Here is a 57671-nt window from a genome sequence, read left to right on the forward strand (position 1 = left end):
CGGAAAAGGCCTCTTCATCTGGCTTTACCAGTCGTTCTTCACTTTGTTTAGGTCTCGGGAAGGGAGCGATGTCGATAAAACAGTCCAGCAATTCCCGAACTCCAAAGTTGTTGAGGGCTGAGCCGAAAAATACTGGTTGTAATTCTCCTTTGAGATAGGCTTCGTGTTCAAATGGAGGGTATACACCTTGTGCTAATTCCAAATTTTCGCGAAGGGTCTCGGCAGCTTCTCTACCTATTATGTCGTCCAGTTCCGGGTCTTCTAACTGATCGAAGGCAATGGTCTCTTCAATATTCTTTTTGCTGTCACCGCTAAAGAGATTGATATTTTTTTCCCAGATATTGTAAATTCCTTTAAAGTCATATCCCATACCTATGGGGAAACTGAGCGGGCTAACTTGTAAGCCGAGTTTTTGTTCTACCTCGTCCAATAGGTCGAAAGCATCTTTACCCTCACGGTCGAGTTTGTTGATAAAAACAATCATCGGGATGCTTCGCATACGACATACTTGCACCAGTTTTTCTGTTTGTTCTTCCACACCTTTGGCTACGTCTATGACGACAATAACACTGTCTACAGCGGTGAGTGTACGGAAAGTGTCTTCTGCAAAATCCTTGTGTCCCGGAGTATCGAGAATATTTATTTTTTTGTCCTTGTAGTTAAATGCCAATACGGAAGTAGCTACAGAAATCCCCCTTTGCCTCTCTATCTCCATAAAGTCGCTCGTAGCTCCTTTTTTGATTTTGTTGCTTTTAACAGCTCCTGCTTCCTGAATAGCTCCGCCAAAAAGCAGCAGTTTTTCTGTCAGTGTTGTCTTTCCCGCATCGGGGTGAGATATGATTCCGAAAGTTCTCCTTTTACTAATTTCCTGTACTAAACCCATAGTTTCCGTATTGCGGATGCAAAAGTAAGTATTATAATATGAACTTCTGAAGCGGAATAAAAAGGATTTTTTGCTCAAAAAACGAGAATATTGAAATCTCAAATTGAAAGTTAAGTCTTATATTAGCTCATTGAATATGTCTATTGGAGATTATTTTTATATAAATAGAATTTTTTTGTGATGAATAGTGATATTTTGAGAATAAAATTAGCCGTGTTTTTTCTGTTGTGTACAACGGGAGTGTTTTCCCAACGCCACCTGGCAGCCGATCGTTACTTCGATCAATTGGCCTATGTAAAATCGGCTGAACTATACGAAGGGCTTGTGCGCAAGGGAGATTCTACCGTACATGTGTTGGGGCGCCTCGGCGATTCTTACTATTACAACACCAATATGGAACAAGCAGAAAAGTGGTACGGCATTCTTATTCGTATGTACGAACAAGAGGTGGGACCCGACTATCTGTTTCGCTATGCCCAAGTTCTAAAGGGAAATCGCAAATATGAAGAGGCGGTGAAATGGCTTAAAAAATCTGCCGAAAAAGGAGGGGATGATCCTGAAATGATCAGACTTATAGAGGAGGGAGACTATTATACTAAGTTGAACAATCCCAAAGCTCGATTGTTTGGCAATCTGCACAATATGGCTATCAATACGGAATACTCCGATTTTGGAGGCTTTGTTCAGGGTGACAAATTCTACTTTGCATCTACTAAGCCCTCTGGGGGGCGAACGCGAATATACGACTGGAATAAACAGCCTTTTCTCGATATTTATGTGGGAGATCGCATGGGCAATGAGCTTTACGATGCCCGAAAGTTGGAGGGGGAAGTCAATTCTCGATTTCACGAGGCAACCGTGACCATTACCAAAGACGGGCAAACCATGTATTTTACCAGAGATAATGCAGAAAATGGAAAGCGAACTGAAAAGGATGAAAAAGGGACTGTGCACTTGCAGTTGTACAAAGCGTCTTTGGGTGCTGATGGAACCTGGGGTAACATAGTGGAGTTGCCTTTTAACGATGTGAGCTATTCCGTTGGACATCCTGCCTTGAGCCCTGATGAAAAAAAACTCTATTTTGTGTCCGATATGCCAGGAGGGTATGGAGTAACCGATATTTACGTGGTAGATATTCACGGAGATGGAACGTATAGTACACCAGAAAACCTAGGGAAAACAATCAATACCCGTGGACGAGAGATGTTTCCCTTTGTCGATAAAGACGGGGTATTGTACTTCTCGTCAAACGGTCATCCCGGTTTGGGCGGACTAGACATATTGATCAGTGAGCCTGTTAACGGTGCTTTTGGAAAAGTGACCAATCCCGGAGTTCCGATAAACAGTCCGATGGACGATTTCGGATTTGTGATGAATGAGGATAAAACCGAAGGCTATCTCTCGTCAAACCGCATCGGGGGCAAGGGAGATGACGATATTTACCACTTTACCGCAAGAGAGTGTATGGTTACTATTAATGGAGTGGTTACTGATAAAAGCAGTGAAGAGCCCCTGGTAGAAGCTTCGGTGCGAATCGTGGCTCCCGGAGGTGGAGTAGTAGCCAAGGTGCTTACTGATACAGATGGACAATACAGTCTTAAAGCCGATTGCCTGGAAGGAAGTTACACCGTGGTAGCCGAGCTGGAAGACTATCGCGCTGAACAACAAGAGGTGAATGTAAACGGAAAGGAAGAAGCCGAAGTAAATTTTGCACTTACACCACTTATTGTAGAAGATGAAATTGTAATCAACCCCATCTATTTCGATTATAACCGCTGGGAAATTCGTCCCGACGCAGAGTACGAACTGGAGCATATTGTTAGTGTGATGAATGCGCATCCGGAAATGGTGATTAAAATAGAGGCCCATACCGATTCTAGAGGAAATGATGCCTACAATGAAAAGCTGTCCGATAATCGCGCTAAGGCTACTCGCGATTATCTGTATTCAAGAGGAATAGCGGAAGAACGTATTGAAAGCGCTATAGGATACGGCGAAAAGCACTTGCTTAATCACTGTGCTAACGGAGTAGATTGCACCGAAGAAGAACACCAACAAAACCGAAGATCGTCTTTTATTATCGTAAGACGCTAGCGGAATAGAGGTTTCTCTTTGTGCATCTGCAGTTGTAATATCATCCTGTGTCAGTTGTTTTACAGCTGAATAACTATGGGGAGTATCAGACTGATGACAATATAAGCTAGTACGATAGTTTTTTTTAAGACTGTTTGCCTATCAGTTTTTATAGCATTGTATTTCAGTATGATATCGATATACTTTTCGGTATCTATATAAGTGTGGCATACCGTTAAGTGAACCGGGAAGATAACAGCTATGGCTAACAAATCCGGATTGGGCATGCCAGGTGCTAGTCCGTAGAATATGTGTAGCACAACATACAAGTTGGCAAAGATCAGTAACGACATAAAGATACAGGCAGTGTAGTGAGACATCCCGTTGTTATTCGACATTTTTAGAGCTAGATTGTACAAAGTGTAAAAAAGCATACGACAGAGTTTTTTGATGAGACAAGTGTAAAGGCTGTATTATGTATACACACTACACTGTTAGTAGTCCCATTAAATAGTGAAAATTCCCGCTCTCCCGACTTTGGTCGGCTTCTCGCAATGACACCTTCAACTTTCTGTAAGCCAAGTACTGTCATTCAGAACGGAGCCCTAGCGAAGTGCCTGTCCGCCGGAGGAGGAAAGAATCTCAGCCCAAGACCAAAGTATCTTCAACAGCACAACGTCTACCCTAGAGATTCCTCCTATCGTCGGAATGACATCACAGTTCATTCAGAATGTAGTGAAGAATCTCCCCCCAAGACCAAAGGCGCTTCAAAAGCACAACGTCAAAACAAGAGATTCCTTCAAGTCCTCCCATCTCCCAGTCTCTTCATCTCCACGTCTCCCCATCTCCAAGTCTCCACGTCTCCAACTCTCCCCATCTCCAACTCTCTCTGTCACTTTACTTTTGAACTTTAATTGTAAAGGAGTACCTTTGCACAAAATTTTTAAAAAGCAAATGGCTACAAACAGAACATTTACAATGATTAAACCCGATGCTGTTGAAAACGGACATATCGGGGCTATACTGGAAAAGATAACTGCTGCTGGTTTTAGAATTGTGGCAATGAAGTACACTCAGTTGAGCAGGAGGGATGCCGAAGAATTTTATGCTATCCACAGCGAACGCCCTTTTTTCGGTGAATTGGTAGATTTTATGACCAGGGGACCTATTGTTGCTGCTATACTTGAAAAAGACAATGCTGTAGAAGATTTCAGAGCATTGATAGGAGCTACAAATCCTGCGGAGGCTGCAGAGGGGACTATAAGAAAGCTGTATGCAACTTCGATAGGAGAAAATGCAGTGCACGGTTCCGACAGCGATGAGAATGCGGCTATAGAAGGAGCATTTCACTTTGCCGGAAGGGAGATTTTTTAAATTTTACCGATTGTATAAAATAAAAGACCTTTTTCGAAATATCGGAAAAGGTCCTTTATTTTTGAGCTGAAAGGGCAATTCATCTACTGTGTGGTAACTATCTCAACACTATTTTCTTTATCAGCTCTTTTCCGAGTTCTTCGTTGATTATGGCGATGATTTTTTCTTTCCCGTAGCTGAGTTCTTCTCGCAATACCGAAGAGGTGAGACTTACGTATAAGGTGTCGTTTTTGAGCTGTATGTCGGAGGTGTAATTGGCAATACCACTGCCCATAAGCTGCTTCCACGCCTTTCGCACATCTATCTTATCCATGCCCGATTGCAGCTTGTTCTCCGCGATAAAGGCTTTCAGTCCTTCCGATAGTGATATGTGTTCGCTGTGTCGCTTTGCCATGATGTAGTCGTATTATTTTTCTTGTAAATCTCCCAAATCGAGGGGCTCATATCGTTTGTAAAGGTAATTCAAATTATCTGCATTTCGCAGTATTAGTCGGTTTTCAGTCAGCTTAATTACCTCTTCTTCCCACTGACTTAGCGAGGTGTGATATTTGAGAATAAGGCGATTGTCTTTTAGACCGATCGAAAAATTTTCACTGTCGTTTGTGGTGTAATATTCTCCGTCTAAACGGGGCTGCATTTTTTTTCGAAATCCCGTGCTGTCGGTTGTTAACTCTATATAATCGACTGTAGTATTTACGTCAAATTCTTTTGTGTCGCCACCAGGAAACTCTACGCTTTCAATTTCCCAATAACCGGTGAGCTGCTGCAGCTGTGTTTCGGGAGAAGGGGTGCAGCCAGTAAAAAGGGTAGACAGACCTATCAGGAATGCTGTTGCGATATTGGTGTACTTCATAGTTAATGATTTTATTGTTTTTATGTTGTCCGATGTCATCTGACTAGAAGTAGTCTTCAGCTCGGACTTTCTACCTTCAAAAACGATTATAGTTGGAATACTTTATAAGACCGGGCAGTTTCCCGCACTACAGCTTCTGTTCGACTGGCATGGGTGTCGCTGATAAACAACTGTCCGAAATTGTTTTCCATCAGTTTTACAATGCGCGCCACGCGGTTTTCATCGAGTTTGTCAAATATATCGTCGAGTAATAGGATAGGCGATACGCCGGCCTGTTGTTTTATAAAATCGAATTGGGCCAGCTTTAGAGCGACCAAAAAGGATTTCTGCTGCCCTTGGCTGCCGAATTTTCTTATTGGATAGCCGTCGATTTCCAGGCTGAGGTCATCACGGTGTATCCCGGTGCTGGTATATTGAAGCGCTCTGTCTTTGTTGATGGCGTTTTTGAGCAGTTCGTCCAGCGGCTGCTCCGAAAGTGAGCTGCTATAGGAGATATTTACATTTTCACCACTGTTGGAGATGGCTCTGTATCGCTCCAAGAAAATAGGGACAAATGCTTCGAGAAATGCTTGTCTGCCTTTGAATATTTCTGAACCGTGAAGGTGGAGCTGCTCGTTGTATATACTTAAGGTGTTGTTGTCGTATGTGTGGTTTAAGGCAAAGTACTTTAACAGAGAATTTCGCTGACTCAGCGCCCTGTTGTACTGAATGAGGTGATCGAGATAGATTTTGTCGGACTGTGAGATAACACTATCTATAAACCTCCTACGAGTTTCACTACCCTCCACAATAAGGTCGCGGTCGGCCGGAGATATGATAACTAAGGGGAGAAATCCGATATGGTCAGACAATTTGTCGTAAGCCTTGCCGTTGCGTTTAATTCCCCGCTTTTGTCCTTTTTTGAAACTGCATATTATGTGTTCGTCATGTCCCATTTTACTAAAGAGACCGTCTACTACAAAAAAGTCTTCTCCGTGCCTTATATTTTGAACGGCGATAGGATTAAAATAGCTCTTGCCAAAAGAAAGGTGGTAAATAGCGTCGAGAACATTGGTTTTTCCGATGCCATTGTCGCCTACCAGGCAGTTGATCTTTTCGTCAAACTCAAAGTCTTTTGCCTTGAAGTTCTTGTAATTGACCAATGATAGTTTTTTTAGAAACATACCCTTTAATGCTGTGGATTCTTGCTGTCTTTTCGGCTCGAAAGTTACCTAAACTAATTAAAATATTCGAATAAATACACTTTCATATATCAATAAAAATTATATTTTTGCGGCACAATAAAAGTCTCTAAAGATGGCAACGTATAAGAAACGAGGACATAAACCCAAGAATAAGAAGGAAGAACAGGCGGAAAACATGAAAAGTACCACAGCAGAAGTGTTTGGTACGCTCGATGAAAGTGCTTCGAGAACAGAGGCGTGGGTGGCGAGAAATCAGAAAGCTATAATTGTCGGTATCGGAGTGGTGGCCGTTGCAGCATTGGGATTTCTGGGGTATCAGGAGTTTATGAAAGGGCCTAAAAACACAGAGGCTTCCAACGAAATGATGTTTGCACAGCAACTCTTTAACGAGGCTATAAACAGCACCAATAGAGATTCACTTTACACTCTTGCTCTAAACGGAGCAGAAGGGAAGTACGGTTTCCTCGATATTATAGAGAAATATAAAGGTACAGATGCGGCCAACTTGTCTTATTACAGTGCAGGAATGGCTTATCTCAATATGAATAAGTATCAGGAAGCTATAACACATCTGGAGCAGTTTTCTTCAGAAGATGCTATGTTAGGGCCTTTGGCTAAAGGGGGGATAGGAGATGCGTTTATGCAACTCGACCAACCCGAAGAAGCTTTGGATTACTACGAGAGAGCATTTGCGGCAAACAGTAACGGCTTTACTACACCCAGATTCCTCTTCAAAGCGGGCGTAACTGCTTTAGAACTGGGTAAAAACGACCTTGCCTTAAAGTATTTCAACAGGGTTAAAGACGAATACCCTGATTCGGAAGAAGGTCGTACCATAGATATATATATCGGAAAGGTAGAAAGTTCGAATTAAGTATGGCTACAGAAAACAAAAATCTATCACAATACGATAAGACGAGTGTTCCTGATGCGAGGGCTTTTCGATTTGGTATTGTCGTTTCGGAATGGAATGACACCGTAACAGAAGGGCTTTTTTCCGGTGCAGAGGCTACTCTTTTAGACTGTGGGGTACTTCCCGAAAATATTGTACGGTGGAATGTTCCTGGAAGTTTTGAGCTGACTTTTGGTTGTAAAAAGATGCTGGAAACACAAGACGTAGATGCCGTTATAGCTATAGGGAGTTTAATCAGAGGTGAAACCAGCCACTTTGATGTTGTTTGTAATGCTGCAGCTCAAGGGATAAAAGACCTCAATGTAAAATACGATTGCCCGGTGATATTCTGTGTGCTTACCGACGATACCTTGCAACAGGCTATAGATCGCAGCGGAGGAAAACACGGCAATAAAGGCACTGAAGCTGCTATTGCCGCTATTAAAATGGCTTCTTTGAGTTAAACCTCTTCTTCTAAAGACAACAATTCTTTTTTTTTGTGACAGAGCAATGAGGTATTGCAGTTGTGAAAAATTTAACCGCACACTCCTTACATTTCTGTAGTATTTTCAGTATTTTTGAAGGATTATGGGAGCATTAGGATCGCGAAAAAATAAAAAGTACAGCTATACCCCTCGTTACTACAAGAGTGACAAGGAAGGGAGTCCTTTTAAAATAGAGGGACGCTTCGACGGTTTCAGGAGAACGACAGTAGATAACAAAGGGTTGAAAAAGAAGATTAACAATGCCTTAGAAGATCTTAGAAGAGATCCGGGTAGCAAGGCCAATAAAAATGTTCTTATCATTGCGGCCATACTGATACTTTTATTCCTCTTTATTATCGATTTTGACCTAAGTATATTCACTTCTAAGTAATAATGGCAGATATCATACAGCTTTTACCGGATCATGTAGCGAATCAGATCGCGGCAGGAGAGGTGGTACAAAGGCCAGCTTCTGTGGTGAAGGAACTCGTAGAGAACGCAGTTGATGCGGGTGCTACTGAAATCAAACTCATCATTAAAAACGCCGGTAAAACGCTTATTCAAGTGGTCGATAACGGAAAGGGAATGACCGTTACAGATGCGCGCCTGAGTTTTGAAAGACACGCTACTTCAAAGATACGTTCGGCAGAAGATTTGTTTAGTCTGCACACCAAAGGATTCAGAGGTGAGGCTTTGGCGTCTATTGCAGCCATAGCCCATGTGGAGATGAATACAAGACCACAAAACGAAGAGGTGGGTACGCGTATTTGCATAGAAGGGGGGAAGTTTATTACACAGGAAGTGGTAGCGACGGCTGAAGGAACTTCTATCGCTGTAAAAAATCTTTTTTTTAACGTTCCGGCAAGGAGGAACTTCCTCAAGTCGGATCAGGTAGAGTTGCGACATATTATCGATGAATTTCACCGGGTATCTCTGGCTCATCCAGATATTCAATTTGCCATGTATCACAACGGCAATGACCTCTTTAGCTTGCTGCCCTCCAATTATAGACAGCGAGTGGTAAATATCTTTGGGAGTCGAACCAATGAAAAACTGGTTCCTGTAAGTGAAAATACCGAGGTGCTCAAACTCTCCGGATTTGTGTACAAACCGGAACACGCCCGGAAAAGCCGAGGAGAACAGTTCTTTTTTGTCAACAATCGCTTTGTGAAGAGTCCGTACCTTCACCATGCGGTTGTAGCGGCATTTGAGGGACTTATACGCGAGCAAACTCATCCTGGCTACTTTCTGTACCTCGATATAGATCCGAAATCGGTAGACGTCAATATACATCCTACCAAGACAGAGATCAAGTTCGACGACGAACACACCCTATACGCCATTATCCGCGCTGCCGTAAAACACAGTTTAGGACAATTTAATATAGCTCCCATACTCGATTTTGACAAAGACAGCGGCCTTGATACTCCTTATAGTTACAAGGATAAACAGGCCAGTGTGCCAAGCATAGAGGTCGACGCCAATTTCAATCCGTTCAGAGACGAAGGGGAAGAGACAGGAACTACTGATGCTGCGAGAGGATCTTCTATTGGAGGAGGAAAATCGAGGAATACATGGCAGTCTGATAGAAGAGGAAGTTCTTCTAGCTGGGAAAGTTTGTATGTAGGCTTGGGAGACGGTGATGCTTCGGCTAATTTCAGCTCGGTGGAAATAGAATCGGACGAAGTAGGAGGAGGGAAACAAGAGCAAGTCCTTTTTGATCACCGTGAGGAAAATCTGCCTTCCGTCAGCACCTATCAGCTTCACCGTAAGTATATAGTGACTACCATAAAGTCGGGTATGGTGATTATAGACCAACACCGGGCCCACCAACGTGTGCTATACGAGCGCTTTTTGCGTCAGATGACGGTTAAGGAAGGGGTGAGTCAGCAATTGCTCTTTCCTATAGTACTTCAGTATTCAGCTTCCGATATGACCTTGTTGTCTGAATTAAAGGGGGCAATGGAATTTATAGGTTTTGCTATAGAACCTTTTAAAGATGAAGAAATAACTATTACCGGTATACCTTCTGGGGTATCAGAAACAGAAGTGAGTATTATCTTGGAACAACTGCTGGCAGATTTTAAAGATGAAATTCCAGATCACAGTTTTTCTCAAAGTGATCGCATGGCCAAATCTTTAGGAAAAACCCTTGCCGTACGAACGGGGGATGTGCTAAACGAAGCTGCCCAAGAAGCGCTTGTAAACGACCTTTTTGCCTGTAAAGAGCCGGGAATTTCGCCCTTTAACAGGCCTACTTATATTACCATAACCATAGAAGATCTCGAAAAAAAATTTTTGTAAATGTTTAGAATAACCGAAGCTGTCAAGCACTTGCTTATCATCAATGTGCTCTTTTTTATAGCCACTCAATTGTATCACGACCAGATGTTGGAACTGTTTTCATTGTGGTTTATTAAAAACGGACACTTTGAGTGGTGGCAGATAGTGTCGTATATGTTTATGCACGGAGGCTTCATGCATATATTTTTCAATATGTACGCCTTGTGGGCTTTTGGAGGGCCTTTAGAACAGATGTGGGGGCGCAATAAATTTTTGTTTTTCTACTTTTCGGCAGGATTGGGTGCAGCATTGATTCACGCCGCAGTGGGCTATTATCAATTCAACGAGGGGATGAACGCTCTTACCGAGGCCGGATTGGATCCCGGAAGGATATTGGCTGCCTTGAATGAAGGTAAATACAGTGAATATTGGTATCAGGTAGCCCCGAGGGAAACAGTAGATAATATGATAGGTACCTTCCTCACTCCTGCCGTGGGAGCATCTGGAGCGATATACGGTATTCTGGTCGCTTTTGCCATGATGTTTCCAAATGCCGAATTGTTTCTTATTTTTGTTCCTATACCCATCAAGGCCAAGTATTTTATGCCGGCATTGATTGCGATGGATCTGTTTTCGGGCTTTACCGGTTATTCCATTTTCGGGGGAGGAATAGCACACTTTGCACATGTGGGAGGTGCCTTGTTTGGCTTTATCATGATGTGGTATTGGAAGAAAAACCAGTTTAACAACAATAGATGGAATTAATGGGGTAATTACAATGAGTTTTTAAAGTGTTATTGTGATTAATATGAGCATAGGCAACGATATAAAATACAAATACAACACCCTTAATGTAGGCGATAAGCTTATTGTGATCAATGTGGTGGTGTTTATTGTCAATATGCTGGTAGTGTCGCTTTTTCAGCTACAGTCCGATTTTTTTATGAGGTGGTTCGAATTGCCTAAGCACTTTAGCGATTTTATCACTCAACCCTGGTCTATCATTACCTATGCTTTTTTTCACGGAGGTCTTTCACATATCTTCTGGAATATGCTGCTGCTCTATTTTTCTGGACGTATATTTTTGAATTTGTTTGGAGGGCGTCGGTTTTTAAATGTGTATTTTCTGGGAGCTATCACCGGTGGAGCCATATTTATGCTCAGCTATAATATTTTCCCTGTATTTTCTGGGATCGACACCTCGCTGATCGGGGCGTCGGCAGCGGTGATGGCTATATTGATTTTTATCTGTACTTATATGCCCAATCAGGAAGTGAGGTTGTTTTTTCTCTTCAATGTTAAACTGTGGTATATAGGTGTAGGAGTGGTGTTGATAGATTTAGTGCAGATTCCGGTAGGCAATGCCGGGGGGCATCTGGCGCATTTGGGAGGAGCTTTACTCGGGTATATCTACGCCAAAAAATTGTACGACGGAAAGGATATTGGTACAGGATTTGAACGCTTAGTGTCAGGAGTGGTCAACCTCTTCAAAAGACGAGAGAACAGACCACTCAAAACTGTACATCGCAATAGAAAGGCGCAGGCTAATACTGGAGCTGCTGCAAGCTATAATGGCAATAAAGACGATCGGCAGAAAAAAATAGACAGTATTCTCGACAAGATCAGTAAAAGCGGGTATGAAAGTCTTACTCGAGAGGAAAAGGATTTTCTCTTTAAGGCAGGTAAGGAGGATTAAAAATCTCAATACATCAGGGTGAAAAAGCTGGGAATACTTCATAAAACCATATTCTTTCTCAATACGATTTTTGCAGTATTGCTATTGCTGTCGTATATTTTGCCCTATGTGTTTCCGAAGAGCTTTCCCCTGTTGTCGGTACTCAGTCTCACTTTACCCGTGTTTATTGTAATCAATGTTGTTTTTACATTGTATTGGCTGATACAACTCAAGAGGCAGTTTCTGTTGTCACTGCTCATATTACTCATAGGCTACAAACACTTGGAGGCGATGTACAGTTTTTCTGGGGTTTCTGAAGATGAGACTGAAGGACATATTAAGTTGATGACCTTCAATGTGCGTATATTTAATGCCTACGACTGGCTGCCGCAGAAAGATATTCCGGAGCGCATTGAGGCAATGGTAGAAAAAGAGGCTCCCGATATACTGTGTTTACAGGAGTTCTACTACACCCAGGAGGATACCTTTAACGCATTTTACCCTTATCAGTTTATAAAGTATACCACAGAAAACAATCATACCGGACAGGCCGTATTTTCTAAATATCCTATAGTGGCACGAGGATCATTGGAGTTTCCAAAAACAGGAAATAACGCCTTGTATGTAGATGTGGTTAAAGACAGAGATACTTTCCGCGTGTACAATTTACATCTGGAGTCGCTGCGCATTGCTCCGAAAAAGGAGCATATTGCCATAGAAGATCCGGAAGCGCTGTACAAGCGCATGGGAAATGCCTTTGCACTACAACACGATCAAGTGGAAATTTTCGACCGCCATCGCAATAGCTGTAGCTATAAGATGATAGTGGCGGGAGACTTTAACAATACTCCTTATTCGTATGTGTACAAACGGATAAAAGGGGATATGAAAGACTCTTTTGTAGAACAGGGGAGCGGATTTGGACGATCGTATGATTTCGACTATTTCCCAATGCGTATCGACTTTATTCTGACCGATCCGGATATGGAGGTCACCGCTCATAAAAATTACGACCAACGGCTTTCAGATCACTATCCGGTGATGGCTACAATCGATCTCGGAGGTGAAAATGTCGAGGGTGATAAAGAGGAGTGAAACCAGATTGTATTTTACATAAGAAGGCAGTCGACAGTATCTGCTAGGATATGAAGCAATAGAGCGAGCCCTACTATACGGGTGGGGCGGTATACGAAGAGCAGTGTGTACACGGCAATAGCGATGTAACTGTGAAGTATGTGAAAACCTATACTACATCGGTTTGCATCAAAAATAGGGGAGGCTAGCAGGTGATCTGCATCGATGATTATTCCCGATAGCAATACTAGACTTACCTTTTTAAATTTCGGTCTGAAAAACCAGTAGGCCAGCAGTACAGGAAAAATAAAATGAAGCCCGTAGTGAATGATAAATCGAAACATTAGCGAGGGAGCTCTTGATCTTTGAGGTATGATGTGGCATTCGGACCTTCGTTAAAGAGGAGGTCGAGTATGCTGAGATTGGGAATATGACCGTGTTTTTCTTCGAATACCTGGGTATATGGACTAAGCTTAAAATGAGGCTCTTCTTTGGCGTTGACCAAATGTCTGAAGTCTTCAAGCTCCGTAGTTTCTTTCTGGTATTCGGTAGTAAATGTTTGTTTCAGTTCAATTTGTAGTATTTCGCATATCAAATTGATAGTCGCCAGGTTTAGGTCCATCAAAAAATCGTGCTTCTGATGAAAAATTCCCGCTAGATCATCTTCGTAAAATTCGAAAAAAGGAGAAGATCGATAGGCAGTTTGCAGGGTTTTCCAGTGCAATTTAGCCCAAGTGGATTCCTCTTCTATACGTACGTCCTTGTATTTTTGATGAGCTCCGGTTTTTAGGTGTTTTACCGGGATGCTGAGCAATTGTTTTCCTCCGGCTCCGTAGATGTACATACGGTTGCGATAGGTTTGTTTCTGGAAGTTGTCGTGCATTTCAAAAACAGTATCGCAATTGACCAAGGCTACCATGTGTAGTATCGATGGAAAATAGGTCGGGTGAATGAGAACTTGTCTCGACATAGCGATTTAGATTCCGTTTTGTCGGATATGTTGTTGATTATCCCTGTTGTTTTTTGCGTTTCTTTTGTACAAATCCGAAGACTATCCATGCAGCTATCGCAATGAGTAGGTATTTGAGATAGGAAACTCTTTCGCCCTCTCCGCCTACGGTGGTAAACACGCGATCCCAACGTACCTTTCCTGCAAATTTGTCCCAGCTCATCCATATAAATACAGGTTTACCTACGATGTGATCTTCCGGAACATACCCCCAGTACCGGCTGTCTTCCGAATTGTGACGGTTGTCTCCCATCATCCAAAAATAGTCCTGTTTAAAGGTATAGGAGTCTGTTTCCTGACCGTTTATGAATATAGCATTTCCTTTTACCTCTAGGGTATTGTGCTCGTATTCGCTGATAATCTGTCTGTACAGCGGAAGTGTTTTGGCATTTAGAGCCACGGTCTTTCCCTCTTCGGGTATGTAGATAGGTCCGAAATTGTCTGCACTCCATTCGGTGTTTTTGGTATTAGGAAAAATGGAAGGGTCGACTTGTCCGGCGGGAACTACTCGGCGATTTACACTCATTATATTGGGGTTTTTCTCCAGTCGAGTAGCGCTTTCTTCGGTGAGCGATTGAAAGAAGTAGCTACCGTCGTTTTGGCGATAAAAATTATCGGTTACCCCAAAGCGTTCGTACATATAAGCCGGACTCAATTCGTAGCCTGCTTTTGGGACTACGCTATAGGCGTATTGCGTTCTAGCACGGTCTGGCAATTGGGTCTGCTTTCCGTTGATATATACGTAGCCGTTTCGAATTTCGAGAGAATCACCAGGGATACCCACACAGCGTTTTACATAGTTGGACTTCTTGTCGATAGGTTTTCTGATGTTGAGGCTGGCTCTATCACCGAAATAACGAACTGTATCTGTTGGCCAGTTGAATACAACTATTTCATTTCTTTTGATGTTTTGAAATGCCGGTAGGCGGAAATAGGGCAGCTGTGGCTTTTTTAGATAGGATTTTATCTTCAAGCCCGGTATGGTATCGTGTACCATAGGGGCAGCAACAGCAGTCATCGGTGTTCTGGCTCCGTAGTGAAATTTACTCACAAAGAGAAAATCGCCGACGAGCAATGATTTTTCCAGCGAAGATGTAGGTATCACATAAGGCTGCATGATATAGGTGTGTACCAGTGTTGCGGCCACGATGGCAAAGAGTATGGAGCTGATCCATTCTCCAGTAGCAGTAGTGGGTTTAATACTCCTGTCTTTTATATAGCCAGGGTCGAGTGCATAGTTGATGTAAAAGAGGTAAAACCCCAGCGTGATTACACAGAGCAAGGTATCGGTTGTGGAATTTCGTCCGAAACTCCGAGCTGTTTCTACCCATATTACCGGAAACATTATCAGGTTGACTATGGGGATAAACAGCAGTATAACCCACCACCATGGTCTGTTGATAATTTTCATCAACACCACGGCATTGTAAACGGGAATAATAGCCTCTATAGGCTTTCTACCGGCTTTCTGATACAATTTCCAGGTTCCTGCAAAGTGAATGAGTTGCAGGATGAGAAAAAATATAAACCACGCTGTTGCTGTCATTGTCTTACTGTTGTATTCTTGTAATATAGTTTTCTTGTTTCTTCTTCACAGAAGATAGCCTGCAAATTACATAAAAGCTCGCTTATATCTGGACTTTATTGCAGATTTAATACATCTTTCATAGTAAAAACCCCCGTTTTTCCCCGTATCCATTCGGCCGCGATCACGGCTCCGAGTGCAAAACCTTCTCTACTGTGAGCGGTGTGGACAATCTCGATATCGTCTACCTTTCCCGAATACTTTATACTGTGAGTTCCTGGAACGCTATCTATGCGTTTTGCAGTGATTGGGATTTCATTTTCCCCTGCATGGTCCAATTTCCATCCTGTTTTGGAGGTATTGCGTATGATACCTTCGGCCAGTGTTATCGCCGTTCCGCTAGGCGCATCCAGTTTTTGGGTGTGGTGTATTTCTTCCATACTCACCTTATAGTCGGCTAAATTGGCCATCATACGAGCCAGATATTCGTTGAGCTGAAAGAAAATGTTGACCCCTAAGCTAAAGTTGGATGCGTAAATAAAGGCTCCATCCGACTCCTGGCATCGCTTTACCGCTTCGTCGTATCGATCGAGCCAGCCTGTAGTTCCGGAAATGACAGGAATACCCAGTTCGAAACAGCCGGTAATATTGTTAAAAGCTGCCGAAGGAATACTAAAATCAATGGCTACATCTACTCCTTTTATAGCATCAGGATTAAATGCGTCGTCAATTTTTGCTGTAATTTCATGGTTTCGGGAAAGGGCAATCTGTTCTATCATTTTTCCCATTTTTCCGTATCCCAATAATGCTATTTTCATGGTTTGTGATTTGTTGTTTGTGGTTTGTTGCTGTAATCAATATACTATACTTCTTACTAATATCTCACTACTAACATCTCATTACCAACACGTCAAAAATCAAAACTCAGTGATAGTCCGAAGGTACTTCCGCTGGTAAAATCAGTGGGTTCGACAAAGGGTCTCAATGTCAAATCCTGACCTATATTGTGCTGTTTTAGATGCGCATCTACATTGGCGTCGATAATGTTAAGCGCATAGAGTCCTATAGTAATCAGTAGTGATAAATCTTTGTTTTTCTGGTAAAATTCCTGTCCCCGTCTCAGGGCTTCGTCAGACACATCAGGACTTCCGTCGGCATTGGGTCTGCCGTCCATGTCGTAAAATTCGTCGTCGGTATAGCCAGCAAGTCTGCGTTTGTATGCGGTGCGATAGCGGTGGTATTGATCTTTGTTGGTGATGTAGAAATACATCCCCGTTCCTAAGGCTCCGTATACAAGGGGAACTTTCCAATAGCGTTTGTTGTATATTTGTCCCAAGCCCGGAAGTATGGCCGAATAGAAGGCCGCTTTGCTGGGAGATAGCGGATCGATAGTGTGTTTTACCTGAATTATTGTGTCGCGTATCACCGCGGGCTCTTCTACAAGAGTACTATCTTTTTCCTGGGTTTGATTTTCTTCTTGTGCATTCGCTTTGGTAATTGCAAAGAGAAAAATAAAGAGGAAAACAAGGTTGTACACCTTGTTTTTCAACGATATTGTATATGTAGTATGTGTTTTGATAGCCGTTTGTATTCAGGATCTTAAAAGTTTGGACAGTCGAATAAAATCCTCCTTAGAATGGAAGGGGATTATCAATTTTCCCTTACCGTTTTTAGCCACCTTTACATCGATTTTGGTTGCGAGGTATTCGGTGAGGTCGTCCATTTTATCGTCTATATAAGAAGGGAGTTTTGCCGTAGACGAGGAAGTTTTGCTCTTGCTGTCTTTTCCCTGGATTTCTTTGACGAGTTTTTCTGTTTCCCTTACCGACAGGGTATTGGAAATGACCTTTTCGTATATACTTAGCTGTACGTCTTTGTCTTCTATATTGATAAGTGCTCGGCCGTGTCCCATACTGACAAAACCATCTCGCATTCCGGTTTGGATGATGGGGTCGAGTTTGAGCAGGCGGAGGTAATTGGCGATGGTAGAGCGCTTTTTACCTACTCGATCACTGAGTTGTTCTTGAGTGAGTTGTATTTCGTCGATCAATCGCTGATAGGACAGGGCAATCTCTATGGGGTCGAGATCCTGTCGTTGAATATTTTCTACCAGTGCCATCTCGAGTGATTCCTGGTCGTTGGCAATCCGGATATAAGCCGGAACGGAAGAGAGACCAACTAGTTTTGAAGCGCGAAAACGACGCTCTCCGGAAACGAGCTGATATTTGTTAAAACCGATTTTTCGAACGGTAATAGGCTGAATAACCCCGAGTTCCCTGATCGATGTGGCCAGTTCTTTGAGGGTATCTTCGTTGAAGTTTGTACGAGGCTGAAAAGGGTTTACTTCAATAGTGTCGATATCCAATTCAACGATATTACCCACCACCTTGTCCGCATTTTTATCGGAAGCTGTTTTAATATCGTTTTCCGGATCTTTCAGCAATGCTGATAATCCCCTTCCCAGTGCCTGTTTTTTTGTCGCTTTTGCCATTAAACCTTCTCCTTGTTCTTTTTTATGATTTCACGAGCCAAATTTAAGTAATTTGTAGCACCTTTGCTGCCCGCGTCATAATTAATAATACTTTCTCCGTAACTAGGCGCTTCTGAAAGACGTACATTGCGTTGGATAATGGTGTCAAATACCATATCGTTAAAGTGTTTTTGCACTTCTTCTACCACTTGATTAGAGAGGCGTAATCTGGAATCGTACATGGTGAGCAATAGCCCTTCAATGTCTAAGCTGGGATTGTGTATTTTCTGCACGCTTTTTATAGTGTTGAGCAGTTTGCCTAAACCTTCGAGCGCAAAGTATTCGCACTGTATAGGTATAATGACAGCATCGGCCGCTGTAAGTGCATTCAAGGTGAGGAGTCCGAGTGAGGGAGCACAATCTATCAGTATGTAATCGTACTGATCGCGCATATTTTCTATAGCTTCCTTGAGCATGTATTCACGACGCTCTTTGTCTACTAGCTCTATCTCGATAGCTACCAAATCTATATGAGCCGGAATAAGGTCTAGGTTGGGAGATCCGGTTCTTATTACAGCGTCTTCAGCGTTTAGCGTGTGTTCGAGCAATTGATAGGTGCCGCCAACAACTTCTTCCACATTTACTCCTAGTCCAGAAGTGGCATTTGCTTGGGGATCAGCGTCGATAAGCAATACTTTCTTTTCCAGAACCCCGAGAGAGGCTGATAAGTTTACGGAAGTGGTAGTCTTTCCCACTCCGCCTTTCTGGTTTGCAATTGCTATTATTTTGCCCATATAGTTTTATGTTGGATTTAGACAGGTAAAAATACAACTATTTCCGGGTTATGAAAATGAAAATTGTCAACACCCTTTCGGTACCGACAACGCTTTGTGTAAAAAGTTGTTGTAGGTGAGATTCTGCTGTGGTAATCTTTTATTTCTCCGAGTTTCTGCGGATCATTTCTTCCAGCATATCCCACATTTCCGGGCTAATTCTTTCCAATATGTTAAACTGGCCTGCCCCTTTGAGCCATTCTCCGCCGTCTATGGTAACCACTTCTCCGTTGAGGTAAGCCGCAAAGTCTGAGACCAGATAGGCCGCGAGATTGGCGAGTTCTTGGTGTTCACCAACGCGCTTTAGGGGAACCTTTTTAGCCAGGTCAAACCTTTCTTTTAGTTCGCCAGGCAACAGTCTGTCCCACGCGCCCTTGGTGGGGAAGGGGCCGGGAGCAATAGCGTTAAAACGGATGCCGTATTTTGCCCATTCTACAGCCAAACTTCGCGTCATAGCCAGTACACCTGCTTTTGCAGTGGCACTGGGCACTACATAAGCCGATCCTGTCCACGCATAGGTGGTTACAATATTGAGCACTACAGTATTGGTTTGCCCTTGCTCAATCCAGTGTTTTCCAAAGGCCAGAGTACAGTTTTTACTCCCCTTGAGTACAATGTCGATAATGGTATCAAAAGCATTGGTCGATAGCTTTTCTGTGGGCGAAATGAAGTTTCCGGCCGCATTGTTGAGTAGTATGTCTACCTTGCCAAAGGTCTCTAATACCTGCTGTAGCATAGATTCTACCTGATCGTAATGGCGTATGTCGCACTGAACAGGCAAACAACGCCTCCCGGTTTCTTGTTCCAGTTGGTGAGAGCTCTGTCGCAATTTTTCCAGATTGCGAGAAGTAATGGCTACTTTGGCTCCAAGCTCTAGAAAATAATGACTCATAGCTTTGCCTAAACCACTACCACCCCCAGTGACTACAATGTTTTTGCCTTTTAAAGCATCGTCGCGAAGCATCTTGTCAGTGTACATATACTGCTGTTTTTCGTAAATATACAAAAATAGTATGCGTGCATAGTAGTTTTATGGCAGAATTTGGCGGTTTTAAAGCGGACTATTCCGATGCTGCTATGAGTATTTCGAGTATCTCTATGGCAGCTTTACTTATTTTGGTTCCGGGACCGAAAACGGCTGTCGCGCCCGCCTTGAGGAGAAATTCGTAATCTTGAGGGGGGATTACACCGCCCACAACAATCATAATGTCTTCTCTTCCGTATGCTTTTAGCGCCTCTATTACTTGAGGTACCAGTGTTTTGTGTCCGGCAGCGAGGGAGGAGATACCGACTATGTGTACATCGTTTTCCACCGCTTGTTTTGCTGCTTCTTGCGGGGTTTGGAAAAGGGGGCCGATATCGACGTCAAATCCTACGTCGGCATAGCCTGTGGCCACTACCTTAGCACCGCGGTCGTGACCGTCTTGTCCCATTTTGGCGATCATAATACGCGGTCTTCTCCCTTCCTTTTCGGCAAAGGTGTCGGCCAATTTTCGTGCTCGGTCAAAACTGTTGTCGTCTTTTATGGTTCCTGAATACACTCCTGTAAAAGATTGGATTTTTGCTTTATGCCTGCCGTAAACGGCTTCGAGCGCATCGCTGATTTCTCCCAGCGTAGCTCTGTTTCTGGCGGCTTCTACGGCTAAAGCTAATAAATTTTCGCTTTCCCTACGTGCTCCTTCGGTCAATTTGTTCAGAGAAACGGCCACGGCTTGTGGGTCTCTATTTTGTTTTACTTCCTGCAGGCGCTTTATTTGCTGATTTCTCACACTCTGATTGTCCACTTCCAGTATTTGAAGTAGTTCTTCTTCTTCTAGACGGAATTTATTGACCCCTACAATGATGTCTTGATCGCTGTCTATACGCGCCTGCTTTCGGGCAGCGGCTTCTTCGATACGCATTTTGGGAATACCGGCTTCTATGGCCTTCGTCATCCCCCCGAGCTCTTCAACTTCTTTAATGTGTTTCCAAGCTCTTTTGGCGAGCTCGGCAGTGAGATATTCTACATAGTAACTTCCCGCCCAAGGGTCGGCAGTGTTGGTGATATTGGTTTCTTCCTGTAGGTATAATTGAGTGTTGCGAGCTATGCGTGCCGAAAAATCGGTGGGCAAAGCAATGGCCTCGTCCAAAGCATTGGTGTGTAGCGATTGTGTGCCTCCAAATGCTGCAGCGGCTGCTTCTATACAGGTTCGAGCAACATTGTTGAAGGGATCTTGTTCGGTCAGACTCCATCCACTGGTTTGACAATGGGTGCGCAATACCAGTGATTTTTCGTTTTTTGGGTTGAATTGCTTGACAATTTTTGCCCATAGCATTCTACCGGCACGCATTTTGGCAATCTCCATAAAGTGATTCATGCCAATAGCCCAGAAAAAAGATAGTCTCGGTGCAAAACTGTCGATGTCCAATCCTGCTTTTAACCCTGTTCTTATGTATTCTAATCCGTCGGCAAGAGTATAGGCCAACTCAATATCTGCAGTGGCTCCGGCTTCTTGCATGTGATAACCGGAGATGCTGATGCTGTTAAAGCGAGGCATGTGTTTGCTGGTGTACTCAAAGATGTCGGCTATGATTTTCATAGACGGACTCGGAGGGTAGATATAGGTATTGCGAACCATAAATTCCTTGAGAATGTCGTTCTGTATGGTGCCCGATAGTTGTTGAGGAGTGATACCCTGCTCCTCTGCCGCTACAATATAAAAGGCCATGATGGGGAGCACCGCTCCGTTCATAGTCATAGACACAGACATGCGGTCTAGAGGGATTCCGTCGAAGAGAACCTTCATGTCTTCTACGCTGTCTATAGCAACTCCAGCCTTACCTACATCACCTACAACTCTGGGGTGGTCACTGTCGTAACCCCGGTGAGTGGGAAGGTCGAAGGCTACCGACAATCCTTTTTGTCCGGCTTCGAGATTGCGGCGGTAAAAGGCATTGCTCTCTTCTGCTGTAGAGAATCCGGCATATTGACGAATAGTCCAAGGACGCCGTACATACATGGTACTGTAGGGACCTCGCAGAAAGGGAGGAATACCTGCTGCGAAATCTAAATGATCGATGCCCTTGATGTCTTTTAGGGTAAATACAGACTTGATGTTTATCCCCTCCGGCAGCGATGTGCTATCGTGTGTGTGTCTGCTATCGTGAGAAATATTAGCGGAGGCTTGCTCGTAGGGAATGGTGATATGTTGCAAATTTTTTCTCATGTTATAAGGACAGATGATGTTTGTGGGTGGCTGATCTTTTCTTTGTGTCTTTTCTTTGTGGAGTCGTACGATCGTACGACTCTACTGGGGTATATCTTCTCGATTTAAACGTTGCTGTTCTGTCCTTTCGGATAATCTGCGTTCCAAGATTGGGGCTATCAGGGTTTTTCTGCGATTTGTTTTGGCGAAAGGGAACAACTCCAAATGGTCTTTCATACGGTCGTTGGGATTGGTGTATTTGTTGGTGCCCACCAGTATCTTTTTTTCTTCGTCATAGGCCTTTTGTTCTGCCTCGGCGCTCTCCTTGATCTTTTTCTGGATGTTGTGGTCTTTCAGTTGTTTTAAAAATCCTCCTCCTGCTTCTATTTGTTTAAAAATCTCCAGGGCTTTTTCGGCCAACTGCAGGGAGAGTGCTTCTATATAGTAAGTTCCATCTGCCGGATTTAGTACCTCGTCCATATAGCTTTCGTGTTTTAGTATAAGCAACTGATTTCTCGCTATACGTTCTGCAAATTCGTTGTCCTTGTGGTACAGGCTGTCGTAAGGTAGATTGCATACAGTATCTGCACCTCCGAGTATGGCACTCATACATTCGGTGGTAGTGCGAAGCATATTTGTATTGTAATCGTAGAGGGTTTTGTTTCGGGTGCCGGGAAAGGCGAGTATATGGCAATCTGTTCGGATATTGTATTCGGCGGCTATTGTTTTCCACAACACTCTCAATGCTCTTAGTTTGGCAATCTCGAGAAAGTAATCGGAGCCTAGAGCTACTCGAAATGTGTATTGCTGTATTTGTGGTGAGTTGTGGTCTTGTAGGGCATTTAGATATTCGTTGGCATGAGCCATGGCGTATGCCAACTGTTGTGCCGCATTAGCTCCGGCATTGTGATAAAGGGCGGCATCTACCGAAAGTATAGGGTTTTGGGAATTGGTAGCTGCCATTTCCGACAGTATATCCATATCTTTTTTCAGATTGTAATACCAGTTGCCACTTCGAGCAAGCCGACCTATACTGTCGTTGTGCAGATATATTTTGGAGCGATTGGTCACCGTTTTGGAGAGCGAAGCGGAAAGAAATTCCGGTTGTAGGTGAATTGCAGTTTGTTCACTGTCAATACCCTGTAGCAACAGAGAGATATCTGTGTCTTGGCTCGGGATGATAAACCAAAGGCTTTCTACCCCGTTTTTCAGGGCGTTGAGCGCCTTTTTGTTGGCAGCCTTTTCGTTTCCGGCATAGATTTTCTGACATATTTTCCAAGTCTGACCTGTTGCGATCTGTGGGAGTGTTTTTTGGAGATCCTCAGAATGGTAGAAGGGCTTGATATTTATTCCTTCGGCAGTTTTTCGAATCAGGGTATTGTAGTCATTGCCTTGCAGGTCAAACTGTATCTTCTGTTTCCACATTTTGGCGGAAACCGGAGGGAACTCGTCAAACAAATGCTGTTTCATGTCTGTACGGGCTTTTAGCGGTTAATAGTGGGGCCGCGAAATACTATCGGGAAAAAGGAAACCTCAATTTCGGCCTTCTTCTTTCAGTGTGCTGTCTTTTTCTATGATATAGATATCTTCATTTTCCTTTTTAAAGAAATACTCCTCTCTAGCAAATTTTTCTATTTTGCTCTCGTCCTTCAAGTTGCGTATTATAGTTTTGTCGTATTCTATTTCCTTCTTGAGGTAATCTTTTTGTTTTTCGAGTTTATCTATTTCCTTTTCCAACTCCTGATGTGTAAGCAAGGAATTGGTGTCGAAAAAAATCATCCACACAGCAAAAACAGTGAGTACAATGACATAGATATTCCCGAAAAAGGATATCCATTTGTTTTGTCTTATTTTCTTTAAAAAGTTGATCACCTTCAGCTTGTGTTTTACGGGGCTTATTGTTTTTAAACGGTCAAAAAACCACTCTCCTCAAATGCTAAAATACACAATTTAGGGGAGTCTATATTTTTAGGTCAGTTTTTCATTGATAATAGTCCGCACAATATCTACGGCTACCGTATTGTATTTGTTGTTGGGGATGATAATATCGGCAAACTCTTTGGTGGGTTCTATAAACTGTTCGTGCATGGGTTTTAATGTGGTTTGGTATCGGTTTAGTACCTCGTCCAGATCTCTCCCTCGCTCGTGTATGTCTCTTTTTAATCTTCTGATAAGACGCTCGTCGGAATCTGCATGAACGAAGATTTTGATATCGAACATTTCTCTCAGTTCACTATGGGTCATAATGAGGATACCTTCTACAATCATCACTTTTCTCGGTCGGGTGAGTACGGTATCTTTTGTCCTGTTGTGTTCTACAAAAGAATATACGGGTTGATGGATGTTTTTTCCTTGTTTCAGTTCTTGGAGATGTGCTACTAACAAATCGAAATCTATTGCTCTCGGATGATCGAAATTGATTTTGACACGCTCTTCATAGGAGAGATGAGAGAGGTCTTTGTAATAGGAATCCTGAGAGATGATCCCTACCTCATTTTCAGGTAATTCGTTTATAATTTGGTTTACGACCGTAGTTTTGCCACAGCCGGTACCTCCGGCGATTCCGATGATTAGCATGAACAATTGTTTTGAAGCAAATTTAACAAAAGCCACTTAAAAATTTAAAATACAGTTCAGAATTTAATTGTAGTTGGTTGGTTGGTGGTTTGGAGTTTATTGTTCGTAGTTCGTAATTTTATCTTAATAACCCAATAACCCAATAACCCAATAACCCAATAACCCAATAACCCAATAACCCAATAACCCAATAACCCAATAACCCAATAACCCAATAACCCCCAACCCCAACTAAGCTATTCCATTATTAAAAAAAAACGTTTAAGTTTGTGGGATGAAGCATTTTATACTACCACTAATCGCAGTGCTTGCCGCAGTGTCGTGCAAGCAGGGGCAGGATCGCAAGGAGGCTGTCCAAGCGTATCCGGAACAGTCTGCAGATACTGTTGTTGAAACTTCGGAAAAACCGGAAGTTTCAGAATTGTTGTCATTAGAAGGTATAGCCGACAGTACTTTTGTAAGGCTTGCCGATTACAGCTCGGATTTTGTATTTGACATGAAATACGCCACTGAAGACAATTTTTTGGAGAGCAAGGTTTACGATTGCGCCGAATGTTATGTTCGTGCTGTGACGGCTCGTGCTGTAATTGAGGCCAATAAAGAGCTAATGAAACAAGGGTACCGCATCAAGTTCTTCGATTGTTACCGACCTTTGGATGTGCAGAAAAAAATGTGGAAGATTGTTTCCAATCCGCAGTATGTAGCCGACCCTGCCCAGGGGTCTATACACAACAAGGGGGGTGCGGTAGATATCACTCTTGTAGATATGGAAGGTAACGAACTCGACATGGGGACGGGCTTCGACTACTTCGGCAAGGAGGGGCATCACGATTATACCGATCTTCCGGAAGTGGTGTTGTCTAACAGAAAACTGTTGAAAACCACTATGGAAAAGTACGGATTTAAATCTATTCGTACCGAGTGGTGGCATTACAATCTAGTAGACGCTTCTAATGCCGAAGTAGCCAATTTCCGTTGGGATTGCGAATAGCCCCGGGAGGCTATTTCACAAGCACATCAGGATATGCTCCCGGGTTTACTTTGGGTATGGTAGACTTGTATTTGTCGTTTATAGCATCAATAAAGGCATTGGCTACCATGGCGTATCCTTTAGCGGTAGGGTGTACACCGTCTAGGGAGAAGGCTTTTCCTGTAGCGTATGCATTGGTTAGCATCCCGCCGTCGTAGGGAATACCTCCATTTGCCACTTGCTGTATCATCGCCTGGGTATCTACAAAGGCCAATTCGTATTGTTCTGCCAGAGCTTTGATAGTGGCGTTGTACTGTGTTTGGGCATTGCTTACCAGTTCCTGTTCTTCGGGAGTGAGTACCCATTTGTCATCCAGTGGTACAGATACGCCATTTATTTGTAGTGGATCATCGCCTACGGTAGTTCCTATAAAACTACTCGCTGTGAGTACGATGAGGTCGCTTGGGGTTGATTGTCGGAAATTCGGAATGGCTTCACCTGAGAGAGGATTGGTGAGTTGAGTGAGGTATTCGTCTACAATAACCACCGGATTTTGTCCGGCTTGGAATACAATTTGTCTTCTTTGGGCCTCTTCTTCAGATAGCATACCCAGGCTGGCGAGTAGCATTACCCCTTCATTGTACTCGGCATATCCTGCATTGAGTTGTGCAGCTTCTGCTTCCCCGAGAGGTACCGGAGCATACGGAACCGTAGTAAAGTAGGGGATGGAAGTCACATCGGGAATATTGGCTACTGCTCCCTTGGCGCCGTTTGCGGTAAGGGCAGTGAGCAATTGGTTGTATACTGCTGCAAAAACATTTGGATCGGTAATGTCGTTTTCACCGTAACCGGTGGGGTCAGTGTCTCCGGTACGATCTTCACCCACACCTCCGGAAGTGGCGAAACTCAAAATATCGTTATTGCCTATCCACAGTGTGAAAAAGCTAGGATCTTGAGCTGCGGCATCGGCTATAACAGAGGTTTCACTGGAAGAGGCAAAACGTACAAAATAGGGATTTGCCGTAGAGCCTACCCCGGCTATATCGCCGTAACCTTCTGCGACAAGATGGTATATTTTGGCTCCGGGAACTCCCATATTGTTTACAGGTCCCTCGATGTGGTTTGTGATATCAGTGGTGGGTTCGCTATCCAAAGTTCCGGGTGCAGGAGTAGCTCCCTCGAAGACCAATATCATCCTCGGTTCTGCAATTTTTGTACCCCCTGCAAGCAGTCCGCCATTATTGTCGGCGACCAGAGGTTGTACAAAATCGCCACCTCCTACGTGGGAAAATTGCTTGGCCATCATATTGGGATAGGAATTTTCTTGTCCTTGTAGGTATAGCGCATTATCGGCATAACCTGCGGTAAGCGAATTTCCCACAGCTACATAATTGGAAAAATCGGCTTCTCCGGAGGAATAAAAACCGGCGTCGTCTACCGATTTGTCAAATTCGGGCTCGCAGGCTACCAGAGCCAGTCCGCTGAGTATCAGGAAAGATATATTGTATTTCATAGTCTTTTAGTTTGTAGTTCGTAGTTTTTAGTTGGCAGGTTTCAGTATGGACTCTGCTGTTACTATAATAAAAAGGAGCTATTGTTTAAAAAGCATAAGACACTCCAAGGCTCGGCACAAAAGCGTTGTTTTTATAAGTACCTCCAAAGGGAACATTCTTTCCGTTTTCCTGATAGTGATCGTAGGTCGCATCGATTTCGTCGAAGTGAATATACAGGAAGGCGGCGTCGATAGCAAAGCGTTCTGAAACGTTAAAGCTGAGTCCTCCGGTAAAGTTGTTGGAATCGTTACGCGGAGTTTCAGGAGCAAAATAGCCCGCTTGAACGGGAGATTCGTCGTAGTAGTAGCCTCCTCTAATGGTAAATCGTTCGCTGGCTATATACTGCAAACCAAAGCGGTATACAGACGAATTCTTATAATTTCTAGGATTGTGAGATTCTTGTCCGTTGCTAAAAGTGACATCTAGGGCTTCGTAGGCATTCCAATATACCCTGTTGTAATCGAAAGCCACCATCCATTTTTCGTTTATGGTATAGGCAGCTCCAACGGCGAGTTCTGCAGGTAGGGGCAGAGTAGCGTTGAAAGTGGTGTTGTCGGTGTTTAACGGATAGGTAGAGGGAAGGTTTCGGAATTCGGCTTTGCCGTCTTTGGCCTTCATTTTCATTTCCGATTTATAGCTAAATCCGAGTGTGAGGTCGTCTGTAGCGCGGAAGGCAAGTCCGACAGAATAACCCCAGGCCGTAACGCCACTGTCTTCTATAGAAACATTAGATCGGTTACCATCGGCATCGGTGATGGCACGGTCGATATTCCGGTTAAAATTAACGCTACCAATGGCTAAAATTGGTCCACCACCTATACTGAGCTTGTCGTTTATCTTAAAAGAAAGCGTGGGTTGTATGTAAATAGCTTGTAGTTCTATATTGTTGACCAAGTGAGAGCCTTCCCAGTCTTTTGGATACTCCACACCACTACCGTAGGGTGTATACACCGCAATTCCCGCGCTCATCCAGTCGTTGACCTTTACAGCTGCATATACATTGAAAGGTGTAGCTACGGGATTATCGGCTTTTTCTACCCATCCGTACTGACTGTTTTGAAGGTGAATATTGGAGATAACCGGACTTACCCCTGCGCTGATGGTCACTTTCTTTTCCAGAAACGAAATTCCACCAGGATTAAAGAATACCGATTCTGCACTGTTGATTACAGCAACTCCTGCATGCCCCATGGCCAGTTGTTTTTGACCCTGAAGAGCGACGCGATATCCCCCTGCGTATGCACAGGCTGAGAGCAGTGCTACGGCCATTGAAATGTAGATTTTCTTCATAATCTATAGGTTTTATGTTCAGTAGATTTTTGAGAATACACGAAGTATCGCACCCCTGGGGTATGGGAAAGGATGGTACGAGTATCTCATGCTTAACGATACTAACAAATTTTGTTATAAATTATGAGATATGCAATTTTTGAAGCATAAAATTATGCACGCATAGTAAATTTACCTTAAAATTTAACGTTTTAGGAATTCTGATGTAATCTCGAAGAACATTTTCGGGTTTTCTGCCTGTACCCAGTGACCTGCGCCTTGTACGACAGAAATAGATGCTTGTGGAAAGTGTTTTTGAATGAGTTGTTGGTCGTCTGCCGTGATGTATTCCGATTTTTCTCCTTTTACAAATAGTGTTTCATTGGGGTATACGGCTTCTTGTGGAAGTGCTTTGCCTATTTCTTCTATATTGTCGTTTAAGGCGTTGAGGTCAAATCGGAAAGCTAACTCTTCCTTCTCTTTCCAGTAGATGTTTTTGAGAAGAAATTGTCTTATCCCCAATTCGGGAATATAGCGGGACAGTTGTTCGTCGGCTTCTTTGCGACTTTTGGTGATATTGAAATCTATGGAGAGTAGTCCGTTGAGTATGGTTTGGTGGTGTACGGGATAATACTTGGGAGAAATATCGACAACGACGAGCTTTTCTACCAATTCGCGGTGGGTGGTAGCAAAGAGCATGGCGGTTTTTCCTCCCATGGAGTGACCGATAATGCTGAGGTCTTCTAATTGGTGATACTTGCAGTAGCGCAATAGGTCTTCGGTGAGCAATTCATAGGAAAACTGATCGGAATGGAAGCTTCTACCGTGATTTCGTTGGTCTACAAGGTGTACTTCAAATCCCTCCTCTGCAAATTTGCTTCCCAGCGTTTTCCAATTGTCCGACATTCCGAGGAATCCGTGAAGAATGATAAGTGGTTTGCCTTGTCCGAGTATTTTTGAGTATAGTTGTCCTTCCATTTGATGATTACATTCTGTACGAAATAAGCTTGTCTTTTTCGCCTTGTGTGACGAATTCCAATCCGCCGTTGCTACCTTTTCTAAGGTCGATGGCAGAAGTGCCGTAAACCGGGCTGTTGCCCATCAATTTTGCATTACTGTCAAAGATATAGACTTTTTTCGCCTGCATATCGGTGATAGCTACATATATTTTGTTGTCTATATAAAAAATTTCCGGTTTTGTATAGATGCCGTAGTCCAGTTCGTATTTATTCGTTTTTACGGTAAAAATATTGTCCGACATTGTGGCCAGTGTTTTGGAGGTGGCGTAGATACCGTGTTCCCCGTCTAGCTCGAGTGATATGCTGTTGAGACGCCCTTGCTCATCTACCTGCACGAGATCGCCTGATGCATTGGTAGTGGTAAATTTGTTTTTGTAGGGGTATACTTCATTTCCTGAAAAGTTTATTTTGCCTTTTACCTGTACCCTGTTACGCCCTGTGCGATGCAATAGGTGGAGGGTGCCGTTTTCTTCTTGTACAACGATATAGTCGCGATTACCTAGCCTGATGTGTTTGGGTGGGTTTATAATAGCCGAACTCGTCCCTTTAAATACAAATCCACTCACGCGTTTTCCCTCAGAATTAAAGGGGACTACAGTATTGTTTTGCGTAATAAAAAATCGATATTTTTTGTTGTGGTCGTAGTCAAATACCGCCAGTCCTTTGGTGATAGGGTGATCTACTTTTACGGGAAATGGGGATACATCATTCCCGTTTCGATCTACTATATAGATGCCGTCTTCCAGCGCAAAGGCCAATTGCAGTTTTCCGTTTTTGTAGAGATCTACCTGATTAATGCTACCGAGGATAGGGCTGTTGAGTTTTTTCTTCCACAGCACCTTTCCTTTGTCGGAGATGAGGTAGAGATTGTTTTCTACGTCTTGCACTACGATTTCATTTCTCTTGTTGCGGTGGTTGGTTACCCATTGTGGTGGCAGGGCGATATCGGCGTCCAAGGCAATGTTGAATTTTTCAGATATCCCCTGTGTGGTCGTGCTAGTTCCCGGTTTGCGCATAGCGATATTGGTATGCGTAAAACGCTGTTCGTTTAGCGCCTGTATCACCAGATAAGGAAAGCTTTCTGTCTTGGTAAAGGATGCTTGTTGGAGGTTTCTGGATACGATTTTGTCAAACAGCAATTCTTTAAAGTGGCTATCTGAAGCCACGGCCAAAGTGGAAGCAGCATCGGGCAGACTTTCTAATAGCTGCTTGAAGAATTTTTGGAAAGCCAAGGTCGATTTGTTTTGATACTGACTGATGAGGTCGGTAAGTGCTTCCGGCTGATCAGACAATACGATAAAATCGTTTAGTGCGGTGTAATAGCTCACAGCTTTTCCGAGGCCGAAAGGAGGAAGGGTTTCCTCAAAGGGCTGTAGGGGAGTAATTTTATATATATTGTGATCTCTGAAATTGCTGTGTAACACAGCTGAAGAAGAGAAGGCATTTTCTGCCATTTCTGTATCGAAGGTGTGAAAGGCCGCAGCGTCGTATGTTTCGGTAAAAATAATTGCTATTTCATCTGTGACAGCCAGCAATTCCCTTATTTCAGGGGTGATAGAATCTCGTTGGGCAGAAAAATTTTGCGGACTCAGCGCTAGCATACCTTTAAATGTAGAGGGGGTGATAGCGGGTGAATGTTTTACGAATGGAGGAACTTCTTCAACAACTAGTGAATCTGTTTCCGAAACGATACCAGACAACAACAACTCTCCGGGTGATAGGTTTAAGTCGTACATCGTCCATTTCTCTGTTTTTGAGAGATTGTCTTTTATGTTTAGAAGAGGGTTTTTGGGGTTGAATTTGTTGTTTTTTAGAAATAAAGAGGTCTGCGTACTGCCCTCTGAAAGTGAAAACATCTTTTGAAAGTTCTCGGAGTTGTTTACTTGAAGAGACAGACTTTCATCTATCAGGCTTTTTGAAGACGACAATATGGAGATACTGTCGGTGAGTGCGCTGAAAATGTGCTGATCTTTTGAGGTGAATTCCCTAAAAGGAGTACTGCTTTGAGGCGACTTTCTCGCATTCCATCCCGGTATGGAATCGGGGAGGATGTCGCGAGACAGATATGCGAAATTGTAGGTGCTATCTGTTTCTTTTTGGATACACAGCAAGGCTTCACTTTTGTTTTCCAGTATTTTTAATACTTCTATTTTTTCCTTTAAATCGGGAGGTAACAGAGTGTTGTCTTTTAAAAAGTCGTTGTTCTTAAGGCTGTTGAAAAAAGCTTGAGGGTTGGGGATTTTTAAGATGATCGTTGCAGTTTCCGGAATGTGAGAGGTGAGTTTCCCGCTATGTCGTTCCGGCTTGCCACAGGAGGCAAGGAGCAGGAAAACAGTGAAAATAACAATAGTCTTTCGAATTAGGGTATATTTCATTTGACCTCAGCTTGTATTTTTTTAACGTATAACGGGCCTAACCTATTGTAGGTAGAGCCCGTTTTTGTATTGTTGAGTGATTGAAACTCGCTATTCAAATCGATTATTTGTCGTCTTCGTTGACCTGAGCGCTTTGTTCGGGGCTGTTTTTCTGGTTTTCTAATGCTTGTTTAATCTGTTTGGCGAGATTGAAATTAGGAGCCAATGCCAACGCTTGATCCATTAGTTGAATGGCCTCATCTACTTTTGTTTTGTCTTTGTTGAATGTGAGCAATCCTTTTTGGTAGGTCAGTGCAGCTTTTAGAGGTACTTCATAGGGAGGGTTGCTTTCGTAGAAAGGCATTTTCATATCGTCTTTGACGTTTTGAAGTCCGTATCCGATATGTTTGTCTACCTCGTCCAACTTCCCGATTTGTAGGTTGAGGTTGGCGAGTTCGTATGCGAGATAGGCATCGGGATTTCGGTCGAACAGAATTTCGTATTGCTGTACGGCTAGTTGCGGTTGTTCGAGTGATTTCAAGGATATCGCTTTGACATCTACAGCCATATCTGATGCAGAAGTGTCTTTTTCGGTGCCGAGCAGGTTGATAGCCTGCATATATTGTCTCGAATTGGCATAGAGAAAGGCCAAAGTATCTTTGCGTTCTTGAGAAGGGGCGATAACATAGAGGTGAGTAAGCGCGTTGATAGCTCCCTGTATATCCCCTTGTACCCTCATCTGCTTGTAAAAATCTTCGTAGTGTTTTTTCAGATCGGTTTGTCCGTTTGCCATAAAGAATGATGAGAATATGGCTAAAATTGCAATCTTTTTCATAGGATAAAATCGTATTAAGGTTTCCAAAACTATAAAAAAATAGCATTGATCCGTACAAAAACGATTAAGAAACTGTCTAAATTTTGTCACCCGTATTTTAAGCAGTTCAAATATCTTTTAAAAATTGATATTGAAGCGTGTTTATCAGATAGGTTGAAGATATGATTTTGCCTTGTGTTTCAACATCGTCTGAAAAGTTGGGTGGGGGAATTCTGAGTGCTGTGGCTCTTTCTGTGTAGTATACTTTTCGCGATGGGTGATTGGGGTGTGCTGCATTAAATACTTTACCCCATTGTTGCTGTCTGATAATCTCGGAGATAATACCTATGCAGTCGTCTCTGTGAATGAGGTTGACCGGAGCCTCTCCATTGGGAATTTCGGTTTTTCCCGACAGCTGAAGTACTGGTTGTCGATCTTCTGCGATAAGTCCAGCAAAGCGAAGTATGGTAGCTTGACTACTGAATTTCCTGATCAGTGCCTCGCAGGCCAACAATTGTTTACCACTTTCTTTGTCGGGTGCAGTTAGGGTGTGTTCGGTAACTACGGTATTGCTATCAGCGTACACTGAGGTACTGCTTATAAAGAGGATACGAGCCGGGGGGTGGTGGTCTAATGCTTGAAGTATCACATTGATCTTTCGTACAAAATTCTCGTTTTCTGCCGCTTTCAGCCGTGGTGGAAGCGCAATGATGAGTATATCTGCCCCTTGTATAAAATCGGAAAAGGAACCATCGATACCCTTTACAGTTATTTGTATTACAAAGGGGAGGATACCTTTTTCAGAAAGTGCAGCTGCCTTTTCCGGTGAGGTCACCGAGCCATATATGCTGTGCCCTTGCTGGCGAAGTGCATTGCCCAAGGGGAGCCCCAGCCATCCGCAGCCTAATATCGCTATTTTCACTGGTTTTTTTTTTAGGTTTTTTGACCTTTTGTGTTTTTGTTCTTTTGTGTTTTTGTGTTTTTGGTTTGTATAAATGCTGCCTTTAGGGTGGCTAATCGATGACAGTCTTGGGTTCGCCGGGCTAAATCACTGTAATAGTTGAATTGCTCATCACCGTTAAGGGATGAAATTTACGGTTTTTTTAAGGATAACGGCATCGTTGAGTACAAAGGGTTTGGGGATATGCCCTTCGGGTCTGGGAGCCACCGAAAACAGTTTGTGCTGCAGGAGATCAAAGGAGGATTCGTAAAGGGTGAGTTGTGGTTTTTCGTCTGAAGGCAGACGAAGTTGTATTTCAGTATAGCTATTGTCGGTAATAAAATGGGAAAATAGACGATTGCCCCTTTGTTGATTTTTTAGGTAGGTGGTAGGTAGTATAGCACCGTTAACGTTGCAAGAAAGGATAGCTGAAGTAGAATAGACATCGAGTCGATTGACGCTGCGTTGAGGTGTGATACAGAGATCTATCAGACGCTCGTTGGCCACAACCGTATCCCGGAGTACTTCGACCACAGGGGGGAGTATGTTTTTTACCGGAGCCTCTGCCGTATGGGTAAATGTACTGGAATACTTGCTACTAAAAGTTTCCACCGTATCGTTTTGTTGTTTTTCGTTTGCGAAATAAGAGGAGATCCAACTTCCCGGAATCGGATCATAGGTAGCCCAATGCGCTTTGTTGTTATCGGTATTCAACAGGTATACCAGACTGTCAGGTTGGGGATGTTCTTTGTCAAAATCAGAGGAATTGTGGGCTACAATCAGGAGTACAATCGCCACAACTGTTGTGAGCAGGGCGAGTTTGCGGTGCCGTTGATATGCTGCGATTACTGGAATTAGAAGTGCAAATAACAACGCCGTAAGCAGTGTAGAGGCTATCGCCATTTTCAATCCGAGACCAACCGGAAACATTTGGATAAGGGGAGCAAATATCCAGATAGCGGGTAGAGCCAGAAGGCTGAGTGTTAAAACACTTGGTTTTTTCCAACGGATGAGAACAAATAGAGAGCCCAATGCGCAATACAGTGGAATGATAAAAAAGCTCGCTCCTTTCAAATAGTGCCCGAGCAGGGTACAGAGCAACAGCCAAAAAAATATGGGGATAACCAAGAGGTTGGCGGCTGTCAGTTTTTTGAATGCTCCGTAGAACACGAGACAAATTGCCGCGCTACATAGGGTGAATACAGTGATATAGGTATGACCGTTATAGGGGAATCCTTGGAGTATATCGGCATATCCTGGATAGAAATGCAGCAATAAGGGCCAACTGAAATAACCTAAAAGCCCACAACAAATAAGTGCGGCAAAAAACGGAATACCTGCTTTTAAAATTTCCTTGGTATGGAGTACTTTTTCCCGGAAGCCGTAAACGAGGGCGAGTATAAAAAGGAGGAGAGCAAATGTATTCAATGGCCATATCCAAGAGAAAGGGTAGTGTATCACCATTCCTCCCGGGGCGTTGAAAAAGACGTGATCGCGTTCGCTTTTTAAGCTGCTCATATCGGTATCGGCAAAAAAGTGGAGTAGGGGCATAAGGTATGAACCCTGATGTTGAAGGGTAGTGCGATCCAATCTCGGCGGTATATCCAATGCCGTGTGATAGTCGTAATGGTCGTCTATAAAAGCGAAGTTTAAACCATTTATGTCGCCGTCTTCTCGAAATACAGTCAGGTCGGTGTCGTTAGGAAGTATTTTGTAAACACTGTAAAGCAGCGAATTTGCAACAGGATAGGAAGGCTGAGCTTCGGCAAAGGCCTTTATCAGTCCAGAATTCCCGGCATTGGTTTCGGGAAGCATAAAACTGGGACCACCACTGCCCCGCGCCTCAAAATTGAGCACGAGCTTTACTTTTTTTGCCCAAGGGTGTTGCGATACAAACAGCTTTGCACCGTTGAGTCCGAGTTCTTCCGAGTCTGTAAACAGTACGATGATATCGTTTTTCGGATATCGTTTTTCGGAGAGATAAGCCCTTAGTCCTTCAAGTATTGTCGCTACACCGCTCCCGGCATCACTGGCGCCAAATGAAGAGTGAGGAGCACTGTCGTAATGCGACAACAGCACCAAGGCATCGCCTTTACCGCTGCCTTTTACCTTGGCGACAATATTGCTGGCTTTACTCACATTACCCCAGTTGCCCGAGGTGTAGCCCTGTTGTACTTCCGGGGTGAGTCCGAGTTTTTCCAATTCAGCGATAAGGTAGTCTCGCACTTCTTTATGAGCTTCCGCTCCTACGTAGTGTTGTTTTTGGGAGATGGCACGCACGTGAATCATAGCGCGCTCTGTAGAAAAGCTGTTTTCGGGAGCATTGAGTTTGATATAGGTCTGTGGCATGGTGCCGTAAAACGACCAGTAAACCGCCGCACAAAGCAGCAGTAACGACAGTGGAGCAGCGTAAGTTTTCATTGTTTGTTCTTAGTTTTTAGTTGGTTGTTTGGTTACACTAACATCTCAATACTAAGTACCCAACCCAATACCAACGTAAAGATACCAATGCTGTATGAGCTTTGCAACTTCGGGGGGTAGATGATTATTTGATGTGTTTTTATGATTTTATATAGATTATTTATAGGATAAATGAAATATAATTGCTATTTTTATAACTAACCCAAAAAAATAAACCACTATGGCAATCAAGAGTTTTCAAGGAGCGAGGGAGGAAATAAAGAAAGATTATTACTACTCCATCAATGTGGCAGATCACATGACGCGGAAGCTGGTGACTTTTACGGCAGATCAGAATTTGCTGGAGGTTATGGAGAGCTTTATGAAGAATAGGATTACCGGTGCCCCGGTTGTAGATGACAATGGTAAACTCATAGGGATTATTTCCGATAGCGATTGTATGAAGCAGATATCAGAGGGGCGCTATTTCAACATGCCGATATGCGATATGACGGTAGATAAGTATATGTCTACCGAGGTGATGACCATAGCGGCAGATGCTAATATTTTTGATGCGGCCACCCGTTTTTACAATACCAGGCATCGCAGGTTTCCTGTGGTAGAAAACGGTTATCTCATAGGGCAAATTAGCCGTAAGGATGTGATGTTGGCAGCTTTGCGTATCAGTGGGCACAATTGGAGATAAGTTTAGCCTTGCTTGACCAAAACATAGATGTCGTTTTCCAGTGGTAGGTATCCCAAATCGTACAGGAAGAAATAGGTTTTACCATTCCTAGTGGTATAGGTATGGGTAAAGTAGTCGAAATCAAATCCTCTTTCCAAGAGCTTTAGTTTGCTGGTTTTGGTCTTGTCTTTCGGATTTAACTCGGCCAGTATCCGATAGTTTTTCCTCAATTTGTTGTTTATACGCCTCATCAGGTTTTTGCTGTCTCTGTTAAGGCGGTTGTTGTAGGCATTTCTACAGTGATCTCCACAAAACTTTTTGTCTGTTCGACCCGAAACAGGACGTTCGCATTCGAGGCATTTTCTATTCATAATATTGATTTTAGGAAAATTACTACAATATACGAAATAAAAAAATGTCAAATTAATCTTATCTTATACAAGTGGGAAGAGGGTGTATTAGAATGTATTACTTAATCACCAACTTTCGTGTAGAAGTACTGTTTATTTCGGTGACTTTTATAATGTAAATCCCGGCATTGAGTGCAGAGACATTGAGGGTACGACCACTGATTCTAGTGCGGAGCACTTCTTTGCCCAATACATCGTATATTGAGATTTCCTTAGGAAGGTTTTTCTGGGTGTGAATAGCCACCATACCTTCGGTTACCGGATTGGGGTATAGGCGGAGTTCTTCAATATCTTTTTGGGCAACAGTATCCTTGCTGGGCCTGGTAAGTAGTGCCCTGTAGTTTGTGTACCGCTGTTTTTTAACTACTTTCTCCTGAGAGTATCCAAAGAAACAGCATGCGAACATCAGAATAAGTAGGTAAAATTTTTTCATCCGCACAGTCTTTCGTATGATACAAATTTATTAAAAAATACGACTCAAAACACTATTATTTTGTTAATAGATATTAATTTTCTGGATAAAAAAAATGAGTTTTTGCGATTACAACACTTCAATATGCGATGTTTTTTACAGAGTAGCGGTGTGGTTTTATGGCGATATTTCTGTAGTAAATTGGTGTTGGGATAATAGTAAAGAGGCTGTCTTTTTTTCGAAGACAGCCTCAAACCTGATAAATATGAGATATAGTATCAGAAACTGTAGCTATATCCGATTGAAAACTCCCTTCCTGGTGATCGGAATGAGAAATTTTGATTTTGTGCGCGGAAAGCTTCGTATTGACTTTGACGGTCATCTCCCAGTATGTTACTGGCCTGAATGCTTATTTTGGAACGTTGTTCTTCTCCCAATGTTTTGGAAAAATTAAAGTTTAAACTATTAAAAGGCATAGTATACACATCAGGGTTTAATCCGGCAGTTCCAACTACTTCCAAGGTCTTTCCTTGAACGTTATAAAACATACCGCTTTCCAGACCAATGTCGTCATTTTTGTAATTGAGTCCAACATTGACAAGATAAGGAGATTGTCCTTGTAATTGTCTTTTTCTATCAATGGTCTCTCCATCTTTCAGATAAAGGTTACGTGCCTCGTATTCTTGTGTAGCCATTTCCATTTTTGAATCAATCAAAGAGACGTTCAGGTTTAGCGACAGGTTTTTCAGTCCTTCTGTAATAAATCCGAGATGTTTACGGGCTTCGAATTCGACTCCTACAACTTCTGCTGAAGGCGAGTTTCTAGGAGTGTAATAATTCGGAGCCGTATTGTCGTAGGATACAATTTCTATCGGATCTGTAAAGTGTTTGTAAAATCCACTGATGGCGAACATTTGCGCGTCTTCCGCATATAATTCCCATCTCAAGTCTACGTTGTCTATAGTGGTAGGTTCCAAATCCAAGTTTCCGATAAACACCAATCCGGTTAAGAGGTCGGAAATCTGTACCATTGATTTTTCCCTAAAGCTTGGACGAGCTATGGTTCTCGAATATGATCCGCGGATGTTCATATTGTCCTTAAGCTCGTAAATGAGGTTTGCCGAAGGAAAAAGATCAAATTTATCGAATAGCTTTTCATTGTCAGCACTTACTGTTCCAGTACTGTTTTGACCAGTGAAAAAGTGGGAGAAATACTCACCTCTCAAACCTATAATGGTTCGGAATTTCTCAAAGGGTACAAACTCGCTTGAGATATAAGTGGCTGCCGTATTTTGATTGGCCTCAAAGGTGTTGGCCGGTTGGAAATTTCCACGTATAAAACTACCTGAATTGGTGTCTGGTGTCCAGATGTTCTCAGGAGCGAGTATGGCATTTGCATCGCCGTTGAGGTCACTACTGTTAAATGCGCGGAACCCTATTTCGTAGCTGTGTATGCTGTAGTCTCGCTGTTTATAACTGTATAAGGCTCCAAATTTTAATGCTGATTTGCGATCGAACATCGACAGGTTTTTGGTGAAATCCACTTTTCCAACGATATTGTCTTCTGTCAGGTCGCGCCATATTCGAGCGGGATAACCGGCATCGGCGCTTATGGTATATGAACCATTGTCGTTGACGATAAATGTAGTTTGCCTTGCATCCTTATCTTGTACGCTGGCATGGGTAGGTGCTACGCTCCATTCGGTAGTAAAGGAAGCATCTTCACTGGAATGTTTACCGGAAAACAATAAACTGGTTACGGAGCGCTCAGTGTATTCCAGATAATTTCTCATCACCTGTATCGAATTGGATACCTGTGTGTCCTGGTTGTAGATAGACGCCTGGTTTTCTCCGTTCTGAAGGTGAAGGATGTTAAAGCGGTACTTGGATCTTTCCGTTTTATAAGACAGCCCTGCCAATCCGGATAATAATACGTTGTTTATACCTAGGTCACCAACTCTCCTGCGATCGTATCTCATTTCATAATTATCGGATTCACTCCATTTTTGATATATTCCATCATCAAAATTTTCGTAAAAAGAAGTGGTGTTCTTGTAGTCTAAAGAGGCGATAAGTCCAAGTTTATTACCATTACCTACATCAAATTGGTTTCCATAACTGAAGCTGAGTCCAAAATTTGGCATAGAGCTCTTCTGTTTTGCTGCCATTTGCGGGTCGAAAGATCGAGTAATCCCTTCAAGAGTACCGTTGTCTGACGGAGGAAGGGGAATGTCGGTATTTGACGGAATTGGTAGTTTTCGGGTACCGTTGTCGAAGCCTAGAAAGTCGGTGCCACCACCGTCGTAGCTCAGATAGTTGTCTTTAAAATGCATATCGGGATTGAATCCGCCAGATATAGAAAAAGACATTTGTTTGGAAGTCGGAAAATCTTTGGTTACAATATTTACCATTCCTCCGGTAAAGTCGGCTGGAAGTTCGGCTGCAGCTGATTTTTGTACGACAAGGTTTTCCAAGATATTGGTGGGGAAGACATCCATTTGTACGGTGTTTTTATCCGGGTCCAGTCCTGGGATATCCATACCGTTTAGGGTAGATTTGGTGTAGCGATCTCCCAGACCTCTTACATATACGTATTTCCCTTCTTGTACAGAAACACCCGGAACCCGTTTTACGGCTGCCGCGATATCACCTGCCCCTGCTTTTTTAATCCCTTCGGAAGAAAGTCCGTCTAACAATGTGACAGAGTTTTTTTGCAAGTTGAGTACAGAAGCTTCGGTGTTTTTTCGGGTGGTAGTAGTGATGACCACCTCGTCGAGGGCGGTTGAAGCTGGGTTTAGGGTAATATTCAGTTCTACAGTTTCTCCTCCAGATACTTTTACTTCCGCAATTTCCTTAGTCTCATAACCTACAAAAGAAAATACCAAGGTATGTATTCCTTCTTCGAGTTCGATGGTGTAAAGTCCTTCAAAATCGGAAGTTGCCCCATTAGTGGTGCCCTTTACTACTACATTGGCAAAGGGTAATACGTCATTAAACTCACCATCCATTATTTTTCCGGTAACCGTACCTGATTGTGCCGATAATAATTGGGCAAAGGCAGAGATAATAACAACTGAAAAAAGTTTCTTTAACATCAGTCAAAAGGTAATTTTAGTTTTTTTAATTAAGTAAAATGCCCAAGGGATTTTATAACCCCTGGACATTTTTTACTGTAATATCGAATTTTACAAGCTGTGTTTAGAATTCAACACCCATTGCGGCGGTGTAAGTCCATCCGAATACAGAAGTATCTGCTCCTTTTGTGTTGGGAGCTTCTAGAGCTTCAGCATTGTCGTAGAATTTAGCTTCGTCTCCAGCGTTGTAATCACCTGTAAATATTTCCTCCCAAACAGCATCTTGAGGAAGTACTATATTCCAGTCTGTAAAAGAGATATTGCCATTGGAAAGTTCTGTAGCTGAATCAGCACCATCAACGTGTACCGCTGCACCTGCTCCATAGCCATAAGCCAGTACGTTTTCTAAATTGACTAACAGGCCATCTCTGAAATCTGCGTAATCATTTGTGTCTGTTCCTTTTCCAATAAGGGTTATGTTTTTTAAGGTGTGTTGCATATTATCACCAGTAGTTCCTTCTGGACCGTCCATTTCAAGACTTGTCCCTTCGGTGTTATCAGCCATAATAGCGATTGCATTGTCAAGAGTTCCTGACCAACCTTGATCGGTGTCAAAACCGTCGTCTCCATGTGCCCAAACCAAAGCGTTGGTTACGTTTACAGTACCTCCAAACCACTCAATACCGTCGTCAAGGTTACCTACTACTTCAACATTTTCAATGGTAGTTCCATTACCAACACCACCGAGAGTAAGACCGTTAATTTCGTTATCTTGTCCTATGAGGATACCGCCGTGACGTATGGAGATATATTTGATAACTCCAGAGTTGTCGGCTGGATCTGTCCCTCCGTATTGTCCGTAAGGTTCATCAGGAGAAATACCTTCAATTTGTGCGTTTTCGCTGTCACCACTAGCAGAGATAGGAGCTTTTCCTAAAATGATGACACCACCCCAAAGTGCGTTGTCGTTTTCATCTAAGTTAGTACCTTTTAATTCTCCGGGTTTAATATTGTCAGCCTCTGCAGTAAATATAATTGGGCTATCTGCAGTACCTTCAGCCATCAGTTTTCCACCTTGGTCTACTACGAGTGCAGAAGCTGAGGTTTCTTGACCGGGTTTACCCTTAATAATTGTACCCGGCTCGATAGTTAGGGTTACACCTTCGTTTACTACCACTTTACCATCCAATAGGTATACAGTATCAGCATTCCAAGTTTCGTCTTCTGTAAGAATGCCATTTTTTACTTCAGTTACTACCTCATCTCCTCCTGGTTCTGGGTTTGGATCTGTAGTGCTAGAGGAATCGTCATCGCTAGAACAAGCTGAGATAAATACTGCTAGTACAGCGAGGATAGACATGAATTCAATTTTCTTCATTTTAATCAGGTTTAATTAATACTTTTGAGTTTTCTGATAATTGTTTTTGAACAGTTATTTGAATTTGTTCGGGGCAAAGAAAGGGGAGCTTTGTAAAGACGTCGTTACTTGAAAATTAAATGTAAATGATGTAAATGTTGTTTTAATGTTACGAGATTAAAAGAATGTTAATCGCTTTAATTATTTAATATTATCTTTACTTTTGGCGTAAAATGAATACGAAAATTAACAGAGAGATGAAGAAAAAAGACATCCGTATATTGCTGGTAGACGACGAACCGGACATTCTGGAAATTGTAGGTTACAACCTATCTGTCGAAGGATATAATGTATCGGTTGCCAACAATGGCGTCGAGGCAGTGGCCAAAGCAAAGAAAGAGCGACCGCATCTTATTATCATGGATGTGATGATGCCTGAAATGGACGGCATGGAAGCTTGTGAACAAATACGCAGAATTCCCGAACTGTCCGGTACCATTATTACTTTTCTCACCGCAAGGGGAGAAGATTATTCACAGGTGGCAGGCTTCGATGCCGGAGCAGACGATTATATTACCAAGCCGGTAAAACCCAAAGTGCTGGTGAGTAAGGTAAAGGCGCTCCTCAGACGATTAAAAGAAGAGCAGGAACCAGAGGAAGCGGTTGTTAAGGTTGGCGATATTGTTATAAATCGAGACGAATACAAGATAGAGCAAAAGGGCAAGGAGATTATACTGCCTCGCAAGGAGTTTGAACTGCTTTCGCTTCTCGCTTCACGACCCGGGAAGGTGTTTAAGAGGGAAGAGATATTAGACAAGGTATGGGGTAATGAAGTTATAGTAGGTGGAAGAACAATCGACGTACATATCCGAAAGCTCAGAGAAAAGATCGGCGACGATCACTTTAATACCGTAAAAGGAGTAGGGTATAAATTTGTTTTTTAAATCTGCCACGATTAGCACATTGACAAAACTCCCCGACTTTTTCGTTTCTTTGTAGCAGGAATTAATTTCCATTTGTTGTAATATGGCTACGAAACTGAAAAAATCATACAGATTTGCACTGCGGTCATCGCTGTACATCACACTCTTACTCAGTGTGATGTTTGTGTTTCTACTGTATTGGATAGCAACGCCAGAAACTGTACTCAGCTATCTAATGGCGGTGCTGCTGTATGCTGTGATCAATTTTTCTATATGTTTTTTAATTGTACAGTTTAGAGTAGAGCGGTTTATATACCAACGCGTAAAGAAAATTTACGACGATGTATCACTGCTGGAATCCACTTCTTTCCAACGGCAACCCGTCACAACCGATATGGCTACCTTAACTCGAGAGATCGAAAAATTTGCCGAAGATAGAAAGTTGGAAATAGAAACCCTGAAAATAAGAGAGGCTTATCGCAGGGAGTTTATAGGTAATGTGTCGCATGAGCTGAAAACTCCTTTGTTTACTGTACAGGGATATATACTGACCCTGTTAGACGGCGGAATCAAAGATCTCAGTATCCGAAAAAAATACTTACAAAGAGCCTCAAAGGGAGTAGACAGGCTTATCTACATAGTGAAAGATCTGGATATGATTACCAAACTTGAGTTGGGCGACTTGCATCTGGATTATGAAGAATTTGATATTGTAGAACTGGTTCAAAATGTTTTCGACCTGTTTGAAATGAAAGCCGCAAAAAAGAATATCACCCTTACTTTCGATACCAAATATAAGGAGCCTGTGATGGTAAGGGCTGATAAAGAACGTATACAGCAAGTCGTGTCCAATCTAATCGTCAATTCTATAAAATACGGCAAGCCCGACGGTACCACGGAGGTGAGTATAGAAAACTTGATAAAGAACAAGGTAATAGTGAGGATTACCGACAATGGCGAAGGAATCCAAAAAGAAAACATCCCGAGGTTGTTTGAGCGATTTTACCGCGTAGACAAAAGCGGAAGCCGCAAAGAAGGTGGCTCAGGACTTGGTTTGTCGATTGTAAAACACATCATGGAAGCCCATAACGAACGCATTTATGTGGAAAGTGTACACGGTATAGGTTCTGAATTTTCCTTTACCCTCGAAAAGGTTAGTAGTTTGTAGTTTATGGTTTGTGGTTTGACTTTTGGTGTCATTGCGAGAAGCCGACCAAAGGAGGCGACGTGGCAATCTCGGGTTTAGATGGATTTTAGTTTGTTAGTTCTTAGTTGGTAGCTCGTAGTGTTTTTTCGTTTTTCTGTGTTTTCGTTCGTAGCAATCACCATTTACATGCATCAGACGCCGTAGAGACGCAAAATTTTGCGTCTCTCCCCATTGACGAATTGACGTGGTACTCCTTACAACACCTTATTCTCCGTAGGAGACAGAAATACATCAAAGAGTTCTCGAAAATCGAAATTATTGACGGGAACTGAGGGTAGTCCTTCGTAGTTGTCGATTTCCGAAAGCATATTGATGTTGAATTTTTTCTGTGAGGCACAGGGTACTAATCCTTTTTTGTGCAGTCTTTTGGCTAAGTATTCCTGTTCGTATTGTCCCGGAGTGGGGATAAAAAAAGCCTTTTTACCTAGAGTTACGAGGTCCATGATAGTTGTATACCCCGAGCGTGACAATACCATAGCACTTTGGTTGAGAGCGGCTTCCAGCTGATCGGACTTCATAAAATTGTATACGGTAATGTTTTTTTCTTGCTTAACCGTTTGTGCGTTGTCTATTTGGCCTTGCACAAAGAGAATACGTCCTTCGTAGTTTTCAATTTCGTTGATGAGTTTGTCTTCGAGCATGCTGCGCTGAGGTTCCGGACCGGAAAGCACAATGGCTAAATCGTATAGTATGTCGGTTTCCTTTTTTTGAAATCTGCTCAGAGGGCCGATATATCTAAGGGGAAAATTAACTTTTTTTAGGTGGCCGAGTTTTCCGCTGAGGTTAGGTTTTTCTTCGGTATCGGGAACCCAGCACTGATCGAATTTTCTAATGAATTTACGGTGTACCTTCGAACTCAACCAGGTGGTGCTTCCGGTGAGCACATTGAGTTGATGGGTGATAAAAACCGATGGAACACTTTTGTGATACACCCCGAGACGATTGTCTGAAATAATACCGTCTATGGCCTTTTCTGCAATAATTTTTTTGACCAGCTTTTTTTCCTTGGCAACTGCTTTTATCATTTTTGGGGAGTCCCATATCATCTTGAGTTTAAAGAATCGGCCTTCTTTGGCGTATTCTATCTGGTATGACGGAAGATATACGCTTTCCAATTGTGGAAATTCCTGACGGAGTAGTTCTAGAGCAGTACCATCTGAAGCGATAACCGGACAGAATCCGTGTTGTATCAGGGCTCTGATAATGGGAATACATCGGGTTGCGTGCCCGAGTCCCCAATTGAGCGGAGCGACGAGTATTCGGTAATTCATACTACAAAATAAGTCATTTCGAAACCGATAAATATTTCCTTAATTTTGCGAAAAAATTAAATAATTGTTGTGGGGAGTAAAAACAAACTAAAGCGGTTTAGGGAAAACGAGACTTTTTCCAATGTGCTGCAACCAAAAAGGGAAGAGGTGTTGTCTGGAGACTTTTCACTGAAGGGAAAGTGGCGAAGTGAATTTTTTAAGAACGATCACCCGATAGTGCTAGAACTTGGATGTGGTAAGGGAGAATACAGTGTAAGCCTGGCGCAGAAGTATCCTCAAAAGAATTTTATCGGGATAGATATAAAGGGAGCACGGTTTTGGAGAGGAGCCAAAACAGCCTTGGAAGAAGGACTGCAAAACGTAGCCTTTTTGCGCACTCAGATAGAGTTGATCGATTGCTTTTTTGAAAGTGATGAGGTCGACGAAATCTGGATTACCTTTCCCGATCCGCAGATCAAGTACAAGCGCACTAAACATCGGCTTACCAATGCAGTTTTTTTGGAAAAGTATCGAAACGTACTGAGAAAGGGTGGAACAGTACACCTAAAGACCGATAGCGAATTTATGCACGGTTATACGTTGGGCTTGTTGCACGGTCTCGGATATGAGGTGTTGTATGCTCATCACGATGTGTACAGCAACAAATACAGTCCGGAAGAGGTGACGAGTGTACAAACTTTCTACGAAAAGCAGTATCTTGAGCAGCGAAAAGCAATTACCTATATAAAATTTGCATTTCCGGACAAAGAGGCGGAATAGTGATACAACAAAAATAACCGACCTATGGTACACATACTCATACTTTTCTTTGCCACCTTTTCGGCGGCGGCAATGGGGGTTTTGCTTCCCGGTCTGGTAAATATGACGGCAGCAAAAACCAGTGCGCAAAGAGGAAGAGTAAACGGTATGCTGTTTTCTACAGGGGCTTCGTTGATCGTAGTATTACAAGCCTATATAGGGGTGCTTTTTTCCAAATACTTGTACCGCAATCCAGATGTTATAGGTAGCTTGCTAAAAATTGCGGTATTGGTCTTTGCTTTTTTTGCGGTGTATTTTTTTATATCGGGAAGGAAAAAGAAGGAAAAGAGAAGACTGCGCCCCGCCTATTTTAGCAAGCGAAGAAGTTTTTTGAAGGGGATGTTTATCTCGGCACTCAACGTGTTGCCCATTCCGTATTTTTGCGGATTGAACGCGGCTTGGAATGTGTCGGGCTGGATCAAGTTTGAATTGACAGATATTCTTGTATTTGTCTTGGCAGCGGGTATGGGTACTTTTGGAACGCTCTATGTTTATGTAGTGTATTTTAACAGGCTCCGCGAGCGCAATGGAAGGTTTACCCAATATTCCGATTATATACTCAGTGTGTTGATGCTGGTATTGGTCATTATCACCCTGATTCGTATTTTTTACGGTTAATAGACTGGGGAACCGGTATTAAAAACCAAAAATTTGAAAGCTGAAAATCAAAATTTCTTCGAAAAAGTATATGCTGTAGTTCGTAAAATCCCCTATGGTAGAGTAAGTTCTTATGGGGCTATAGCGGGGTATCTGGGTGCCAGACGTTCTGCCCGTATGGTGGGTTGGGCCATGAATGCCTGTAACGGAAGGGAAGATGTCCCGGCGCACCGAGTGGTAAACAGAAAGGGAGTGCTCACCGGAAAGTTTCATTTTGAAGGAACAAACCTCATGCAGCAATTGCTTGAAAACGAGGGGGTAGAAGTACGCGAAAATCAAGTGGTTAATTTTTCTAATCTCTTCTGGGATCCTTCGGTAGAACTCGGAGAAAAATTTGCCGAAGAGCAATAAAAATGCAGGGATAAGGTATTCTTATTTTCAGATTGAGCATTTCTATACAATAGCTTTAAAATGTGAGTGCGAAACCTTATCTTTGTTGTAATTTAGAATCAATTTAATTAGAATGAATCTGTACTGATGAAGTTAGATCGAAAAGAAATATTAAAGGCATTGGAAACCATTACAGTTCCGGGAGAGGGACAGAATATGGTAGAGAGCGGAGCAGTGACCAATGTAATGACTTTTGGCGATGAAGTGGTGGTCGATATCACCATAAAGAATCCAAGTCTTCAAGCGAGGAAAAAAACAGAGGTGGAGATCCTAAAGGCTATACACAGTAAGGTTTATGAGAAGGCTAAGATCAAGGTGAATATCAAGGTAGATGCTCCAGAGAAGAAGCCTCAAATAAAGGGCAAAGCCATACCGGGTATAAAAAATGTGATAGCCGTAGCTTCGGGAAAAGGAGGAGTAGGGAAGTCGACTGTAACAGTGAATATCGCAGTAACACTGGCAAAAATGGGCTTTAAGGTCGGATTGCTCGACGCCGATATTTACGGTCCTTCGGCACCGATAATGCTAGACGTGGAAAGAGAGCGCCCCCTGGCTGTTCAACAAGGGGATCAGTCGAAGATGAAACCGGTTGAAAACTACGGTGTCAAGGTGTTGTCTATCGGATTTTTTACTCAGCCTGACCAAGCAGTTATTTGGAGAGGACCTATGGCAGCCAAGGCGTTGAATCAGATGATTTTTGACGCTGCATGGGGTGAACTGGATTTTCTATTAGTAGATCTTCCTCCGGGCACAGGTGACATACACTTGAGCATTATGCAGTCCCTTCCGATTACCGGAGCTGTAGTGGTGAGTACACCTCAGAACGTGGCTCTTGCCGATGCTCGTAAGGGAGTAGCGATGTTTAGACAAGATAGTATACGGGTGCCCATACTGGGAATTGTAGAGAATATGGCCTACTTTACGCCGGAAGAATTGCCCGATAACAAATATTATATTTTCGGGAAAGAAGGGGCTAAAAACCTTTCAGAAGATCTCGACATTCCCTTTCTCGGAGAGATTCCTCTAGTACAGAGTATAAGGGAGGCAGGAGATGTGGGAAGGCCTGCAGCTTTGCAGACCGCTACCCCATTGGAAGAGGCCTTTGAAGAACTCACCAAAAATGTGGTGCAGCAAGTGGTGAGAAGAAATGAAGATTTACCTCCTACGGAAGCTATAAAAATTACAACTATGGCCGGTTGTTCGGCGGTAAAATAACATAATATAACTACCCGAGGAGATGCTTAGCAGGGTGAAAGCTGCGTTTCCACGAGGTCTAAATACGGAAAAATGACAGCAGAAGAATTAAAGAGCAATGTAGAAAGAGCCTTGGAAGAAATACGACCGTTTCTCAAAAGTGACGGTGGTGATATCTCTCTCGTTTCCATAGATGATGGAAAATTGGTAAAGGTGCGCTTGGAAGGAGCTTGTACCGATTGCCATGTAAACCATATGACACTCAAGGCAGGAGTAGAGACTACCATCAAGAAATACGCTCCTCAGATCGAACAGGTGTTGGGAGTGAAATAGGGGTATTTTACGGCAACCGATAATACTCCCGGATCGCTCGATCCCGGAGGCAAAATAGGTATGGCCTGTGGTGATGGAGCGATTTGAAATGCAGTAAACATACATACCATGATTAAAACAGATATACTGATTATAGGTGCCGGTCCTACAGGACTTTTCGCCGTTTTTGAAGCTGGATTACTTAAATTGAAATGCCATATTATCGATGCCTTGCCACAGCCTGGTGGACAATTGGCGGAGATATACCCGAAAAAACCCATCTACGATATTCCCGGATTTCCGGATGTCCTGGCAGGCGACTTGGTAGACAATTTGATGAAGCAGATCGAATCGTTTGAACCTGGATTTACATTGGGGGAAAGAGCTGATACTATTGAAAAATTGGAAGATGGCAGCTTTGTGGTAACCACCAATAAGGGGACAAAACACCAGGCTCCCGTAGTGGCTATAGCTGGGGGATTGGGGAGTTTTGAACCGAGAAAACCCCCAATTGACAATATCGATGATTACGAGGAGAAAGGGGTAAATTACTTTATAAAAGACCCGGAAATCTACAGAGGTAAAAGAGTGGTTATTGCAGGAGGTGGAGATTCGGCTTTGGATTGGTCTATCTTTTTGGCCGATGTGGCTGCCGAAGTGACTCTGGTTCACCGAAGAAATGAATTTAGAGGAGCTCTCGATTCGGTAGAAAAAGTTCAGGAACTGAAAAAACTGGGAAAAATTAATCTGCTTACACCTGCAGAGGTTGTTGGTTTACACGGAAGTGATAAGCTGGAAACACTGTCTGTAACACACAATGGTGAGCTCATAAGTTTAGAAACAGATTATTTTATTCCGCTGTTTGGACTCTCTCCAAAGTTGGGACCCATAGCTAATTGGGGACTGGAAATAGAGAAAAATGCTATCAAAGTGAACAATGCCTTGGATTATGAAACTAATATTCCCGGTATTTTTGCGATAGGGGATGTGAATACCTATCCCGGAAAGCTAAAGCTTATCCTCTGTGGTTTTCACGAGGCTACCCTGATGTGTCAAAGTGCATACCGCATTGTAAATCCCGGTAAGAAATACGTGTTGAAATACACTACAGTAAGCGGCGTTGACGGTTTTGACGGCAGTCGCAAAGAAGCGCCTAAGGCCGTGATAAAAACTATAGAATAACTTTTTAACAACAGTTAATTCGGTGCTTGTAAAAGTTTGCGCAAGCGCTCTATTAAGCGCAGGGCTATGTGTTTGTGCCCTAAATTGGTGAGATGGAGACGGTCGCTATAACTGGTTTTGCTAGATCTCGATTGTCGTTCCTTTTCTCGGATGTCTCTTTTGATGTTTAGGAACATTTCCTTTTTGAGTGCCTTGTTCTGCGCTTCGGAAAGGGAATAGATGTTTTTGTGATCGTAACTGTCAAACAGCTTATCGAGCAATTCTTTTTCCTCTTTGCTGCATTGTCCTTTTAGATATTTGTCTAAAAGGAGGTGTAATTCTTTTTCGTTCATTCATGCACTTTTCTAAACTATAGATGCACGAAAGGGGAGCTACTTAGAGATGTTTTTTATTTTGTTTTGAAATTTGTTATCCTTGAAAGCCACCCATTTCGTCTTGGTCATCACCACGACCAAAACCACCTCCTCTTTCTCTCTTTTTGGGCTGGTTGAAACGGTAGGTGAAGGAGAGGGTAATCTGGCGTTCTCGCCACTGGTTTTCACTGTCGGAAGTAAAGTCGTCGGTAAAGGTGTACGATCTCCTTTTTCGGCTGTTGAACAGGTCGCTTACATTTAAAAAGAGCGTAGCCTTGTCTTCGATAAGGTCTTTACTAAATGCTAAATTGAGTCCGAACATCCCTTTTCTTTCAGAAATAGCTGTTTTAGAAGGGCCTCGGTAAAAACCGGTGGTTTGCCATCGTATATCGGCTGGTAGGGTGATATTTGCACTTAGTCTGGAAAACCAACTGGTGTTTTCAGTACCGTAGTCTACACCGTTAAATTCGCCATCTGTTTTAGATCTAAAGATGTTAAAACTAGTGTTGAATCTCACCTTTCTGGAGGGGTTGTACATAATGCTGAATTCACCTCCAAAACGATCTTTACTGGAGAGGTTGATGGGTAAAGAACGGATAATAGCTACACCGTCATCCGTAGTTATCCCGGTATCTTCCTGTATAAATTCAAACGATTCGGTTTCGTGTTGAAAGTAGACAGAGGTAGAAAAGGTCAACTTTTCCCATCGTTTTAAATAGCCAATATCAAAGGCATCGGAATAGGCCGGGTCTAGATCCGGATTTCCTTGAGAGATATTGGTACGGCTATCACGAGAGGGGAAGGGGTTGATAAACCAACCTCTGGGACGGTTTATACGACGGTTGTATCCGATAGAGAGATCTTCTTCTTCACCCAATTTATAAATGAGGTTTACTGTGGGAAAGAGTCCGACGTAATTTTTGTCAAAATTGGGGTCAAAGGGGAAGTCGACAGCCGATTCTTCTCCTGTTACTTTCCCTTTTAAAACGGTATTCTCTAAGCGAAGTCCTAACAAAAAGGAAAACTTCCCTATTTTATTGCCGTATTGGGTGTAAAGGGCGTGTACATTTTCGGTGTAATCAAAAAGGTTGGTAAGTCCTAAGTTAGGTACGTATTCTCCCGTGTCTAAATCGTATTGTTCCAAGTCGTAATCTGTAACCTCATTTTCCATATTACTCCTAAAACCGGCTTCAAACTGAGCGTCGCCCATGGGCAATACATAATCTAACTGAATGAGGTATTCTTTTTGTGTTTCTTTTTCAAAAATTTGTTCTCTTGCCATCAAATCCTCGGTGGGATAAAACAGATTTTCTTCGATAAAGGTCGGTCTGTCTTCATTGTCGTATGAGTACTGAAAGTCGGCTGTTAATTTGTGCCCTTTATCGTTGAAATTATTGATGTAATTTACCGCAAACTGCAAACTTTTGTCTTTTTCCCTTTCGGTTTCAACCCTTTCCGTTTCGTTGACTGTTGTTTCGCGAAGAAAACGGGAGGTGGTGTTTTCTGTGATGCTTTTGTCATCGCCCAGTCTGGCAAAAACGCTACCGGTAATAGAAGAGTTTTCGGTGAGGTAATACTCTATTCCTAAATTGGTGTTGATACCTCTGCGTCGGCGATCTGTATCTCTGTTTTCCAAAGTGTGGTCCACATCTACGTCCTCACCTAGATAATGATTGTCATAAAAGGAATTTCCCGGAGATTTTCGATAGTAGACACCTGTGGTATTAAAGATGTTGAATTTTTTTCTTCGGTAATTGATATTGGCAGAGATATTGTGATTTTCAGGCATTCCTGTTCTTACCGAAACAGAGCCGTTAAAGCCCAGTATTTCATCTTTCTTTAAAATGATGTTGAGTATACCGGCAGTACCTTCGGCGTCGTAGCGTGCAGAGGGGCTGGTGATTACTTCTACGCTTTCAATGGCGTCGGCAGGTAGTTGTTGAAAGATATCGGTATCTCCAAAACCGGCCATAGCAGAAGGCTTTCCGTTTATAAGTATACGCACATTGTCATTTCCGCGGAGGGCTATACTGCCATCTACATCTACCGTTACTGCGGGTACGTTGTCTAAAGCGTCGGAAACAGAAGCACCTTGAGTGGTAAGGTCGGTGCCTATATTGTAAATCTTTTTGTCCAATCGCATTTCTACGGTAGTTCGTTCACCTACAACTTCTACTTCATCGAGCTGAGCCACGTCGATATCGAGAGCGATGGTTCCAAAGTTTTTAGATTTTGTAATTTCTTGATTTTTAAAGCTGTGTGATTTGTAGGAGATGAATTCTACGCTGATGTCGTATTTGCCGGGACGCACGGCTATGCTAAACTTTCCTTCGGCGTCGGTCATACCTCCGGTGACGAGTTCGGGATTGTCGAGGCTTTTTACCACAACGGTTGCGTATTCGAGTGGAGCGTTGAGCTCCCGGTCGATTACAGTACCGGTGAGATTAACCGATCGCTGGGCAAATACAGAATATTGAATGAGAAAAACGATTAAAAATAACAGACTTCTTTTCATAGTGTCTTTTTGGTGAGTAATACAGTATTAGAGTTAGATTGTAAATGTAACCGATGGTTTAAGCGAGGATGGTTAAATGTTTGTTAAAAAAATAAAACCGCATCCGGAATCTCCGAATGCGGTGGTTTTTTTAGAAAAAACGACTAACCGAGGAAGGGGTATCTGTAATCTTCCGGAGATACAAAGGTTTCCTTGATAAGGCGTGGTGAGATCCATCGCATCAGGTTGAGTGCAGATCCTGCCTTGTCGTTGGTTCCGGAAGCTCTGGCACCGCCAAAAGGCTGTTGTCCTACTACGGCTCCGGTAGGTTTGTCGTTGATATAGAAATTTCCGGCACTGTTTTCAAGTACTTTAGTAGCTTCTTCTACGGCATAGCGATCGTTGGAGAACACCGCTCCGGTAAGCGCGTATTCTGAGGTGCCATCTACCAGCTTAAGGGCTTCTGTCCATTGCTCGTCTTCGTATACGTAAACGGTAACTACCGGCCCGAACAATTCGGTGGTCATGGTTTTGTATTTCGGATCGGTGGTAAGTATCACCGTAGGCGCGATAAAATACCCTTTAGATTTGTCGTAGGTACCTCCTGCGACGATTTCGGCTTCCGGATCGGCCTTGGCCTGATCGATATAACTAGTCAGTTTGTCGAAGGAGTTTTCGTGTATTACGGCTGTGATAAAGTTGCCCATGTCTTCCGGTGATCCCATTTTGAAAGAGGCGAGGTCCTCTTTGACAAAGTCGAGTACCTCTGTGGCTAGTGATTTTGGGAGGTAAACTCTTGAAGCTGCGCTGCATTTTTGCCCTTGAAATTCAAAAGCTCCTCTCGAAATGGCCGTAGCCACTTGTTTGGCATTTGCACTGGGATGGGCGATGATAAAGTCTTTTCCTCCGGTCTCACCTACTATCCTCGGATAGGTTTTATAGGTGTTGATATTGGCGCCTATTTTAGTCCATATACTTTTAAAGACATTGGTAGAACCGGTAAAGTGTATTCCGGCAAAATCCGGACTGGCCAATACGGTGTCAGTAATCATTACGGGGTCGCCGTATACTACGTTGATCACCCCGTCGGGTACCCCAGCTTCTTTGAAAACATCTACAATAACTTTGGCTGAAAACACCTGACTATCGCTGGGTTTCCAAACTACAGTGTTCCCCATCAAGGCAGCGCTAGACGGAAGGTTTCCGGCAATAGCGGTAAAGTTAAAGGGCGTAATGGCATATACAAAACCTTCGAGTGGACGGTATTCTACGCGGTTCCAAATCCCTTCAGAAGATTCGGGTTGGTCGTTGTATATCTGTGTCATGTATTCCACATTAAAACGCAGAAAATCTACTATCTCACAAGCTGAATCAATCTCTGCCTGATGAATATTTTTCGACTGACCGATCATAGTTGAGGCGTTCATCTTTGCACGGTAGGGACCAGCGATGAGATCGGCCGCGCGTAGAAATATAGCAGCGCGTTGCTCCCAAGAAAGTGCCGCCCATTTATTACGGGCCTCAAGAGCGGTAGAAATGGCTTTTTCAATATGTGCTTTCTCGGCGAGGTGATACTGCCCTACCACATGCTGATGGTCGTGTGGAGGAGTGATGGATCGGGTGTTGTCGGTACGTAATTCTTCGCTGCCTATATACAGAGGGATATCGACCGAACCATTGAAGTATTCCTTGTACTGTTTTAAAACTTCCTCTCTTTCCGGACTGCCTGGGGCGTATGACTTTACAGGCTCATTGACCGCCACCGGAACGTGAAAAAAACCTTTTCCCATGCTCAGATTAATTTTAAGTGTTAAGTGTATTCTTTCTTAAACCCTGTAAAAACAGGAGAAATGTAACAATATTGCAGCCAAAGGTAAGAAATACAAAAAATCTACCATCGATAAAGAGGGAAGAATTTTGAAGTAATTCTCAATGTAATAAACTTATATCTCAGCTGTTATATTAGATTTCGGGTCAAGAACTGTGCATTTATTGTAAAATTGCAGTGATAAAAGTAAAGCCGGAAGCGTTTTGTCAGAGAATGACACTACAGCTTCCGGCTTATATTTATAAAACAAGTACTTTAACCTAAACCTATTTGTTGTTAGGATTGCGAAGTTTCAGTTCTCGAACAACCGATTGGTAATTATTGATATCTACATTAGATTCTGCAATAAAATCGGCGGGTGCTACTACAATTCTGAAAAGTTGATTCTGTGTATATGAGGTATCCAATGTTCCTAGGTCAGCGATATTTCCATCGAGAAATACTTTTACTTCTCCGAATGTGTGGTCGTAGTTGTATTCTAAGATATCACCGTTTGTAAAGTATACACTTTGTGGCAGTAACTTCCATATATTAATGTCACCTTCCGGGTCGTCATAGAATTCTGAAGAGTGATATACTAAAACAGCATCTGATTCATAGACTTCGATACCCTCATCTTCAAAGAACAGAGTATAACTAAAATCATTTTGTTCCGTGAGGTCTATTGTAAAATCATAGGTCATACCTATAAATCCGTCTTGACCATTTTCACCGGGAGGGCCTTGGTCGCCTTCACAGGAAATAAATACAAGGGGTAGTGCTAATAGTAGTGCAAAAATCTTTTTCATCGTTTTTGTTTTTAATTGTTGATAAAGGTAATAATTTTCTTAATAAGCCCTGGGTCGCCGAGAATTTTCCGATGCCCGAGCTCACTGGTAATCATCAGTTGGCCATTGGGCAATTGTTTCGCAATACTCTGAGCAGCGCCCACGGGTACGTCGAGGTCGTCTTTATCGTGAATCACCAGGGTAGGTATACTCACTTCCGATGCTGCAAGGCTGGCCGACAACTGATTGATGTCGAAACCTATCTTCCGGTCGAATTTCTTTTTTATACGATGCCCAATTTCGTCTTTTAATCCCAACATCCGCACAAAATCTACTGCGATATCCTCTACCATATCTCCGGCGCCTATGGTGACCAGCTTTTCGAGTTTTATCCCTCTTTTTACCGCGTTGAGCAGCGCCATTCCGCCCAAAGAGTGTCCGACAGCTGCTTTAAAGGGGCCGTATTCTTTTTCCAACATCATTACCGCATCGATAAACTCCGACATATCGGAAGTTTTTCCGGCAGCTTTACCATGAGCGGGGGCGTCAAAACTTACCGTGGCATACCCGGCTTGCAGCAAGGCATCGGCAATTTTTACCAGTTGTGTACCCCGACCGCTCCAGCCGTGAACCAGCAAAACCCTTTGCTCACTCTGGCCGTATTCGTACACTACAATTTCCTTGCCAATTTGTGGAATGATGTGTTTGTGTTGGCTGCTCTGTCGATCCATATGCCGTTCCCGTTTGGGTAGCGGATAGCGAAACGGACTGATAAAGAGCCGGGATGCAAATTGGGTAGCGAGTGCCGGAGAGAGCGATTGTAATAGTTTGCCGGTAAGCCTGATACTTTTAGGGATGGCGATGGATTGCTGATATCCCGCGGTATTTTTCTGCTTGTTCACTTTTTAGTTTATTAGTTCTGAGTTCGTAGTTTGTTAGTGGGCTTTGCTCGGTCACTCGGTCACCTTTGAAACATCGTTTAATTATAAGCGGTAACTGAGGTGGCTGAGTGCTCCCGACTCGTTGGGAGTGTATCGAAGCCTCGAATGTTATAAAACTTGCAAGTTAATTCAATGTTTTTAAGTGGCAATATGGCTTTAGTGGGTTTTAACAGCTTTAGGTAATAGTTGTCTTATTGCTACGAGCTTTATTGCGTTGTATTTCGCTAAGGGTTTTTCCTCTGTCGTTGTAGTCATTAGGTTGTTTGGCACTGCCTATTTTTTGTGAAGAATAAATGCCCGAATGCCCTGAAAAGAGATAGGCGGTGATACAGGCCAAAGCGATGTATATGCCGCTTTCAATACCGAAGAGTTCGATGCCCATTACGGTACAGGCGAGAGGGGTATTGGTAGCTCCTGAGAATACGGCTACAAAGCCCATACCAGCCAGCAGCGCAGCGGGCAGCGGAATAAACAGCGAGAGGGCATTGCCCAAGGTGGCACCGATAAAGAAGAGCGGAGTTACCTCGCCGCCTTTAAAGCCTGCTCCCAGCGTAAAGGCAGTAAAGAGTAGCTTGAGCATAAAATCGTAGGGGAGTACCGGTGAGTTGAAAGCGTCGGCAATTACCGGCAGTCCGAGGCCTAAGTAACGAGTACTGTCGGTGGTAAATACAATCAGGGCGATGACAATACCTCCTAAAACTGGTCGGAGTGGAGGATATTTTACAGCAGATTGGAAAAAGCTGCTGAAAAAGTGTACCGCTCGAGAAAAGAGCAATGCGGTAAGTCCGAAACACAATCCTGCAAACAGTGCCCACAACAGTAGAGAAGGAGCCATGTTTGGTACAAAATCTACGCTGTAGTGCGAATGCCCTACGCCCCACCACCTACAGCTGTAATCTGCAATGATGGCTGTGATAAAGGCGGGAATAAGAGCTTCGTATCTCATTTTGCCGATAAGCAGCACTTCGAGAGCAAAAATCGCCCCGGCCAGTGGTGTTCCGAAAACCGAGGCAAACCCTGCGCTGATACCCGATATGAGAAGTATACGACGATCTGAAGGGGAAAGTCGGAACAATTTGGTAAACTGGTCGGCTATAGCTCCGCCCATTTGTACGGCAGTACCTTCCCTTCCCGCAGACCCTCCGAAAAGGTGGGTAATTACCGTACCGAAAAGAACTAATGGCGCCATTTTAAGCGGAATAACTTGGCGAGGGTGGTGAAACTCCTCCAAAAGCTGATTGTTGCCCTTTACCACATCCTGCCCCCAATAGTGATAGGTGAGCCCGATAATAAGTCCGCCCAAAGGGAGTAGTGCCACAATCCAATGGTGATCGCCGCGATAGTTGGTAACCCATTGAAGTGAGAAGAGCAAGAGGGCAGAGGCCGAACCTGCGAGTATACCTATGGGAATAGCGAGCAGCAGCCATTTTCCTAAAAAGATAAGAGAGGAAATCTTTGTGATTTTCCGAAGCTGTGAGTAGAGTTCTTTAGGTGTCATATCAAAATAGCATCAATACATACCAAGCCTTTTTCCGCCGTAGGGAAAAGCTCGATACAGGCGCCATCATCCTTTGTATAAAGGCGGTTTCCGGCAGACACCATTGCCACTGATGCAGTAACAGTGGGCAAAATTAGTGAAAAATGCTAAAATTTGAGCTACTGTAAACTCCCAATCATCTATTTAGAGCTGTAGGTAAGGACGATTTTCTTCGTTTTAAAAGT

Annotated in this window: 54 protein-coding genes and 1 riboswitch (1 of these 55 only partly in view); of the genes, 19 read left to right on the top strand and 35 right to left on the bottom strand. The window is 43.0% G+C overall.

The window, feature by feature from the left end; translation table 11 throughout:
* Positions 1 to 883: the 5' portion of a peptide chain release factor 3 gene (locus ACYZZR_RS03905; protein ID WP_461532688.1), read on the bottom strand. It extends 704 nt beyond the left edge of the window; 883 of the gene's 1587 nt are visible here — the first part of the coding sequence; it begins with the start codon at positions 881 to 883; its stop codon lies off the left edge, out of view.
* Positions 884 to 1063: 180 nt separating this feature from the next.
* On the opposite strand from ACYZZR_RS03905, the gene ACYZZR_RS03910 reads away from it, so the two are divergent.
* Positions 1064 to 2977: an OmpA family protein gene (locus ACYZZR_RS03910; RefSeq protein ID WP_461532689.1), complete on the top strand. Its 1914-nt coding sequence runs from the start codon at positions 1064 to 1066 to the stop codon at positions 2975 to 2977.
* A gap of 59 nt (positions 2978 to 3036) precedes the next feature.
* Here the strand turns inward: ACYZZR_RS03910 and ACYZZR_RS03915 are convergent, their stop codons facing one another.
* Entirely contained in the window at positions 3037 to 3390 is a 354-nt protein-coding gene (locus ACYZZR_RS03915) for a hypothetical protein (RefSeq protein WP_461532690.1), read from the bottom strand.
* A gap of 520 nt (positions 3391 to 3910) precedes the next feature.
* Here ACYZZR_RS03915 and ACYZZR_RS03920 point away from each other — a divergent pair.
* A complete protein-coding gene (locus ACYZZR_RS03920) occupies positions 3911 to 4330 on the top strand; it encodes a nucleoside-diphosphate kinase (protein ID WP_461532691.1) in 420 nt (139 codons plus the stop codon).
* Between the two features lie 97 nt (positions 4331 to 4427).
* Here ACYZZR_RS03920 and ACYZZR_RS03925 read toward each other — a convergent pair whose 3' ends face one another.
* The 3 genes from ACYZZR_RS03925 to recF form a co-directional block, all read right to left on the bottom strand.
* Positions 4428 to 4724, bottom strand: a complete 297-nt coding sequence (locus ACYZZR_RS03925) for a DciA family protein (RefSeq protein ID WP_461532692.1) — start codon at positions 4722 to 4724, stop codon at positions 4428 to 4430.
* Between the two features lie 12 nt (positions 4725 to 4736).
* Positions 4737 to 5183, bottom strand: a complete 447-nt coding sequence (locus tag ACYZZR_RS03930) for a lipocalin-like domain-containing protein (protein WP_461532693.1) — start codon at positions 5181 to 5183, stop codon at positions 4737 to 4739.
* Positions 5184 to 5269: 86 nt separating this feature from the next.
* Complete coding sequence (gene recF / locus ACYZZR_RS03935) at positions 5270 to 6346, bottom strand: DNA replication/repair protein RecF (RefSeq protein WP_461532694.1); 1077 nt, start codon at positions 6344 to 6346, stop codon at positions 5270 to 5272.
* Positions 6347 to 6479: 133 nt separating this feature from the next.
* Between recF and ACYZZR_RS03940 the strand changes: the two genes are divergently transcribed.
* From ACYZZR_RS03940 to ACYZZR_RS03970, 7 genes are all read left to right on the top strand, one after another.
* On the top strand, positions 6480 to 7241 hold the full coding sequence (locus tag ACYZZR_RS03940) for a tetratricopeptide repeat protein (RefSeq protein WP_461532695.1): 762 nt from the start codon (positions 6480 to 6482) through the stop codon (positions 7239 to 7241).
* A gap of 2 nt (positions 7242 to 7243) precedes the next feature.
* Positions 7244 to 7723: a 6,7-dimethyl-8-ribityllumazine synthase gene (ribH, locus tag ACYZZR_RS03945; RefSeq protein WP_461532696.1), complete on the top strand. Its 480-nt coding sequence runs from the start codon at positions 7244 to 7246 to the stop codon at positions 7721 to 7723.
* A 124-nt stretch (positions 7724 to 7847) separates the two neighbouring features.
* Positions 7848 to 8135: a riboflavin synthase subunit beta gene (locus ACYZZR_RS03950; RefSeq protein ID WP_461532697.1), complete on the top strand. Its 288-nt coding sequence runs from the start codon at positions 7848 to 7850 to the stop codon at positions 8133 to 8135.
* A 2-nt stretch (positions 8136 to 8137) separates the two neighbouring features.
* A complete protein-coding gene (gene mutL, locus ACYZZR_RS03955) occupies positions 8138 to 10048 on the top strand; it encodes a DNA mismatch repair endonuclease MutL (protein WP_461532698.1) in 1911 nt (636 codons plus the stop codon).
* Positions 10049 to 10792, top strand: coding sequence for a rhomboid family intramembrane serine protease (locus ACYZZR_RS03960; protein ID WP_461532699.1), 744 nt, complete (start codon positions 10049 to 10051; stop codon positions 10790 to 10792). It begins immediately after the preceding gene.
* Positions 10793 to 10835: 43 nt separating this feature from the next.
* A complete protein-coding gene (locus ACYZZR_RS03965; RefSeq protein ID WP_461532700.1) occupies positions 10836 to 11723 on the top strand; it encodes a rhomboid family intramembrane serine protease in 888 nt (295 codons plus the stop codon).
* 18 nt (positions 11724 to 11741) lie between these two features.
* Positions 11742 to 12797: an endonuclease/exonuclease/phosphatase family protein gene (locus ACYZZR_RS03970; protein WP_461532701.1), complete on the top strand. Its 1056-nt coding sequence runs from the start codon at positions 11742 to 11744 to the stop codon at positions 12795 to 12797.
* Between the two features lie 14 nt (positions 12798 to 12811).
* On the opposite strand, the gene ACYZZR_RS03975 is transcribed toward ACYZZR_RS03970, so the two are convergent.
* The 12 genes from ACYZZR_RS03975 to udk all read right to left on the bottom strand — a co-directional run bounded on the left by ACYZZR_RS03975 (position 12812) and on the right by udk (position 24375).
* Entirely contained in the window at positions 12812 to 13120 is a 309-nt protein-coding gene (locus ACYZZR_RS03975) for a DUF6122 family protein (protein ID WP_461532702.1), read from the bottom strand.
* On the bottom strand, positions 13120 to 13746 hold the full coding sequence (locus ACYZZR_RS03980) for a WbqC family protein (protein ID WP_461532703.1): 627 nt from the start codon (positions 13744 to 13746) through the stop codon (positions 13120 to 13122). The genes ACYZZR_RS03975 and ACYZZR_RS03980 overlap by 1 nt, the downstream gene beginning before the upstream one ends.
* A gap of 37 nt (positions 13747 to 13783) precedes the next feature.
* The gene (lepB, locus tag ACYZZR_RS03985; protein ID WP_461532704.1) at positions 13784 to 15331 is read right to left on the bottom strand and encodes a signal peptidase I; all 1548 of its coding nucleotides are present in this window, start codon (positions 15329 to 15331) and stop codon (positions 13784 to 13786) included.
* Between the two features lie 95 nt (positions 15332 to 15426).
* Positions 15427 to 16128, bottom strand: a complete 702-nt coding sequence (dapB, locus tag ACYZZR_RS03990; protein WP_461532705.1) for a 4-hydroxy-tetrahydrodipicolinate reductase — start codon at positions 16126 to 16128, stop codon at positions 15427 to 15429.
* Positions 16129 to 16220: 92 nt separating this feature from the next.
* The gene (locus tag ACYZZR_RS03995) at positions 16221 to 16859 is read right to left on the bottom strand and encodes a DUF5683 domain-containing protein (protein ID WP_461532706.1); all 639 of its coding nucleotides are present in this window, start codon (positions 16857 to 16859) and stop codon (positions 16221 to 16223) included.
* A 42-nt stretch (positions 16860 to 16901) separates the two neighbouring features.
* Positions 16902 to 17801: a ParB/RepB/Spo0J family partition protein gene (locus tag ACYZZR_RS04000; protein WP_461532707.1), complete on the bottom strand. Its 900-nt coding sequence runs from the start codon at positions 17799 to 17801 to the stop codon at positions 16902 to 16904.
* Entirely contained in the window at positions 17801 to 18574 is a 774-nt protein-coding gene (locus tag ACYZZR_RS04005) for a ParA family protein (protein ID WP_461532708.1), read from the bottom strand. The genes ACYZZR_RS04000 and ACYZZR_RS04005 overlap by 1 nt, the downstream gene beginning before the upstream one ends.
* 139 nt (positions 18575 to 18713) lie before the next feature.
* Entirely contained in the window at positions 18714 to 19592 is an 879-nt protein-coding gene (locus ACYZZR_RS04010; protein ID WP_461532709.1) for an SDR family oxidoreductase, read from the bottom strand.
* An 82-nt stretch (positions 19593 to 19674) separates the two neighbouring features.
* Entirely contained in the window at positions 19675 to 21819 is a 2145-nt protein-coding gene (scpA, locus tag ACYZZR_RS04015; protein WP_461532710.1) for a methylmalonyl-CoA mutase, read from the bottom strand.
* A gap of 81 nt (positions 21820 to 21900) precedes the next feature.
* The gene (locus tag ACYZZR_RS04020) at positions 21901 to 23268 is read right to left on the bottom strand and encodes a methylmalonyl-CoA mutase subunit beta (protein WP_461532711.1); all 1368 of its coding nucleotides are present in this window, start codon (positions 23266 to 23268) and stop codon (positions 21901 to 21903) included.
* Positions 23269 to 23331: 63 nt separating this feature from the next.
* Positions 23332 to 23670, bottom strand: coding sequence for an FtsB family cell division protein (locus ACYZZR_RS04025; RefSeq protein WP_461532712.1), 339 nt, complete (start codon positions 23668 to 23670; stop codon positions 23332 to 23334).
* Between the two features lie 96 nt (positions 23671 to 23766).
* Positions 23767 to 24375: a uridine kinase gene (udk, locus tag ACYZZR_RS04030; RefSeq protein ID WP_461532713.1), complete on the bottom strand. Its 609-nt coding sequence runs from the start codon at positions 24373 to 24375 to the stop codon at positions 23767 to 23769.
* A gap of 274 nt (positions 24376 to 24649) precedes the next feature.
* Here udk and ACYZZR_RS04035 point away from each other — a divergent pair, with 274 nt between their 5' ends.
* Positions 24650 to 25366 (top strand): M15 family metallopeptidase, encoded by a 717-nt coding sequence (locus ACYZZR_RS04035; protein WP_461532714.1) that lies wholly within the window; start codon positions 24650 to 24652, stop codon positions 25364 to 25366.
* A 10-nt stretch (positions 25367 to 25376) separates the two neighbouring features.
* Here the strand turns inward: ACYZZR_RS04035 and ACYZZR_RS04040 are convergent, their stop codons facing one another.
* From ACYZZR_RS04040 to ACYZZR_RS04070, 7 genes are all read right to left on the bottom strand, one after another.
* Positions 25377 to 26858 carry an SGNH/GDSL hydrolase family protein gene (locus ACYZZR_RS04040; protein WP_461532715.1) on the bottom strand — a complete coding sequence of 494 codons (1482 nt, stop codon included), beginning with the start codon at positions 26856 to 26858 and terminating at the stop codon, positions 25377 to 25379.
* 85 nt (positions 26859 to 26943) lie between these two features.
* Entirely contained in the window at positions 26944 to 28188 is a 1245-nt protein-coding gene (locus ACYZZR_RS04045) for an OmpP1/FadL family transporter (protein WP_461532716.1), read from the bottom strand.
* 183 nt (positions 28189 to 28371) lie between these two features.
* On the bottom strand, positions 28372 to 29145 hold the full coding sequence (locus ACYZZR_RS04050) for an alpha/beta fold hydrolase (RefSeq protein WP_461532717.1): 774 nt from the start codon (positions 29143 to 29145) through the stop codon (positions 28372 to 28374).
* Between the two features lie 7 nt (positions 29146 to 29152).
* Positions 29153 to 31561: a hypothetical protein gene (locus ACYZZR_RS04055; protein WP_461532718.1), complete on the bottom strand. Its 2409-nt coding sequence runs from the start codon at positions 31559 to 31561 to the stop codon at positions 29153 to 29155.
* A gap of 103 nt (positions 31562 to 31664) precedes the next feature.
* On the bottom strand, positions 31665 to 32375 hold the full coding sequence (locus ACYZZR_RS04060; RefSeq protein WP_461532719.1) for a hypothetical protein: 711 nt from the start codon (positions 32373 to 32375) through the stop codon (positions 31665 to 31667).
* Between the two features lie 106 nt (positions 32376 to 32481).
* Complete coding sequence (locus tag ACYZZR_RS04065; protein ID WP_461532720.1) at positions 32482 to 33276, bottom strand: SDR family oxidoreductase; 795 nt, start codon at positions 33274 to 33276, stop codon at positions 32482 to 32484.
* A 156-nt stretch (positions 33277 to 33432) separates the two neighbouring features.
* The gene (locus ACYZZR_RS04070; protein WP_461532721.1) at positions 33433 to 35715 is read right to left on the bottom strand and encodes a M28 family peptidase; all 2283 of its coding nucleotides are present in this window, start codon (positions 35713 to 35715) and stop codon (positions 33433 to 33435) included.
* 220 nt (positions 35716 to 35935) lie between these two features.
* On the opposite strand from ACYZZR_RS04070, the gene ACYZZR_RS04075 reads away from it, so the two are divergent.
* Positions 35936 to 36400 (top strand): CBS domain-containing protein, encoded by a 465-nt coding sequence (locus tag ACYZZR_RS04075; RefSeq protein ID WP_461532722.1) that lies wholly within the window; start codon positions 35936 to 35938, stop codon positions 36398 to 36400.
* Positions 36401 to 36402: 2 nt separating this feature from the next.
* Here the strand turns inward: ACYZZR_RS04075 and ACYZZR_RS04080 are convergent, their stop codons facing one another.
* The 4 genes from ACYZZR_RS04080 to ACYZZR_RS04095 all read right to left on the bottom strand — a co-directional run bounded on the left by ACYZZR_RS04080 (position 36403) and on the right by ACYZZR_RS04095 (position 41653).
* Positions 36403 to 36750: a hypothetical protein gene (locus ACYZZR_RS04080; protein ID WP_461532723.1), complete on the bottom strand. Its 348-nt coding sequence runs from the start codon at positions 36748 to 36750 to the stop codon at positions 36403 to 36405.
* A 97-nt stretch (positions 36751 to 36847) separates the two neighbouring features.
* Positions 36848 to 37222, bottom strand: a complete 375-nt coding sequence (locus ACYZZR_RS04085) for a T9SS type A sorting domain-containing protein (protein WP_461532724.1) — start codon at positions 37220 to 37222, stop codon at positions 36848 to 36850.
* A gap of 257 nt (positions 37223 to 37479) precedes the next feature.
* Entirely contained in the window at positions 37480 to 40296 is a 2817-nt protein-coding gene (locus ACYZZR_RS04090) for a TonB-dependent receptor (protein WP_461532725.1), read from the bottom strand.
* 103 nt (positions 40297 to 40399) lie between these two features.
* Entirely contained in the window at positions 40400 to 41653 is a 1254-nt protein-coding gene (locus ACYZZR_RS04095) for a hypothetical protein (protein WP_461532726.1), read from the bottom strand.
* A 236-nt stretch (positions 41654 to 41889) separates the two neighbouring features.
* Between ACYZZR_RS04095 and ACYZZR_RS04100 the strand changes: the two genes are divergently transcribed.
* Positions 41890 to 42576, top strand: coding sequence for a response regulator transcription factor (locus ACYZZR_RS04100; protein WP_461532777.1), 687 nt, complete (start codon positions 41890 to 41892; stop codon positions 42574 to 42576).
* Positions 42577 to 42658: 82 nt separating this feature from the next.
* On the top strand, positions 42659 to 43723 hold the full coding sequence (locus tag ACYZZR_RS04105; protein ID WP_461532727.1) for a sensor histidine kinase: 1065 nt from the start codon (positions 42659 to 42661) through the stop codon (positions 43721 to 43723).
* 233 nt (positions 43724 to 43956) lie between these two features.
* Here the strand turns inward: ACYZZR_RS04105 and ACYZZR_RS04110 are convergent, their stop codons facing one another.
* Positions 43957 to 45033, bottom strand: a complete 1077-nt coding sequence (locus tag ACYZZR_RS04110; protein ID WP_461532728.1) for a glycosyltransferase — start codon at positions 45031 to 45033, stop codon at positions 43957 to 43959.
* A gap of 69 nt (positions 45034 to 45102) precedes the next feature.
* Here ACYZZR_RS04110 and trmB point away from each other — a divergent pair, with 69 nt between their 5' ends.
* From trmB to ACYZZR_RS04140, 6 genes are all read left to right on the top strand, one after another.
* Positions 45103 to 45792: a tRNA (guanosine(46)-N7)-methyltransferase TrmB gene (gene trmB / locus ACYZZR_RS04115; protein ID WP_461532729.1), complete on the top strand. Its 690-nt coding sequence runs from the start codon at positions 45103 to 45105 to the stop codon at positions 45790 to 45792.
* Between the two features lie 24 nt (positions 45793 to 45816).
* Positions 45817 to 46449, top strand: coding sequence for a LysE family transporter (locus ACYZZR_RS04120; RefSeq protein WP_461532730.1), 633 nt, complete (start codon positions 45817 to 45819; stop codon positions 46447 to 46449).
* A 33-nt stretch (positions 46450 to 46482) separates the two neighbouring features.
* Positions 46483 to 46839, top strand: a complete 357-nt coding sequence (locus ACYZZR_RS04125; RefSeq protein WP_461532731.1) for an MGMT family protein — start codon at positions 46483 to 46485, stop codon at positions 46837 to 46839.
* A 126-nt stretch (positions 46840 to 46965) separates the two neighbouring features.
* Positions 46966 to 48093: an Mrp/NBP35 family ATP-binding protein gene (locus ACYZZR_RS04130; protein WP_461532732.1), complete on the top strand. Its 1128-nt coding sequence runs from the start codon at positions 46966 to 46968 to the stop codon at positions 48091 to 48093.
* A gap of 72 nt (positions 48094 to 48165) precedes the next feature.
* Positions 48166 to 48405: a NifU family protein gene (locus ACYZZR_RS04135; protein ID WP_461532733.1), complete on the top strand. Its 240-nt coding sequence runs from the start codon at positions 48166 to 48168 to the stop codon at positions 48403 to 48405.
* A 108-nt stretch (positions 48406 to 48513) separates the two neighbouring features.
* Positions 48514 to 49566 carry an NAD(P)/FAD-dependent oxidoreductase gene (locus ACYZZR_RS04140; protein ID WP_461532734.1) on the top strand — a complete coding sequence of 351 codons (1053 nt, stop codon included), beginning with the start codon at positions 48514 to 48516 and terminating at the stop codon, positions 49564 to 49566.
* A 14-nt stretch (positions 49567 to 49580) separates the two neighbouring features.
* Here ACYZZR_RS04140 and ACYZZR_RS04145 read toward each other — a convergent pair whose 3' ends face one another.
* The 6 genes from ACYZZR_RS04145 to ACYZZR_RS04170 form a co-directional block, all read right to left on the bottom strand.
* Entirely contained in the window at positions 49581 to 49898 is a 318-nt protein-coding gene (locus ACYZZR_RS04145) for a hypothetical protein (RefSeq protein ID WP_461532735.1), read from the bottom strand.
* Positions 49899 to 49974: 76 nt separating this feature from the next.
* On the bottom strand, positions 49975 to 52434 hold the full coding sequence (locus tag ACYZZR_RS04150) for a TonB-dependent receptor (protein ID WP_461532736.1): 2460 nt from the start codon (positions 52432 to 52434) through the stop codon (positions 49975 to 49977).
* Positions 52435 to 52577: 143 nt separating this feature from the next.
* Positions 52578 to 54203: an L-glutamate gamma-semialdehyde dehydrogenase gene (pruA, locus tag ACYZZR_RS04155; RefSeq protein WP_461532737.1), complete on the bottom strand. Its 1626-nt coding sequence runs from the start codon at positions 54201 to 54203 to the stop codon at positions 52578 to 52580.
* A 304-nt stretch (positions 54204 to 54507) separates the two neighbouring features.
* The gene (locus ACYZZR_RS04160) at positions 54508 to 55029 is read right to left on the bottom strand and encodes a collagen-like protein (protein ID WP_461532738.1); all 522 of its coding nucleotides are present in this window, start codon (positions 55027 to 55029) and stop codon (positions 54508 to 54510) included.
* 11 nt (positions 55030 to 55040) lie between these two features.
* Positions 55041 to 55910: an alpha/beta fold hydrolase gene (locus ACYZZR_RS04165; protein WP_461532739.1), complete on the bottom strand. Its 870-nt coding sequence runs from the start codon at positions 55908 to 55910 to the stop codon at positions 55041 to 55043.
* Positions 55911 to 56124: 214 nt separating this feature from the next.
* Positions 56125 to 57447, bottom strand: a complete 1323-nt coding sequence (locus tag ACYZZR_RS04170) for a voltage-gated chloride channel family protein (protein WP_461532740.1) — start codon at positions 57445 to 57447, stop codon at positions 56125 to 56127.
* Between the two features lie 50 nt (positions 57448 to 57497).
* Positions 57498 to 57564: riboswitch (Fluoride riboswitch) on the bottom strand.
* Positions 57565 to 57671: the final 107 nt, after the last annotated feature.

The sequence above is a fragment of the Sinomicrobium sp. genome (genome assembly GCA_029266035.1).
In the GTDB taxonomy this organism is placed as follows: Bacteria; Bacteroidota; Bacteroidia; order Flavobacteriales; family Flavobacteriaceae; genus Sinomicrobium.

What these genes read in the sequence shown, in the direction of transcription:
- ACYZZR_RS03910 (WP_461532689.1), top strand. Translation starts at nt 1,064, where the DNA reads ATGAATAGTGATATTTTGAGAATAAAATTAGCCGTGTTTTTTCTGTTG.
- ACYZZR_RS03915 (WP_461532690.1), bottom strand. Translation starts at nt 3,390, where the DNA reads ATGCTTTTTTACACTTTGTACAATCTAGCTCTAAAAATGTCGAATAAC.
- ACYZZR_RS03920 (WP_461532691.1), top strand. Translation starts at nt 3,911, where the DNA reads ATGGCTACAAACAGAACATTTACAATGATTAAACCCGATGCTGTTGAA.
- ACYZZR_RS03925 (WP_461532692.1), bottom strand. Translation starts at nt 4,724, where the DNA reads ATGGCAAAGCGACACAGCGAACACATATCACTATCGGAAGGACTGAAA.
- ACYZZR_RS03930 (WP_461532693.1), bottom strand. Translation starts at nt 5,183, where the DNA reads ATGAAGTACACCAATATCGCAACAGCATTCCTGATAGGTCTGTCTACC.
- recF (WP_461532694.1), bottom strand. Translation starts at nt 6,346, where the DNA reads ATGTTTCTAAAAAAACTATCATTGGTCAATTACAAGAACTTCAAGGCA.
- ACYZZR_RS03940 (WP_461532695.1), top strand. Translation starts at nt 6,480, where the DNA reads ATGGCAACGTATAAGAAACGAGGACATAAACCCAAGAATAAGAAGGAA.
- ribH (WP_461532696.1), top strand. Translation starts at nt 7,244, where the DNA reads ATGGCTACAGAAAACAAAAATCTATCACAATACGATAAGACGAGTGTT.
- ACYZZR_RS03950 (WP_461532697.1), top strand. Translation starts at nt 7,848, where the DNA reads ATGGGAGCATTAGGATCGCGAAAAAATAAAAAGTACAGCTATACCCCT.
- mutL (WP_461532698.1), top strand. Translation starts at nt 8,138, where the DNA reads ATGGCAGATATCATACAGCTTTTACCGGATCATGTAGCGAATCAGATC.
- ACYZZR_RS03960 (WP_461532699.1), top strand. Translation starts at nt 10,049, where the DNA reads ATGTTTAGAATAACCGAAGCTGTCAAGCACTTGCTTATCATCAATGTG.
- ACYZZR_RS03965 (WP_461532700.1), top strand. Translation starts at nt 10,836, where the DNA reads ATGAGCATAGGCAACGATATAAAATACAAATACAACACCCTTAATGTA.
- ACYZZR_RS03975 (WP_461532702.1), bottom strand. Translation starts at nt 13,120, where the DNA reads ATGTTTCGATTTATCATTCACTACGGGCTTCATTTTATTTTTCCTGTA.
- ACYZZR_RS03980 (WP_461532703.1), bottom strand. Translation starts at nt 13,746, where the DNA reads ATGTCGAGACAAGTTCTCATTCACCCGACCTATTTTCCATCGATACTA.
- lepB (WP_461532704.1), bottom strand. Translation starts at nt 15,331, where the DNA reads ATGACAGCAACAGCGTGGTTTATATTTTTTCTCATCCTGCAACTCATT.
- dapB (WP_461532705.1), bottom strand. Translation starts at nt 16,128, where the DNA reads ATGAAAATAGCATTATTGGGATACGGAAAAATGGGAAAAATGATAGAA.
- ACYZZR_RS04000 (WP_461532707.1), bottom strand. Translation starts at nt 17,801, where the DNA reads ATGGCAAAAGCGACAAAAAAACAGGCACTGGGAAGGGGATTATCAGCA.
- ACYZZR_RS04005 (WP_461532708.1), bottom strand. Translation starts at nt 18,574, where the DNA reads ATGGGCAAAATAATAGCAATTGCAAACCAGAAAGGCGGAGTGGGAAAG.
- ACYZZR_RS04010 (WP_461532709.1), bottom strand. Translation starts at nt 19,592, where the DNA reads ATGTACACTGACAAGATGCTTCGCGACGATGCTTTAAAAGGCAAAAAC.
- scpA (WP_461532710.1), bottom strand. Translation starts at nt 21,819, where the DNA reads ATGAGAAAAAATTTGCAACATATCACCATTCCCTACGAGCAAGCCTCC.
- ACYZZR_RS04020 (WP_461532711.1), bottom strand. Translation starts at nt 23,268, where the DNA reads ATGAAACAGCATTTGTTTGACGAGTTCCCTCCGGTTTCCGCCAAAATG.
- udk (WP_461532713.1), bottom strand. Translation starts at nt 24,375, where the DNA reads ATGCTAATCATCGGAATCGCCGGAGGTACCGGCTGTGGCAAAACTACG.
- ACYZZR_RS04035 (WP_461532714.1), top strand. Translation starts at nt 24,650, where the DNA reads ATGAAGCATTTTATACTACCACTAATCGCAGTGCTTGCCGCAGTGTCG.
- ACYZZR_RS04040 (WP_461532715.1), bottom strand. Translation starts at nt 26,858, where the DNA reads ATGAAATACAATATATCTTTCCTGATACTCAGCGGACTGGCTCTGGTA.
- ACYZZR_RS04045 (WP_461532716.1), bottom strand. Translation starts at nt 28,188, where the DNA reads ATGAAGAAAATCTACATTTCAATGGCCGTAGCACTGCTCTCAGCCTGT.
- ACYZZR_RS04050 (WP_461532717.1), bottom strand. Translation starts at nt 29,145, where the DNA reads ATGGAAGGACAACTATACTCAAAAATACTCGGACAAGGCAAACCACTT.
- ACYZZR_RS04055 (WP_461532718.1), bottom strand. Translation starts at nt 31,561, where the DNA reads ATGAAATATACCCTAATTCGAAAGACTATTGTTATTTTCACTGTTTTC.
- ACYZZR_RS04060 (WP_461532719.1), bottom strand. Translation starts at nt 32,375, where the DNA reads ATGAAAAAGATTGCAATTTTAGCCATATTCTCATCATTCTTTATGGCA.
- ACYZZR_RS04070 (WP_461532721.1), bottom strand. Translation starts at nt 35,715, where the DNA reads ATGAAAACTTACGCTGCTCCACTGTCGTTACTGCTGCTTTGTGCGGCG.
- ACYZZR_RS04075 (WP_461532722.1), top strand. Translation starts at nt 35,936, where the DNA reads ATGGCAATCAAGAGTTTTCAAGGAGCGAGGGAGGAAATAAAGAAAGAT.
- ACYZZR_RS04080 (WP_461532723.1), bottom strand. Translation starts at nt 36,750, where the DNA reads ATGAATAGAAAATGCCTCGAATGCGAACGTCCTGTTTCGGGTCGAACA.
- ACYZZR_RS04085 (WP_461532724.1), bottom strand. Translation starts at nt 37,222, where the DNA reads ATGAAAAAATTTTACCTACTTATTCTGATGTTCGCATGCTGTTTCTTT.
- ACYZZR_RS04090 (WP_461532725.1), bottom strand. Translation starts at nt 40,296, where the DNA reads ATGTTAAAGAAACTTTTTTCAGTTGTTATTATCTCTGCCTTTGCCCAA.
- ACYZZR_RS04095 (WP_461532726.1), bottom strand. Translation starts at nt 41,653, where the DNA reads ATGAAGAAAATTGAATTCATGTCTATCCTCGCTGTACTAGCAGTATTT.
- ACYZZR_RS04100 (WP_461532777.1), top strand. Translation starts at nt 41,890, where the DNA reads ATGAAGAAAAAAGACATCCGTATATTGCTGGTAGACGACGAACCGGAC.
- ACYZZR_RS04105 (WP_461532727.1), top strand. Translation starts at nt 42,659, where the DNA reads ATGGCTACGAAACTGAAAAAATCATACAGATTTGCACTGCGGTCATCG.
- ACYZZR_RS04110 (WP_461532728.1), bottom strand. Translation starts at nt 45,033, where the DNA reads ATGAATTACCGAATACTCGTCGCTCCGCTCAATTGGGGACTCGGGCAC.
- ACYZZR_RS04120 (WP_461532730.1), top strand. Translation starts at nt 45,817, where the DNA reads ATGGTACACATACTCATACTTTTCTTTGCCACCTTTTCGGCGGCGGCA.
- ACYZZR_RS04130 (WP_461532732.1), top strand. Translation starts at nt 46,966, where the DNA reads ATGAAGTTAGATCGAAAAGAAATATTAAAGGCATTGGAAACCATTACA.
- ACYZZR_RS04135 (WP_461532733.1), top strand. Translation starts at nt 48,166, where the DNA reads ATGACAGCAGAAGAATTAAAGAGCAATGTAGAAAGAGCCTTGGAAGAA.
- ACYZZR_RS04140 (WP_461532734.1), top strand. Translation starts at nt 48,514, where the DNA reads ATGATTAAAACAGATATACTGATTATAGGTGCCGGTCCTACAGGACTT.
- ACYZZR_RS04145 (WP_461532735.1), bottom strand. Translation starts at nt 49,898, where the DNA reads ATGAACGAAAAAGAATTACACCTCCTTTTAGACAAATATCTAAAAGGA.
- ACYZZR_RS04150 (WP_461532736.1), bottom strand. Translation starts at nt 52,434, where the DNA reads ATGAAAAGAAGTCTGTTATTTTTAATCGTTTTTCTCATTCAATATTCT.
- pruA (WP_461532737.1), bottom strand. Translation starts at nt 54,203, where the DNA reads ATGGGAAAAGGTTTTTTTCACGTTCCGGTGGCGGTCAATGAGCCTGTA.
- ACYZZR_RS04160 (WP_461532738.1), bottom strand. Translation starts at nt 55,029, where the DNA reads ATGAAAAAGATTTTTGCACTACTATTAGCACTACCCCTTGTATTTATT.
- ACYZZR_RS04170 (WP_461532740.1), bottom strand. Translation starts at nt 57,447, where the DNA reads ATGACACCTAAAGAACTCTACTCACAGCTTCGGAAAATCACAAAGATT.